Origin of the sequence: Streptomyces sp. H39-C1, from assembly GCF_027158125.1 — a bacterium.
GTDB classification, from domain to species: Bacteria; Actinomycetota; Actinomycetes; order Streptomycetales; family Streptomycetaceae; genus Actinacidiphila; species Actinacidiphila fildesensis.
Genome location: NZ_JAPVLS010000079.1, coordinates 1 through 46,433, shown reverse-complemented (window position 1 = coordinate 46,433; position 46,433 = coordinate 1). Strand labels below are relative to the sequence as shown.

42 protein-coding genes and 6 pseudogenes are annotated in these 46,433 nt (G+C 69.0%); 27 read left to right on the top strand and 21 right to left on the bottom strand.

Going from position 1 to position 46,433, the window contains the following annotated elements; genetic code table 11:
- A partial coding sequence (locus O3W51_RS36865) for a DUF4246 family protein (protein ID WP_269288464.1) occupies window positions 1-365 on the top strand: 365 nt, incomplete at its 5' end.
- 327 nt (window positions 366-692) lie between these two features.
- Window positions 693-908: pseudogene (locus O3W51_RS36860) on the top strand (hypothetical protein); the annotation flags it as partial.
- A 213-nt stretch (window positions 909-1,121) separates the two neighbouring features.
- Here O3W51_RS36860 and O3W51_RS48565 read toward each other — a convergent pair.
- Window positions 1,122-1,492: pseudogene (locus O3W51_RS48565) on the bottom strand (MmyB family transcriptional regulator); the annotation flags it as partial.
- Window positions 1,493-1,566: 74 nt separating this feature from the next.
- Here O3W51_RS48565 and O3W51_RS36850 point away from each other — a divergent pair.
- From O3W51_RS36850 to O3W51_RS36815, 7 genes and pseudogenes are all read left to right on the top strand, one after another.
- Window positions 1,567-1,872: a CU044_2847 family protein gene (locus O3W51_RS36850; RefSeq protein WP_138357044.1), complete on the top strand. Its 306-nt coding sequence runs from the start codon at window positions 1,567-1,569 to the stop codon at window positions 1,870-1,872.
- Between the two features lie 17 nt (window positions 1,873-1,889).
- Complete coding sequence (locus O3W51_RS36845) at window positions 1,890-5,483, top strand: tetratricopeptide repeat protein (protein ID WP_198359371.1); 3,594 nt, start codon at window positions 1,890-1,892, stop codon at window positions 5,481-5,483.
- A 37-nt stretch (window positions 5,484-5,520) separates the two neighbouring features.
- Window positions 5,521-5,670: a hypothetical protein gene (locus tag O3W51_RS36835; RefSeq protein WP_164292077.1), complete on the top strand. Its 150-nt coding sequence runs from the start codon at window positions 5,521-5,523 to the stop codon at window positions 5,668-5,670.
- Window positions 5,671-5,744: 74 nt separating this feature from the next.
- A complete protein-coding gene (locus O3W51_RS36830; protein WP_269288463.1) occupies window positions 5,745-6,380 on the top strand; it encodes a VOC family protein in 636 nt (211 codons plus the stop codon).
- An 87-nt stretch (window positions 6,381-6,467) separates the two neighbouring features.
- A pseudogene (locus tag O3W51_RS36825) lies at window positions 6,468-6,635 on the top strand (transposase); the annotation flags it as partial.
- 44 nt (window positions 6,636-6,679) lie between these two features.
- Complete coding sequence (locus tag O3W51_RS36820) at window positions 6,680-6,856, top strand: hypothetical protein (protein ID WP_187145372.1); 177 nt, start codon at window positions 6,680-6,682, stop codon at window positions 6,854-6,856.
- Between the two features lie 264 nt (window positions 6,857-7,120).
- The gene (locus tag O3W51_RS36815) at window positions 7,121-7,510 is read left to right on the top strand and encodes a hypothetical protein (RefSeq protein WP_198359372.1); all 390 of its coding nucleotides are present in this window, start codon (window positions 7,121-7,123) and stop codon (window positions 7,508-7,510) included.
- Window positions 7,511-8,563: 1,053 nt separating this feature from the next.
- Here O3W51_RS36815 and O3W51_RS36810 read toward each other — a convergent pair.
- From O3W51_RS36810 to O3W51_RS36790, 5 genes are all read right to left on the bottom strand, one after another.
- Window positions 8,564-8,782: a hypothetical protein gene (locus O3W51_RS36810; RefSeq protein ID WP_187144671.1), complete on the bottom strand. Its 219-nt coding sequence runs from the start codon at window positions 8,780-8,782 to the stop codon at window positions 8,564-8,566.
- Between the two features lie 631 nt (window positions 8,783-9,413).
- A complete protein-coding gene (locus tag O3W51_RS36805) occupies window positions 9,414-10,400 on the bottom strand; it encodes a zinc-dependent alcohol dehydrogenase family protein (protein WP_164292108.1) in 987 nt (328 codons plus the stop codon).
- Between the two features lie 38 nt (window positions 10,401-10,438).
- On the bottom strand, window positions 10,439-11,407 hold the full coding sequence (locus tag O3W51_RS36800) for an alpha/beta fold hydrolase (RefSeq protein WP_244808928.1): 969 nt from the start codon (window positions 11,405-11,407) through the stop codon (window positions 10,439-10,441).
- A complete protein-coding gene (locus O3W51_RS36795; RefSeq protein ID WP_138357055.1) occupies window positions 11,404-11,694 on the bottom strand; it encodes a YciI family protein in 291 nt (96 codons plus the stop codon). The genes O3W51_RS36800 and O3W51_RS36795 overlap by 4 nt, the downstream gene beginning before the upstream one ends.
- Before the next feature lie 46 nt (window positions 11,695-11,740).
- Window positions 11,741-12,148: a nuclear transport factor 2 family protein gene (locus O3W51_RS36790; protein WP_138357039.1), complete on the bottom strand. Its 408-nt coding sequence runs from the start codon at window positions 12,146-12,148 to the stop codon at window positions 11,741-11,743.
- Window positions 12,149-12,491: 343 nt separating this feature from the next.
- Between O3W51_RS36790 and O3W51_RS36785 the strand changes: the two genes are divergently transcribed.
- The 8 genes from O3W51_RS36785 (at window position 12,492) to O3W51_RS36750 (ending at window position 18,797) form a co-directional block, all read left to right on the top strand.
- Window positions 12,492-12,794 carry a tautomerase family protein gene (locus O3W51_RS36785; RefSeq protein WP_138357038.1) on the top strand — a complete coding sequence of 101 codons (303 nt, stop codon included), beginning with the start codon at window positions 12,492-12,494 and terminating at the stop codon, window positions 12,792-12,794.
- A 32-nt stretch (window positions 12,795-12,826) separates the two neighbouring features.
- Window positions 12,827-13,261 carry a GlcG/HbpS family heme-binding protein gene (locus O3W51_RS36780; RefSeq protein WP_164292110.1) on the top strand — a complete coding sequence of 145 codons (435 nt, stop codon included), beginning with the start codon at window positions 12,827-12,829 and terminating at the stop codon, window positions 13,259-13,261.
- Between the two features lie 64 nt (window positions 13,262-13,325).
- Complete coding sequence (locus O3W51_RS36775; RefSeq protein ID WP_198359376.1) at window positions 13,326-14,159, top strand: alpha/beta fold hydrolase; 834 nt, start codon at window positions 13,326-13,328, stop codon at window positions 14,157-14,159.
- 48 nt (window positions 14,160-14,207) lie between these two features.
- Window positions 14,208-14,591, top strand: a complete 384-nt coding sequence (locus tag O3W51_RS36770; RefSeq protein WP_331284117.1) for a WhiB family transcriptional regulator — start codon at window positions 14,208-14,210, stop codon at window positions 14,589-14,591.
- 86 nt (window positions 14,592-14,677) lie between these two features.
- The gene (locus O3W51_RS36765) at window positions 14,678-15,013 is read left to right on the top strand and encodes an STAS domain-containing protein (protein ID WP_269288460.1); all 336 of its coding nucleotides are present in this window, start codon (window positions 14,678-14,680) and stop codon (window positions 15,011-15,013) included.
- 52 nt (window positions 15,014-15,065) lie between these two features.
- Window positions 15,066-15,902 carry an alpha/beta fold hydrolase gene (locus tag O3W51_RS36760; RefSeq protein WP_198359381.1) on the top strand — a complete coding sequence of 279 codons (837 nt, stop codon included), beginning with the start codon at window positions 15,066-15,068 and terminating at the stop codon, window positions 15,900-15,902.
- 391 nt (window positions 15,903-16,293) lie between these two features.
- The gene (locus tag O3W51_RS36755) at window positions 16,294-18,612 is read left to right on the top strand and encodes an AAA family ATPase (RefSeq protein ID WP_269288458.1); all 2,319 of its coding nucleotides are present in this window, start codon (window positions 16,294-16,296) and stop codon (window positions 18,610-18,612) included.
- Complete coding sequence (locus O3W51_RS36750) at window positions 18,579-18,797, top strand: helix-turn-helix domain-containing protein (RefSeq protein WP_187144674.1); 219 nt, start codon at window positions 18,579-18,581, stop codon at window positions 18,795-18,797. Before O3W51_RS36755 ends, O3W51_RS36750 begins: the two co-directional genes overlap by 34 nt.
- 279 nt (window positions 18,798-19,076) lie before the next feature.
- Here the strand turns inward: O3W51_RS36750 and O3W51_RS36745 are convergent, their stop codons facing one another.
- The 5 genes from O3W51_RS36745 to O3W51_RS36725 form a co-directional block, all read right to left on the bottom strand.
- Window positions 19,077-19,250: a hypothetical protein gene (locus O3W51_RS36745; protein WP_269288457.1), complete on the bottom strand. Its 174-nt coding sequence runs from the start codon at window positions 19,248-19,250 to the stop codon at window positions 19,077-19,079.
- Window positions 19,251-19,351: 101 nt separating this feature from the next.
- On the bottom strand, window positions 19,352-20,056 hold the full coding sequence (locus tag O3W51_RS36740; RefSeq protein ID WP_244808929.1) for a restriction endonuclease: 705 nt from the start codon (window positions 20,054-20,056) through the stop codon (window positions 19,352-19,354).
- Complete coding sequence (locus O3W51_RS36735; RefSeq protein ID WP_138357029.1) at window positions 20,053-20,256, bottom strand: hypothetical protein; 204 nt, start codon at window positions 20,254-20,256, stop codon at window positions 20,053-20,055. The genes O3W51_RS36740 and O3W51_RS36735 overlap by 4 nt, the downstream gene beginning before the upstream one ends.
- 49 nt (window positions 20,257-20,305) lie before the next feature.
- Window positions 20,306-21,634: a hypothetical protein gene (locus O3W51_RS36730; protein ID WP_138357028.1), complete on the bottom strand. Its 1,329-nt coding sequence runs from the start codon at window positions 21,632-21,634 to the stop codon at window positions 20,306-20,308.
- A gap of 182 nt (window positions 21,635-21,816) precedes the next feature.
- A complete protein-coding gene (locus tag O3W51_RS36725) occupies window positions 21,817-22,356 on the bottom strand; it encodes an ATP-binding protein (protein WP_138357027.1) in 540 nt (179 codons plus the stop codon).
- Between the two features lie 213 nt (window positions 22,357-22,569).
- On the opposite strand from O3W51_RS36725, the gene O3W51_RS36720 reads away from it, so the two are divergent.
- The gene (locus O3W51_RS36720) at window positions 22,570-23,118 is read left to right on the top strand and encodes a GNAT family N-acetyltransferase (protein WP_232486208.1); all 549 of its coding nucleotides are present in this window, start codon (window positions 22,570-22,572) and stop codon (window positions 23,116-23,118) included.
- Window positions 23,119-23,200: 82 nt separating this feature from the next.
- Here O3W51_RS36720 and O3W51_RS36715 read toward each other — a convergent pair whose 3' ends face one another.
- From O3W51_RS36715 to O3W51_RS36700, 4 genes are all read right to left on the bottom strand, one after another.
- Window positions 23,201-23,404 (bottom strand): hypothetical protein, encoded by a 204-nt coding sequence (locus O3W51_RS36715; protein WP_232486209.1) that lies wholly within the window; start codon window positions 23,402-23,404, stop codon window positions 23,201-23,203.
- Between the two features lie 86 nt (window positions 23,405-23,490).
- The gene (locus O3W51_RS36710) at window positions 23,491-23,772 is read right to left on the bottom strand and encodes a helix-turn-helix domain-containing protein (RefSeq protein ID WP_232486213.1); all 282 of its coding nucleotides are present in this window, start codon (window positions 23,770-23,772) and stop codon (window positions 23,491-23,493) included.
- A 513-nt stretch (window positions 23,773-24,285) separates the two neighbouring features.
- Complete coding sequence (locus tag O3W51_RS36705) at window positions 24,286-26,652, bottom strand: non-reducing end alpha-L-arabinofuranosidase family hydrolase (RefSeq protein WP_138357026.1); 2,367 nt, start codon at window positions 26,650-26,652, stop codon at window positions 24,286-24,288.
- Window positions 26,653-27,249: 597 nt separating this feature from the next.
- Entirely contained in the window at window positions 27,250-28,800 is a 1,551-nt protein-coding gene (locus O3W51_RS36700; protein WP_138357025.1) for a sigma-70 family RNA polymerase sigma factor, read from the bottom strand.
- A gap of 926 nt (window positions 28,801-29,726) precedes the next feature.
- Here O3W51_RS36700 and O3W51_RS36695 point away from each other — a divergent pair.
- The 4 genes from O3W51_RS36695 (at window position 29,727) to O3W51_RS36680 (ending at window position 32,572) form a co-directional block, all read left to right on the top strand.
- Window positions 29,727-29,867 (top strand): hypothetical protein, encoded by a 141-nt coding sequence (locus O3W51_RS36695; RefSeq protein WP_187144675.1) that lies wholly within the window; start codon window positions 29,727-29,729, stop codon window positions 29,865-29,867.
- Window positions 29,868-30,565: 698 nt separating this feature from the next.
- Window positions 30,566-31,183 carry an expansin EXLX1 family cellulose-binding protein gene (locus O3W51_RS36690; protein ID WP_306665068.1) on the top strand — a complete coding sequence of 206 codons (618 nt, stop codon included), beginning with the start codon at window positions 30,566-30,568 and terminating at the stop codon, window positions 31,181-31,183.
- A 97-nt stretch (window positions 31,184-31,280) separates the two neighbouring features.
- Complete coding sequence (locus tag O3W51_RS36685; protein WP_138357023.1) at window positions 31,281-31,811, top strand: SigE family RNA polymerase sigma factor; 531 nt, start codon at window positions 31,281-31,283, stop codon at window positions 31,809-31,811.
- On the top strand, window positions 31,808-32,572 hold the full coding sequence (locus O3W51_RS36680) for a hypothetical protein (protein ID WP_269288455.1): 765 nt from the start codon (window positions 31,808-31,810) through the stop codon (window positions 32,570-32,572). The genes O3W51_RS36685 and O3W51_RS36680 overlap by 4 nt, the downstream gene beginning before the upstream one ends.
- 52 nt (window positions 32,573-32,624) lie before the next feature.
- On the opposite strand, the gene O3W51_RS36675 is transcribed toward O3W51_RS36680, so the two are convergent.
- The 3 genes and pseudogenes from O3W51_RS36675 to O3W51_RS36665 form a co-directional block, all read right to left on the bottom strand.
- Window positions 32,625-32,930 carry an RICIN domain-containing protein gene (locus tag O3W51_RS36675; protein ID WP_269288454.1) on the bottom strand — a complete coding sequence of 102 codons (306 nt, stop codon included), beginning with the start codon at window positions 32,928-32,930 and terminating at the stop codon, window positions 32,625-32,627.
- 312 nt (window positions 32,931-33,242) lie between these two features.
- A complete protein-coding gene (locus O3W51_RS36670) occupies window positions 33,243-34,994 on the bottom strand; it encodes a cellulase family glycosylhydrolase (protein WP_138357021.1) in 1,752 nt (583 codons plus the stop codon).
- Window positions 34,995-35,163: 169 nt separating this feature from the next.
- A pseudogene (locus tag O3W51_RS36665) lies at window positions 35,164-35,943 on the bottom strand (X2-like carbohydrate binding domain-containing protein); the annotation flags it as partial.
- A gap of 708 nt (window positions 35,944-36,651) precedes the next feature.
- Here O3W51_RS36665 and O3W51_RS36660 point away from each other — a divergent pair.
- The 5 genes from O3W51_RS36660 to O3W51_RS36640 all read left to right on the top strand — a co-directional run bounded on the left by O3W51_RS36660 (window position 36,652) and on the right by O3W51_RS36640 (window position 42,388).
- A complete protein-coding gene (locus tag O3W51_RS36660) occupies window positions 36,652-37,668 on the top strand; it encodes a GlxA family transcriptional regulator (RefSeq protein WP_417792610.1) in 1,017 nt (338 codons plus the stop codon).
- Window positions 37,665-39,383: a thiamine pyrophosphate-binding protein gene (locus O3W51_RS36655; protein WP_198359389.1), complete on the top strand. Its 1,719-nt coding sequence runs from the start codon at window positions 37,665-37,667 to the stop codon at window positions 39,381-39,383. Before O3W51_RS36660 ends, O3W51_RS36655 begins: the two co-directional genes overlap by 4 nt.
- On the top strand, window positions 39,355-40,008 hold the full coding sequence (locus tag O3W51_RS36650; protein ID WP_198359391.1) for an SRPBCC family protein: 654 nt from the start codon (window positions 39,355-39,357) through the stop codon (window positions 40,006-40,008). The genes O3W51_RS36655 and O3W51_RS36650 overlap by 29 nt, the downstream gene beginning before the upstream one ends.
- Complete coding sequence (locus O3W51_RS36645) at window positions 40,005-41,021, top strand: 3-oxoacyl-ACP synthase III family protein (protein WP_269288453.1); 1,017 nt, start codon at window positions 40,005-40,007, stop codon at window positions 41,019-41,021. The genes O3W51_RS36650 and O3W51_RS36645 overlap by 4 nt, the downstream gene beginning before the upstream one ends.
- Before the next feature lie 269 nt (window positions 41,022-41,290).
- Window positions 41,291-42,388, top strand: a complete 1,098-nt coding sequence (locus O3W51_RS36640; protein ID WP_198359395.1) for a GDSL-type esterase/lipase family protein — start codon at window positions 41,291-41,293, stop codon at window positions 42,386-42,388.
- A 363-nt stretch (window positions 42,389-42,751) separates the two neighbouring features.
- Here the strand turns inward: O3W51_RS36640 and O3W51_RS36635 are convergent.
- The 3 genes and pseudogenes from O3W51_RS36635 to O3W51_RS36625 all read right to left on the bottom strand — a co-directional run.
- Window positions 42,752-45,127, bottom strand: a pseudogene (locus O3W51_RS36635) (beta-glucosidase family protein).
- Window positions 45,124-45,945: a carbohydrate ABC transporter permease gene (locus O3W51_RS36630; protein ID WP_269288452.1), complete on the bottom strand. Its 822-nt coding sequence runs from the start codon at window positions 45,943-45,945 to the stop codon at window positions 45,124-45,126. The pseudogene O3W51_RS36635 and the gene O3W51_RS36630 overlap by 4 nt, the downstream one beginning before the upstream one ends.
- A pseudogene (locus O3W51_RS36625) lies at window positions 45,942-46,310 on the bottom strand (carbohydrate ABC transporter permease); the annotation flags it as partial. The pseudogene O3W51_RS36625 and the gene O3W51_RS36630, both read right to left, overlap by 4 nt.
- Between the last annotated feature and the right edge of the window lie 123 nt (window positions 46,311-46,433).

The window sequence follows — 46,433 nt, the reverse complement described above, 5'->3', positions numbered from 1 at the left end:
CAAGGATCATGGGACGTAGACACTCACATGATCGCTGGCAACCGCGCCTGCCGCATGTTGCCACCTACCCCACCAGCAAGGCCAGTTGGGGCGAACCCGCTCAAGTCGACTTCACGCCGAGGCCCTGCACCGACCCCACCCGCGCGGGACACCGCAAGATACTCGCGTTCTTCCTGGTCGACCCGTCGGAAAGAATCGTCTCGACCTCCGATTTGCCACCACAGCAACCATGGTCCGACACATCGACGATGACGCTCAATCAGGCCAAGGAATACCGCGAACAACTCATGCAGGAACGCAAGTTCTTCGTCAATGAACACAATGAGCAGCTCTACGAACGAGAATTCTCCCTCTGCGAGCACTGAATCCCTCTGCCGTCGCGGCGCATTGGACGCTAGCGCCCAGGTGAGATAGTCGAGGCGCTGGACGGTCACCTGCCCCAGCACGTCACGGAGTCGGCGCGAAAGGCCGTCGGGGCCCGGGAGTGTCATTCCGCCCCCGAGGCCCCGCGCAGGTCCAACACTCCGCCCGAAGGCTGCCGTTTTCCGGCTCGTCCCCGTTGGGCTGCTCGGGAGGGTATGCGGCCGGAGCAGCCCCTGACGGGGTGCTCCGGCCGCTCGGCGTTCCAGCGGTGGTGGTACGCCAGTGTCACTTGGCCGTGAGGCAGCTGCCGCCGTTCATGGTGGTCGACATCGGCAGAGCGCGGCGTCGAGGCGATCTGCTTCGCCGACACCCGCGGCTCCCAAGTCGAGATCGTCCAGAACATCGGCCGGGCGCTCCGCCTCAACAAGGACGGCTCCATCAAGGTCGCCAGGATCATCGTGCCGGTGTTCCTGGAGTCCAACGAGGACCCTGACGACATGGTCGCCAGCGCCTCGTTCCGCCCCCTTATAGCCGTATTGCAGGGGTCTGCCGCACGATCGGGTGACATCTGAACTGGCTTGCCCTGCAGGGCAGGTGGGAAGGATGTCGCTGTGCCCAAGCCCTATCCGGAAGAGTTCCGCCAAGACGTCGTGCGGGTCGCGAGGAACCGCGGCCCGGGCGTGACGGTCGAGCAGGTGGCCGCCGACGGTGAGCGCCTGCCTTCGCAGGGCGAGGCTGCCGAGGACTGGGTGCGCGAAGCGCTTGAGTTCGTCACGGGCGGGTCGCGTCTCATTCCGCGCCCACAGACGGCGGAACTCCTCGTCCGTCTCCAACTCGGCGATCAAGCGGACGGTCCTGGGGTCGTTGGGTCGGCTTCGGCGCGCAGGGCCGCTGCGGTCTGCGCGGCAACTTCGGCCCAGTCGGGCAAGAGCCGGCGGGACGCCGGGTCGAGGAACACCCGGCCCGGACCAGGTTGCGCCCGGGCTCGTACAGGGGGGCGAGCGCGCGGGCCTGCTCGTCGGCGAGGTTGCGGCTCACGGCCGGGGCGGGCGGACACGAGAGCGTAGAGAAGGGCCAGCGCCGGCCGAGAAATGTGTCGAGGCCCGGTCCGAAGGCGGTCCCCGGTCATGATCCCTTGCTCAACCGGCGGGCAGCAGGCGAGACTTCACTTCGGATGGGCAAGGGCACATATGAGGGGGATCCATGGGACAGCCGGCACTCGTGCGCACCGGGACGACGGAATTCTTCGTCGAACTCGCGGAAGGCAGCGGTCCGCAGACCGTGGGCATTGCGGACGCACTGTCCTTCGACGGGGTCCGCGGTACGGTGGAGGCCATCGGCGACCAACTCGCCGCCGCCTGGGACAGGGTGCGACCCGATGAGGCGACTGTGGAGTTCGGGCTGAACCTCACCGCGAAGTCCGGGAAACTGACCGGCATGCTGATCGAGGGCAGCGGGGAGGCGGCGCTGCGGATCACCCTCACCTGGAAGGCCGGAAGCCGGCCCTGACCGGTCGGGGCCGCGCGATGTACACACGCGTCGAATCGCGGGAGTTGCGCCGCTGTGTCGTCAGGATCGACACCGTGGACCAACTGCTGTGCGGCACCGGGTTCTTCGTGGCACCCGGATGGGTACTGACCTGCGCACACGTCGTCAAGGACCAGGCGGCGGTCAGTGTGGTCACGGACGCGGGCATCAGCGCGCACCCGGTACAGGGCACCGTCGTGGCACGGTCCGCGCCGAAGGGGGCCGGCGCGCTGTGGCCCTTCCCCGATCTGGCCCTGATCCGCCTCGACGCCGCACTCGACCACCCTTGCGTCCTGCTCGAAGCCGATGATCCGCTCGGGGAGCAGGAGTGCCAGACCTGGGGCTACCCGCCTCGGGAATACGGCCTCGACCCGCCCGGCTCTCCCGCCACCTTCCGTTTCGAGGGAGTGGAAGGCGACGGCTACCTCCGGCTCAAGGCGGGACAGGCCAGACCGGGGCTGTCCGGGGCGCCGCTGTTGTGCCCCGAGCGCCGAGCGGTGGTCGGCGTCGTATCGGCCTCCCGGAACATCGACACGGATCTGGGCGGTTGGGCGTCGCCCGTCTCCGCGCTCTTCGACGGCGGCCCCGGCGTGCCGGCGGACCTGCTCGCCGCCGGCCGGCGGATACGCGGCCTCAACCGCGCCGCCGTCCTCGCCGACCGGACCGCCTGGCACCGTGTCCTGCCGGTCGCGGACTGCGCCACGGCGCTGGAGCGGCCCTGGGCGCCCTTCACCCGAGGTCCGCGCTCCAGTCCCGCAGATCTGCTGCGCAGCGACTTCGCGGTGGTCCCGTATCTGTTCCGCGACGCGGAACTCGACGCTCTGACCGCGTGGTGCCGGGCACCGCACGCGATGTCGGTGGTCCAGGTGGCCGGGCGCGGAGGCGCAGGCAAGACCCGCTTCGGCCTGGAACTGGCCGCCCGGATGGAGCGGCACGGCTGGGTGAGCGGGCTGTGGAGACGCGACAGCGCTCCAGCCGATCTGGCGCGGCTGCCACTCCCCCGGTTCGTGGTGATCGACTACGTCGAAGCCGTCGGCACGCCAGAGTTCCTGGCCCTGCTGGAAGCCCTGCGCCACGGCGCGACGGACATCGCGCCGGTCCGTGTTCTGCTGCTGACGCGCACCGGTACAGGTCCGTCGGCCGACACCCTGGCGAGGCTGGAGGAGGACGCGCCCGCACCGTTGCGGACGATCCTGTCCGAGGCCGGCGACAGCGCCACGGCCGCTGGGCACCTCACCGGCGAGCAGCGCCGGACGCTGTACCAACAGGCCGCTCACGCGTTCTCCCGTGCCTGGCACGCACCCGGCGGCCCGGTCGTCACGCCACCGGATCTGGACGACGCGCGCTACGGGCTGCCGTTGGAAGTTCTGTTCGAGGCGCTGGACCGCGTCCTTCGCCCGGATACCGAACCGGGGGCGGGGTCCGTCGGGGGGCCGGGCAACGAGGGACTTCCCGTGGACCGGATCCTTCGCCATGAGGAGCGCTACTGGGCGGCCACCGCGACCGCCGCCGGCGTGCCCTGGCTGGACGGTGCCTTGCGCCGCCGCCTGGTGGCGGCGGCGACACTCGCGGGCGCCGCCGACAGCCGGCAGGCCCACGCGCTGACCGCCCTGGCCGCGGCGCGGGAAGGCGGCTCGGGCCCGGAGAACCGGGCGCTCGTCGGATGGCTGGCAGGGCTCTACGAGGGACCCGCGCTCCTGGTCCCGTTGCGCCCCGACAAGCTGGGCGAAGCACTGGTGGCCGCGGTCCTGCGCGAGGACCTGCGGACGGGCCCGCCAGCGGACCTGGACAAGGCGCTGTTGACAGGTGTGCTGGGCCTGGACGCCGACGGCCAGGTCGTCCATGCGCTCGATGTGCTCGCCCGGCTGGGGACGGCGGACGGCGAGGTCACCACCTCGGTGGCTCAGGCGCTGGCTGCCCGGCTGCCCGCGCTCGCCCGGCGCGCCGAGCGAGCCGTGCAAGCCCCACCGACCGGGTCCGGCGACGTGTCGCTGCTGCACGGCCTGCTGCGGCTGGTCGGCGCCGAGCTGCTGGAGCGGATCTCAGCGGCCACCCGGTCCGCCGACGACAATGCGCTGCCCGACCTCGCCGCCGCCCTCCTGCGCCTCGGAGATCTCGCCAGGTCCTACGGACGCGGCGAGGAGGCCGGCCGGCTGTACCGCCAGGGCACGGCTCTCGGCCGGGACCTGATCCGCGATCACCCGGAAAACACCGGCCACCAGCGGGACCTGGGGGTGCTCTGCAACCGGCTGGGCGACACGGCCCGAGCCGCCGGGGACCGCAGTGAAGCCGCCAAGTGGTACCAGGAGGCTCTGGGCATCGCCGAGGGTCTGGTGCGGGCGACACCGTCGAGCCCGGTCCACCAGCGGGACCTGGCCGTGTGCTGCGACCGGCTCGGCGAGCTCGCCCGGTTGGACGGCCAGTGGTCCACGGCCGAGCGGCTGCACCGTAAGGCGCTGGCCACAGCACGCAGGCTCGCCACTGCGGAGCCGGGCGACGCCTCGGTGCAACGGGATCTGCTGGTCGCCTACAACCGGCTCGGGGATCTGCTGTCCGGCACGGAACAGCCGCACCAGGCCGCCGAGATGTACCGGCAGGCGGTCATGATCGGACAGGAGCTGGCGCGGCGCGCACCCGACAGCACCGTGCACCTGCGCGACCTGGCGGTCTCGTACAACCGGCTGGGCGATCTGGCCCGTGCCGAAGGCGGCCTGGACCGGGCCGCCGCTCAGTACCGCCAGTCCCTGCGGATCCGCGAGGAACTCGCGCGCACGGAACCCGAGAGCGCCGCCTCCCGCCGCGATCTGGGCCTGTGCTACGCCAGGTTGGGAGATCTCGCCCATGCCTCGCATCAGGGCGAGGAAGCGGCGCGCCTGTACCGGAATTCCTGGGAGGCGGCCTACACGCTCGTGCGGGACGAACCGCAGAACACGACCTATCAGGAGGATCTGACCGCCGTCCGCAAGCGTCTGGCGGCGCAACTGCGGGACCTGGACCAGCGCGCGCCGGGCGACGAGACCGGCGACGACGCGATGAGCTGGGCTGACCTGGCTCGTATGCTCCGGGAAAGCGCGGGAGAGGCCGACGGCGTGGACCTGGATGACGACGTCCAGGACATGTTCTTCGCGGAGCTGGGTTACGACTCGCTCGCTCTGCTGCAGGTGGCCGGCGCGACCGGCATCGAGTACGGACTCTGCCTGGACGACGATGCGATCGCCGAAGCGGACACCCCGCGCAGCCTGCTCGCCCTGATCAACGCCACCGCCGCCGACCTCCGCCGTACGTCGCGGCGCCCCTCGAACCGGAGAGCCGCGAACTGGAGAGCCGGACGTCCCGTCTCCGTCTCCGCCCTCCGCTCCTGGGTGGTCGGCTGGCTGACCGGCAACCTGGGGCTGAGTTCCGCGCAGATCGACCTCGGCGACACCTTCTCCGCGTGTGCGGGCTTCGACTCGATCCGGGCGCTCGATCTGTTCGACGACATCGAGATCGTTTATGGCGTCTACGTAGCTTTCGACTCCGGCTGGGGAGAACTCACCATCCGTAAATTCATCGGCGACCTCCACGCGGACGTGGCACGGCATCAGCAGCGCTAGAGCCTGTCTCTTGGAAGTGCGGTGCGCAGGGTGCTGCATGCCGGATCGAAATCTTGTGGCAGCAGCGTTCGCCCCGCAGCGGCTGATCGAGCGGGTCGTGGGCCTCGACGAGGCGGCAGCGCTGCCGCCTGGCTTCGACCGGGCCTCCCCCGCCGGGATGACGACGATCGATCCGCTCCACGGCTGAATCCACGGCGGACGCGGCCGGGGTGGCGGGCGTGGCGTCGGGATTTGTACGGGTTGTCGGGTGATGATGGCGCCGTGCGACTTGATCACGTGTCCTACGCGGTGGCCCGCGACAGCTTCGTCTCGACCGTCCAGCGGATCGGATCGGCCCTCGGCGCCGGGTTCGTCGACGGCGGCGTGCACCCGCGATTCGGCACCCGCAATTCTATTCTCCCGCTGAGCGGCGGCACCTACGTCGAGGTCGTCACCACACTCGACCACCCCGCCGCCGACCGCGCACCCTTCGGCCAGGCGGTCGCGCGCCGCGCCGCCGAGGGCGGCGGTTGGCTCGGTTGGGTGGTCTCCGTCGACGACATCGCCCCGGTCGAGACCCGCCTCGGCCGCACCTCGGCCGAGGGCCACCGCGTCCGCCCCGACGGGTTCGACCTGAGGTGGAAGCAGATCGGCCTGCTGGAACTGCTGGAGGACCCGCAACTGCCCTACTTCCTTCAGTGGTCGGTCCCCATCGAGGAGCGCCCGAGCGCCGACCCGCGCACCTCCACCACCATCCACGGGGTCTCCATCGCCGGCGACGCCGCCTCCATCGCCGAATTCCTCGGCGAACCGGCCGACCACCCCCTCGACCAGATCGACGTCACTTGGGTTGAGGATGAGGAACCGGGCCTGGTCTCGGTCGAGTTCGCCACCGCCCACGGCCCGGTCACGATCTGACCAGGGCCCGACTGCTCCGCGGGAGCAGCCGGCCGGGATCTCCCGGCTGGCGCGTGTCGATTTAGTGGATTGGTCAGTTGATCGGATGTGTCTGCCCGATCAGTGATCACTGATGCGATGTGGAGCCGGATCGAGCCGCTGATGCCGGCTGACCCGGTCCGTGGACGGCGGAGGGCCGATCACCGCCGAACGCTCGAGGCCATCGCGTGGCACCGCTACGAGACCATGGGCACCCCGGTCTATCCCGAGCCGCACACAGGGCTGCTGCCTTGCTGCACTCATTGGTCCGTGTCCCCGCGATGGAGCACAGCAACCTGCTGTACGCAGCCTCGGTCGCGGTGGCCTACCTCACCGCCAGCGGCCAGCCCGTCAAGGTCACCGCAGCCGAGGCCGGCGACCTCGTCGATCATGTCGACCACGGACAACTCGACGTCCGCCAGGCAGCCGCCGTCCTGCGCGGTTGGACCCATGCCTGACCTGCAAGCACCTCATGGGTGCCCACGGTGGACCTGCGGTGGTACCTAGCGAGCCCAATTTGGGGCATCCTGCCATCACGGCGAACAGCACCCCCAGGCGCGCGGCGGTCCGTCAACTTCGAGGCCGCCTGGTGCCGACCACCAACTAGTCGGGCCTTCATGGCGCATCGGCAGGACCAGGATGGAGAAGTGGGGGCCTGAACTCCAGTCCCGGCGACCCGGGGAACCCCGCTCCGGAGCCGAACCCTGAGCCTGAGCCCGGCGATGAGTGACGCGCCGGCGATCGGGGAGGTGGCGCACATCGCGGACCGGCTCCGGGTCCAGTGTGCGCAGGAGCTCGACGCACGCGAGAGCGGGTACTTCCATCAACGCGCCTGGCTGCGCACCGCCTTCCTGACGGTGCCCAGGGAGAACGTCGTCCCGGAGCAGGTGTGGTGGCCCCACCCCCGGGACGATGGCCTGCACCACGTCATCAACCGCGGCCAACACCCCCGCGCCTGGATCAAATCTGACCTCGCTGGGAAACAGGCGAAAGGACTGGGGGGACGCGTGGAGGGGCCCTGGTGCCATGGCACCAGGGCCCCGAAGGACGGAAAACACCACCTGCCGACCCCAATACTGCGCCGGCCTACTGTGTCCGCACCCGACCGGTAATCAGTCGGGGGTACGGGGATCGCTGATGCGTGACCGGAGACCACCTCACTATCGATGTCCTGCGGTACCCGGGCCCACTACTTCGCCCGGGCGATCCTGATGGCGCTCAACCCCTCCGTTCCCTCTGGATCAATCACTTGCTCGTTCGGTACTGCGCACTACGGGTGATACGTACTGCTGGTGGCCTTCACCGCACCACCGTCCGGCAGCCAGCCCCGTCGCCCGTACTGCAACTGCCCTGGCTTAGAACCCCACTGCCGAACCCCTTGGCACGCGCGCCCGCAGCCCGACGCCTTCACCAAGAGAACTTCATGCCACTGCACTGCTGGTACTGCCGTACAGCTGTGTTGCGGGTACTGCTGGTGGCCTTCACCGCACCACCGTCCGGCAGCCAGCCCCGTCGCCCGTACTGCAACCGCTCTGGCTTAGAACCCCACTGCCGAACCTCTCGGCACGCGCGCCCGCAGCCCGACGCCTTCACCGAGAGACCACTTGTGTACTGCGCTGCTGGTACTGCAACCGCATCTGGTACTGCTGTCCTGCGTGATGCGGTACTTCGGGTACTGCGTGTCAGACCTGCACGTGCCGTACTGCGTTACTGCGGTCCTGCGCGGCGGCCCCTCCCGGGGCGGCCCGGCCCGGCAATCAACCCTGCGACCCACCAGCACTGCACTGGCCGCCGGATTCCATCACCGTGCCACACACTCCGCGCGGCAGTTCGTGTCTGCCGCGCCCTGCTTCCTTCTTGACTACGACCAGAACACTACCCACACCCGGAAGCGAATGTCTACTTCACACGCGATAGGTTTTCGCGGCACTGCCCGATAGGCATTCTGTCGCCCACTCAGCGACACCCCCGGTCGCGACACGGCACGGAAAGGGCAGGAGAACCGCATGAGACACGACCCCTCACCGCCCATCCCGCACACGGACATCTGCGACGTGTGCGCCCGGCGGCTCACCGACGGGTGCCGCCTGGCCGTCGTCCGGGACTCCTCCGCTGTTCACGCCCGCGACCCGGCACGTGACGGCCTGCGCCTGATCGCCACCTGCTCACCCGAACACCTCACCACCCTGCAGGATGAGTACGACCAACGGCCCTTCATCCCCGAGGAGCTGTGGGCCGGAAAGATCCTGCGCGCCCTGGCGCAGCAGCCCGTCGGGATCACCGGCGAAGCCCTGTCCGCGGCGACCGGGCTGGACGATCTGCAGATCCAACGCACCAGGGCATGGCAGCAGCACCACGCCCGGCGCATGCAGCGCTCCGAGCACCCCCCCACGATCCTCCGAGGGGTGACGGTTCTCGATTGCCGGCTGGGGGTTGTAGCAGGTGGGTATGGGGGCCGCCCTTCGAAGCCTTGGCAGGCAGGGGCCGCGGCTCGCCCCGCGACCATCTCGCGGGCCTGGGGTCCGAGTAGGAACGGCCCAGGAAACCGGTGTTGCTGTCAGAAGTTTTGACAGGTCGTGATCGGGGACGAGTGACGCGGACGTGGTACGAGGAGAATGCGCGGCGCGCTGGGCGCCGGCGAAGCTTCCTGATCGTCCTGGACGAGACGCGTGAACTCACCGAGGATGAGGTCAACGACCTGCTCGGCGACGACGGCCGCCGGCCGGGCCGAGGAGGATGACTACGAATGGGTGCGCTGATCAGCGCACCGTCAGGGCCCCGCGCGTGCGCGTCGCCGGTGCAGACGATGGCGTTCTCGCCGGGGACCGGGGTCTCAAAGCGGGTCGAAGAAGTCGTCCAGGGCTCCGGGGGTGGCGGTGAGCGCGTTGGCGCGCCGCCGCGGGGTCGGGCTTGTGGGCGGGGCCCTGTGGTTCCCGTCGGCGCCCGTGACGCCGAGCCCGGTAGCGCACTGGTCGCGCTACCGGGCTCTTGTGCGCTGGCCGACCGGGTGCCGGGTCAGATCTCGATGTCGACCACGATTTTGGCGTGTGCCGAGCCGTCCTCGACGGCGGCGTGGGCCTGGGCGACCGTGTCCAGGGTGTAGCGGCGGGGGTCCAGCAGCGGCTTGAGCAGGCCCGCGTCGGCCATGGCGGCGGCTTGGCGCAGGATCTCGCCGTGGTGCTCGCGGCCGCGGCCGGTGAGCATGGGCAGCAAGGTGAACACCCCTGAGTAGGTCGCGCCGCGAAAGGAGAGCGGAGCCAGGCTGTGGCTTCCCCACCCGAGGGCGCTCAGGACGTGGCCGGTGTAGGTGCGCACCGCGGCGAAGGAGTCGTCCAGGACGGCGCCGCCGACGGTGTCGAAGACGATGTCGAAGCCCTCGCCACCGGTGTGTGCGGTGACATACTCCTGCACCTCGGTCGTGGCGTAGTCGATCGCGGTGGCTCCGAACTGCCGCACGAGCGCGGCGTCGGTCGCGGAGGCGGTGGCGAAGACCTCGGCGCCGCGGGCGCGGGCGATCTGCACCGCGACGTGACCGATGCCGCCGGCGCCGCCGTGCACCAGGACCTTGTGGCCGGTGCCGACCTGGGCCCGGTCCACCAGCCCCTCCCAGGCCGTGACGACGGCCAAGGGCAGGACCGCGGCCTCCCGCAGGGTCAAGGTGGCGGGCTTGTGAGCGAGCAGTCGGACGTCGGCGGCAACGTACTGGGCCAACGATCCTTGGAGGTCACCGACGCCGCCGCTCAGGCCGTAGACCTCGTCGCCGGGAGAGAACCCGGTCGCGCCGGGGCCGACCTCTTCGACGGTGCCGGCCAGGTCCAGGCCCAGCACCGCGGGCAGCACCGTACGGGCGTGCGAGGCCAGGCCGGCGCGGATCTTGGTGTCCAGGGGGTTCACGCCGCTGGCAGCGATCTTGACCAGGACCTGGCCCGGGCCGGGTACGGGTTTGGTGATGTCGGTGAGGTGCAACGAGGTGGCGAACTCGGTCAGTACGGCTGCGCGCATGGTCCTGGTCCTTCGGTAGGTCACGATGGAGGCCACCGTTATGAGGAGCGGTTGGGCTGGGGGCGGGCCGTTGGATCGGGCAGGGCCAGGTCGAGGACCGCGGCCGCGAACGCGGCCGGGCACTCCTGGGGGAGGTTGTGCCCGGCATGCGGCACCCGCAGGTGCTCGCGCGGGCCGGTGAGGTGCGCGGCTGAAGCGGAGCCGTCGGTGGCGGGAAAGTTGCCGTCCGCCTCCCCGTCCAGCGTGATCGTCGGCACGGTGATGGCAGGCTGGCGGGCGAGCTGCCGCTCGAGCTCCTCGTAGGACGGGTCTCCCGGCGCCAGCCCGAGCCGGTGCCGATAGGAGTGGATGACCACGTCCACATAGTCCTCGTTGAAGAAGGCCCGGGCGGTGCGGTCCAGGAGCGTGTCGGCGAAGTCCCAGTCGGGCGGGTTGCGCCGCCAGATCACCTCAGCGATGTCGCGCCGGTTGGCGGTCAGGCCGCGCATGCCGCGTTCGGTGGCGAAGTAGTGGAAGTACCAGAACCCGGCTTCCAGGTCGGGTCGCAGGGGCCGGCCCGCGACGCTGATGTCCTGGATGAGGTAGCTGTTGACCGACACCAGCCCTGCACAGCGCTCGGGCCATAGCGCGGCAACGACGTTGGCGGCCCGCGCGCCCCAGTCGTAGCCGGCCAGCACCGCGCGCGGCAGGCCCAAAGCGTCCAGCAGTTCGATGACGTCGGCGCCCAGTGCCGCCTGCTGCCCCGACCGCGCGGTGGCAGGGTCCGCGAAGCGGGTGGGGCCGTGGCCGCGCAGGTAGGGGACGATGATCCTCAGGCCGGCTGCGGCCAGTTCCGGGGCGACGTCGACGTAGCTGTGGACGTCGTAGGGGAATCCGTGCAGCAGCAGGACGGCGGGGCCCCGGGCAGGGCCGGCCTCGTAGTAGGCGACCTCCAGGACACCGGCCCGCACCGTGCGCGAGGTGCCGAGCCCGGCAGGTCCTGCGGAGGTCGCCGCTGCGGGGATCACGGTTGCAGCAGCCACTGGGACTCGGCGCTTGCGCGCGAGGGGCGCCAGTCGATGACCGTGTGCGTGGCCACCTTGTTCCTGCCGAACGGGTCCCGGGCCAGGATGCGGCCCAGCTCCTCTCGGTCATTGGCCCTGGCCAAGATCAGGCCGCCCGTCCTGGGGTCCTGGCGGCCGGAGGCGATGAAGTGCCCGGCTGCGAAGTTCTCCTCCAGCCAGGTGTTGTGGGCCTCCAGGTGGCGGTCGATCTCGTCGAGCGGAGCGGTGTAGTTCAAGATCACGATGAACATGGTGTGCACGGCCAATCATCAGAACGGAGCGGTACGGGCCATGGGGTCAGGCGGGCTGGACCCGGGCCCAGAAGTCGTTGAACTCGACGCTGTCGAAGAACGCGACGGCGCTGACGATCCGGTGTTCGCGCATGGTCAGGAACCAGGCGTAGGTGTTGTCGTAGCGGGAGCCGTCACGCACGGTGGCGCTCGCGTCGAACAGGGCGACCACGGTGTCCCCGTCGGCGTACAGCGCCCGTACGGACGGCACCAGCGGGCTGCTCAACCGCGCATTGAACGGGGTGATGACCGTGTCGATGAATGCCGCACGGGTGGGGTAGGTGGCGGAGGCGACGCTGTTGCCGACGATGGTCCAGTTCGCGTCCTCGGCCAGGAGGTCGAACACCCCTCCCGTGCCGGCGGCCCAGGCATCGAACGCCTCCGCGACCAGGTGCTTGTTGGATTCCTCGGACATGGGATCTCTCGTTTCGTCGGTGAGGTGTTCGGCGGCTGCGCCGTCCCTGACCATGCTCGTCGCAGCTCCCGGGCGGTACATGAGTCATCCGACCCGGCTTTCTGCACCGAAACGCCGATGATCGCCTGCGGGTGCCGGTCCGATGCCGCCCATGGCGAGCGCACCGCCCGCGGCGCGGCGGACTGGCCTGCGGCGGCGATGACGTGGAGTGACCGCGGGGCCGCACAAAGAGCCCGCTGCAGTCAGGTCGGATGACTGGTGCGGTGTGCGGGCCTGCGGGATGAGGATTCAGTTGTTCCCGCCGCTCGGCGGGGCAGCCCCATCGCATCCTTAGGAGCACCTCATGCCGTTCGTCAACGTCAAGCTCGTCGACGGAGTGTTCACCACGCAGGAGAAGCACGACATGGCCGCCGCCCTGACCGAGGTCATGGTCAAGTTCGAGGGATCCGAGGCCTTCCGCGAGATCGTGTGGGTCCTCATCGAGGAACTCCACACCGACGGCTGGCACATCGGCGGCAAGCCCTTCGCCGGTCCCGCCACCCTCCTGGACACCCTCGGCCGCTCCGCAGCCACCTACCAGACCATCGACGGCCACCCCGTCACCCGCCCCGACCTCGCCAAGGCCGCCCCCTACACCGGCAAGTAGCACCACCCGGCACCACCTGAAGGGGAATGGCCATGCCGCTCACACAGATCTCACCGGTCATCCTGACCCTTCGCGACGCGGCCACGGCTTCCGCCGCAGGTGTCGACAAGGCCACTGAGCTCGGGGTTCCGTGCACCTTCACGGTCCTGGACGGCGGCGGCAACACCGTCTTGGTGACCCGGATGGACGGTGCGGCGCTCGCGTCCATCGACACCTCCGGGGCCAAGGCCCGCACCGCGGTGTACTTCGGCGCCGCGACTGCGGACCTGGCCCCGGCGGTGCAGTCCGGCGCCCCGCTGTCGTCGATCCAGACCGCCACCGCGCTCCCGCTGGCCTTCGTCGCCGGCGGCGTCCCGATCATCGACGCCGCCGGGGTCGTCGTCGGGGCGTTCGGCGCAGGTGGCGGATCACCCGCCCAGGACCACGAGGTCGCCGCGTTCGCGGTCCAAGCCCTGCGCCGCCCCTGACCCGGCAGCTATCTCCGCAGCGCCGCCCCGACACATCCCATCCCTCCGAAAGGGAAGCAGCGCCATGCCCTACATCACGGTTGCCAAGGAAAACACCACCGACGTCGACCTGTACTACGAGGACCACGGCCAGGGCTCGCCCGTTGTGCTGATCCACGGCTACCCGCTGGACGGCAAGTCCTGGGAGCTGCAGATCCCAGCGCTCCTCGCGGCCGGGCACCGCGTCATCACCTACGACCGCCGCGGCTTCGGTCAGTCCAGCCAGCCCACCACCGGCTACGACTTCGACACCTTCGCCGCCGACCTCGATGTGCTGCTCGACGTGCTGCGCCTCAAGGACGTCGCCCTGGTCGGCTTCTCCATGGGCACCGGCGAGATCGGCCGCTACATCGGCACCTACGGCACCGCCAACCTGCGCAAGGTCGCGTTCCTCGCACCCATCGAACCGTTCCTGCTGCAGACCCCCGACAACCCCACCGGCCTGCCCGCCGACGTGTTCGACGGCATCATCGCCACCGCGCAGAAGGACCGGTACGCCTGGTTCACCAACTTCTTCAACGACTTCTACAACCTCGGCGTGAACCTGGGCACCCGCATCAGCGAAGAGGCGGTACGCAGCAGCTGGAACACCGCCACGACCATGTCGCCGTTCGCGTCCTCGGCCGTGGTGCCCAGCTGGCACACCGACATGCGCGCCGACATCGCCAAGATCGACGTGCCGGCACTCATCCTGCAGGGAACCGCCGACCGGATCCTGCCGATCGACGCCACCGGGCGGGTGTTCACCCAGGCCGTGCCGGCCGCGCAGTACGTCGAGATCGACGACGCCCCCCACGGGCTGCTGTGGACCCACGCGGAGCAGGTCAACACCGCACTGGTGGACTTCCTCGCCGCCTGACTCCGCGTGGACGGGCAGGTGACGGCCGCTGCCGCCACCTGCCCGTCCATGGCCCGCCCGCCTCCTGTCCCCAACTGGGCAGCCACGTCGAGGGGCAAAGGGACAGGCGCACAACACCCGATGAAGCCCCTGGCTGAGGAGAAGAAATCAACCATGCGCGCCAGTCCCCTCGTTCCCCTGCTCAACGTCTGGCAATGGCAGGCCGACGCCGCCTGCCAGGGCATGGCATCGGCCGTGTTCTTCTCACCCCCCGGCGAACGCGGCCACCGCCGACGCAGGCGCGAACAACGCGCCATCGCCGTTTGCCAGGACTGCCCGGTCCTTAACAGGTGCGCCGCGTTCGCCCTGAACACCCGCCAGCTATCCGGGATATGGGGCGGCCTGACCGAACGCCGGTGCAGGATCCCGCAGCCCGCGTCGAGGGCCGCATGAGCACAGCCGATCCGCTTCCTGCAGGGAACTGCCCTCGTCAACCCGCCCCGGGGCTTTGGATCACCGGGCAGCGAACCTCGAACAGCGTGACCTTGCGCGTGGGCGGTGAGATCGATCTGGATACCGCACCGGTCCTGGAAGCCGAGATCTACGCCTGGCTGCGCTGCCCACTGGTAGCCGTCACCGTGGACCTCAGCTCCGTGACCTTCATCGACTGCTCCGGACTCAACTCATTGCTGCGCTCCCACGCACGCGCGGCACGCGAGCACAGCACCGTCCGCATCGGACCCGTGAGCGCCACAGTGGACCGCTTCCTCACCCTGGTATGCGCCATGCACCCACTGCCCGACGACCTGTTCCAGAACCACGGGCAGCCCGTGCCAGCCACGGCCCCTGCGCTTCTGGTCCTCAGCACCACCTGAGCTGACCTCCCTTTGACCCGCTGGACCCCACCACCTTCCGAGGAGATCCGCCATGTCCGTCCGCCGTCCCCGCCTGCACACCCTGCTCGTCACCGCCGCCGTCACGGCTGCGGCCAGCCTGTCCCTGACCCCGCTGGCCTCCGCCCACACCACCCCCGCCGCTTCGAGCACCGCCGCCAAGCCCACGGTGGTGCTGGTGCACGGCGCGTTCGCCGACTCCTCGAGCTGGAACGGCGTGGTCAAGCGTTTGCAGCACGACGGCTACCCGGTCATCGCTCCGGGCAACCCGCTGCGCGGCCTGGCCCAGGACTCCACCTACATCGCCAGCGTCCTGGCCAGCGTCAAGGGCCCGGTCGTCCTGGTCGGCCACTCCTACGGCGGCGCCGTCATCTCCCAGGCCGCCGCGAACGACCCCCAGGTCAAGGCCCTGGTCTACATCGCCGCACTCGTCCCCGACACCGGCGAGAACCTCGGCGCGCTGGCCAACAAATTCCCCGGGACCAACGCACTGAACCCCTCCCTGCGCCCCATTCCCTTCAGCAACGCCGACGGCACCGGCGGCTCGGACCTGTACGTCGACCCCACCTTGTTCCGCTCCGTGTTCGCGGCCGACCTGCCCGCTTCACAGACTGTTGTGATGGCCGCCGAACAGCGCCCCATCGCCGCCGCCGCATTCGCCGCCTCGCCCACGGCCGCCGCCTGGCACACCATCCCGTCCTGGGCCCTGGTCGCCAAGCAGGACCAGGCACTGGGCGCACCGGTGGAGCGTTTCGAGGCCCAGCGCGCCCATTCACACACCATCGAGATCAGCAGTTCCCACGTCGCCATGATCTCCCACCCCGGCACCGTCACCCACCTCATCGAGGACGCCGCCACCACCACCCGCTAGGCCACGGCCTGAAACGACCCCCCGGCGGGAACGGGCGGCCGTCCCCAGGACGGCCGCCCCACGCCGTGGCCGCATTGCAGCATCAGCTGCGACACCGCGAGCCGAGACAGACTGCGGACCGCCGCCTATAAGACCCCCTGCGAGTTCGTGGATCAGTACGAGGCGGAACGGCGTCCAATAGAATCGGGACAGCAAGGGATGCATCGAACAGAGAAGATGATCATGAATAGGTCCCGCCGACCCGCGTCTCCGCGGACCCGGCCAGGTCCGCTGCTCGCGTTCGACGCGTTCGGCCAGCCCGCTGCGCACTCGGCCCGCCGAGGGATCCCGGTACCGCATTGCCGCATTCCCTGAGGTGACAGCACCCGCATTCGGAAAGAGGCACCTTCGCATGAGCGCAGAGCATCCGGGAACCGGGGATCGCAGCGCCGCGCCCAGTCTGACCGGCCGGTCCAGCGCATTGGACCTCATCAAAACGGTGATCGACGACACCGCCCGGCTGGGCGGCTCGTTGACGCTGTTCGGTGACCCCGGTGTGGGAAAGTCCGCTCTGCTCGATGCTGCCGCCGATCTCGCCCAGGCCGGCGGCATGAGGACGTTGCGGGCCGCCGGCGCCCAGTTTGAGGCCAATATCGCGTTCGCCGGCCTCAACCAGCTCCTCGTGCCGCTTTTCCCCCTGTTCTCCGACCTCGACCCGGACCACGACAGCGCCCTCCGCGTGGCTCTGGGCTTCGGCGAAGGCGCGACGCCCTCGCGCATCCTCATCTCGACCGCGGCCCTGTCCGTCCTGCTGCTCGCCGCACGCGAACAACCGCTGGTCGCCATCATCGACGACGCCCAGTGGCTCGATGACGCCAGCGCCGACGTCCTTTCCTTCGTCGCGCGGCGGGTCGCCGGAACCTCTGTGCGCATGCTTTCGGCAGTCCGCACCACCGGGCAGCCCCTGCACACGCGCGGGGACGTCAACAGCCTCACCATCCATCCTCTGGACGACGCGCAGTCCGAAGCCCTGCTGTTCGCCCGCCACCCGGACCTGGCCGAGCACATGCGCCGGCGCATCGTCTCCGAAGCCCAGGGCAACCCGCTCGCCCTCGTCGAGCTCCCAACAACGCTGACGCCGGACCGGTACCCCACGGCGGACACCCTTCCCACCGTGCTGCCACTCACCGAGCGACTCACCCGCATCTTCACTGCCCGCATCGCCGCGCTGACGCCGCAGACCCGGGACCTGCTCCTGCTGCTCGCCCTGGACGGCTCGGGCCAGGTCCTGTCCGACGAGCGCGTAGTGGGACCCGATGCCGCCACCCAGCTCGACCTCGCCGAACGTGAGCGCGTCATCACCGTCGACAGCCGACACTCGGTTGTCTTCCGTCACCCGCTGGTGCGCTCCGCTGTCGTCGAACTGGCCCGACCGGAGCAACGACGCCAAGCCCACCGGGCCCTTGCCAACTGCCGGCACTCCGATCCGGGGCACCGCGCCTGGCACCTCGCCGAAGCGTCCTTCGGCCCCGACGAGGAGGTGGCCACTCTCCTGCAGCACGAGTCGATCCAGGCCCTTAAACGCGGCGACCCCTCTGCGGCCGTGGCGGCGATGACCCGGTCGGCCGATCTGAGCCCGGATCCCGAGCACCGATCCCAGCGCCTGGCCGGCGCCGCCTACTTCGCCGCCGAGGTGATGGGAGACCTGCAATCGGTCTCGCAACTGCTCAGCGACGCCCGGCAGCTGGACGCAGGAGTCAGCTCGCTGGCGACCGCGTCAGCCGCGGCCTCCCTCATGCTGTACTCCGACGCCGACGTCATCTCCGCCTTCCGGGTCCTGACCACCGCCCTGCAAGCCCCTGGCCTGGAGCCGACCGCGGAGGAGATCAACGCCGCGATCTGGGTCCTGTCGGTGATCGCCTCCCTCAACGGCCGCAAGGAGATGTGGGACCCCTACCTCGAGCTGGTGGAGAAGTACCGCGGCAAACTGCCGGAAGGCGTGCTCATCCGCTCCGAGGTCGTATCCAATCCCGCCCTGGTCTCCCCCCAGGCGCTGCACACCTTGGACCAAGAGATCGCAGCCCTGACCACCGAGCTCGACCCCGGGCAGATCATCCGCGTGGGGTATGTGGCCAATGACGTCGACCGCCTTGCCGACCTGCGCGAACCACTGCTGCGCGTGTGGCAGGACGCCGCCCGTACCGGAGCCGTCGCCGCCGTCACCAACGCGCTCATGCTGCTGTGCGCGGAAAGCTACCTCGCCGGACGGTGGGACGACACCCAACGCTTCGCCGAGGAGGGACTGGAGCGCGCCGAATCCTACGGGTACGTCAACTTCGTCTGGTTCCTGCACTACAGCAAAGCACTGGCCGCAGCCGCCCTCGGACAACAGGAAGAAGCCGAGGAGCCCCTGGAGGAAATGCTCGCCTGGTCGATCCCCCGTCAGGCCTTCATCGTGCCGCAGCACGTCTACCGCGTACGAACCCTCGCAGCGATCGGACGCGGCGACTACGAGACCGCGTACACCCAGGCGACCAAGATCGGCCCCCACGGACTGGAACCCGGAACCGCCCGGCAACTACAACTCTTCGTCGCCTACGACCTCGTCGAAGCCGCCGTACGCGAAACGAACTCGGGGCAACCGGCATGTCCCGCAGGCAGGCCGACACGACGGACATACTGCTCACTCCGCAGGAGTTGCAGATCGCCACACTCGCGGCCTCGGGGCTGACCAACAAAGCGATCGGCGAACGGCTGCACCTCTCCGCCCGAACGGTCAGCGGACACCTCTACAACGTCTTTCCGAAACTCGGCGTCACCGCCCGCGCCGGCTTGCGCGACGCACTCACCACCCTTGCAGCGCAGGAGCACCCGTTGCCAGGTGCCATGGTGCGCCAGGATCCCGACGGCCGATAGGCCGTTGAGGCGCTGCCTCGCCCAGGACGCCGAGGGCCGGGCCCGCGACGCCCGCGCAGCAGCCGAGGCACTGGCCGCCGAATGCGGTGATTCCCCGCCAGCGCCCCGCGCCGTGTGAGGCATAACCAAAACGGGGTTCGTTCGCCCGATCGAGTACGCCCCGCACACCCGTACCGCGATATCCTTTTCTCAGAAACGTTCCTTTCCCGGAGCAAGCTGCGGACCGGTGTGACCTTGCCGACCAACTCTTGTTCCCCGGGGTCCGGACGGGCCGCCTACCTACCGGCGCCTTCCGCTCCAGCCCGCCCAGGGGAGCATCAGTGCACCGCCTGCCATACCGGCGGTCACCGTGGCAGCCAGTTCCGCCGCGTCCCGCCACCAGCGTCCGAGCAACAGGTGCATTGCCGCCATGCCGACCGATGCTGTTCCGACCATCAGCAACCCGATCAGCACGACCCTGCGCAATCCTCGCCCCCTCCCAGCCCGCTACCCGTCGGCGCCCTCTCAACGCCGGTACCGGGCGAGGCAGTGTCCAGGCGGGCAGACGCGTCTGCCTACCCGGTGACCTGCGGTTGACGGCGCATCCGTGTGCGGGTGCGGGCGGGGATGCGGAGCACCTTGTGCAGGGAGGTGCCGTGCTCGGCCCACTGGCGGAGTTTGTCGCGGTCGAGCCAGTGGACGTGGTTGATCTCGCCCCAGGTCTTGGCGTCGCGGGTGAAGCCGCCGTTGGTGACGACGAACGCGATGTCGGCGCCGTGCACGGGTCCGGCGGTGCCCTTGACCTCGTACATGGTGCGCGAGACGACCCGGCCGGCGACGGTGGTGTGCTTGCACTGCGCGACGAACACCCGCCCTACCGGGTCCGTGCCGACCGCGTCGGCGGCTTGGTCGCCGCGCTGCCCGACATGCCGGGCAGCGATCCCGTCACGGATCATCAGGTCCCGCACCGCCAACTCGAACCCCGTCGGGTCCAAGGCGTCCAGCTCGGCCAGCGTCAGGCACAGGTCCTTCAGGCGCAGCGCCCGGGCGCGGTGGGCAGCTTGTCGCCGGGCCCACAGCACCAGAGCCACCGCGGCGGCTGCGGCGGCCAGGGCCGGCAGCAAGTACCAGGCCCGCACCAGCGCCCCGAGCGCGGCGCGGACCAACTGCAGCACGATCAGGAAGCCGAAGAAGCCGGCGATGACGGCGGCGATGCGCTCGTTGCGGTGGCGTGGCGGCGGCGGCAGCAGCGCCCGCCAGCGTGTCCAGCGGCGGTTCACCGGGCGGCGGCCGGCTGGGCGACGGTCGGCGTCGGTGTCGGGGTGCTGTTGGTGTCTGTGCTGGTGCTGAAGCCGCCGTGCAGCGCCCCCCATCCCAGGACGGCTGCGACCGCGAAGCCGATCCACTTGCTGCTGCTCTTCGCCCCACGGGTCGAGTTGTTGACCCAGTGGCCGCGCCGGTAGTGCTTGCCTTCGGGCATGAGGAGTCCCCCTCCACGAGCGGGCCGCCCGGTGCGGCCCGTCTCCCTTTCAGATGTAGCAGCGGCAACCGACAACAACCGGTGGATCATTACTCAAAAGGCCGCATTCGAGCCAGAGCGTGCAAACCGTTCCGGGCCATCGACCTGCGGGCATAGGGCGCCGGACACGAGGCACGGGTAGGGATTGCGCCAGATTTCGGGGCAGGCCGCGACGGCGGCGGCCGGCGGCGATGATCCGCGCGCCGTCCGGGGCGTCCTGGCCGACCGGCACCGTGCCGGTCACGATCCGCGGGCGCTGTGCGAACCCGCCGATCCCATAGAGCAGGATCGAGCGGACCCCGCGGGAGGCGAGGCGGGCGGCTTCGCGGCCGCGCTCATCGCCGTGCAGTTCTGCTTTGCCCCGCAGCAGCGACCAGGCGTCCTTCAGCTTCTTCGACCACGCCTTGAGCGGGTCGCCGGATTGCCACACCAGGCCGTCGAGGATCTCGATCCGCCACGGGGCGATCGGGTTGCGCAGCGCCAGGTTGACCTCCGCTCCCCCGGCCCACGTCACGCACGAGCCGCCGCCCTGCGACGGGTACTCCCACGCCCGGTCCCCGGCCGACGGTGCCGGCAGAATCCCGACGTGCTCCCACCTGTCGGGGACCGTCACCCGCACCTGCCAGTGCGACGGCGCGAACAACGCGTTGACCTTCTCCTTGTCCGACATCGCCGCGAACGTAGCGGCGGTGACCCGACGAGGGGTGCCGACGCCGGAGGCCCAGGCGTGCTTGGCGTAGGCGAAGGTCCGGTCCAGCTCGATCAGGCGCGGCAGCTGCTCGGGCACGTACGGCGGCAGGATCAGCTCCGTGCGGCCCTGCCCGGCCGTGACATGCATGAGGCTGCGGATCTCCTCGGACATCACCGGGTAACCGTCGGCCCACTTCGCACCCGTCTTCGCCGGGATGGTGCGGGTCCACAGGTCACGGCCCGTCTGGGACGGGGAGCCCATCACCGTCACGTCCGACCAGAGGATTTTCAGGGCCTTCCACAGCTCCACGAACGCGTCCCGCACGGTGGCCGGGTCAGCGTCGCCGACCTCGAACCACTCCCCCACCGAGCGGATCTCGGTGTACTGCTCGCCGCGCTGCCACCGGCCGACGGGGTTGCGCGGGCGGACCAGGTGCCCGGCCATCCGGTCCCTGCCCCGCGACGCCTCCACCCTCCAGCCCTCCCCGGGTGGCGCGTTCAGCCACGCAGCGACCGCGTCGCGCAGGAACGGGTAGCGGGCGGCGTCGGCGCGCCACGGGTCACCGGCGGTGATGTAGATCCGCTCCACCGTGGCGGGCAGCACCGCGTACACCGCGGCCGGTGCCTGTGTCTGATGCTGACATGCCAAGAGGAGGGTTTTCGGCGAGACGGACGTTGAGCACGTTGTGGCGCCAGTAGCGAGGGCGGGGAGAGAGTTGGGTAGTGGCCCGGCGGCTCATTTTGAGAGCCGCTGATGGTGAATGTGCCAGCTCGCAAGGCTCCTCCCCCGTGATCTCAAGACTGTCACTCGAACGATCGGGGCCCGCGGCCTCACGGCCAGCCAACTGTTGCGATAACGGCGGCAGCGACCTCGGAAATGGGGAGTGTGGTGGCATCGACGGTGAAGTCATCGACTCCTGCCCCGTCGAGGATCCCGGCCAGTTCACTGGATCTCTTCAGGTGCCAATGCAGCGCTTCAGGCTCGTTCTCGTGGCGGCGGGAGAGTCGCTGGTGGACCACCGGCAGTTCGACCTGGAGCCGACACACCGAAAGACCGATACCGACCGCGTCGCCGCACTGCTTCCGGTCGTCCAAGTCCTCGACCACACCGGCCAGGACCATCCGGACCGCACCAGCGGCGAGGTAGTTGCTGGCGATACTGTGCAGGTTCTGCAGCATCATGCCGAAGTTGAAGCGGTCTCCCGGTGCCGCCGGCCAAGACCGCCTCAGCCAGTCGAGGTCGATAACGGCATTCGGCACCCCGGACTCGGTGAGAAGACCGCCCACTGCCTCTGCCACCGACGTCTTGCCGACGCCGACGGTGCCGTTGATCAGGAGGGCACGGGGTTCCAGAGGACTGTCGGCATACATGCCCGGAACCCTACGGCCTGGCGTGACTGGCGAGCTGTGCAGGCCAAGGGCTTGTCGTTTGGCGCCTATTTTCACAGCTGCCGTGCGTATCGCCCGCCTCAGGATCCGAGCAGGTGGTGAGCTCGGGCACTGCAGCCGAGGCCACGGGGGGGGAGAGCTGCCAGCCGGCAACCTGGCGGTTGTGCTGCTGGGCGGGCTGCGTAGGGTTCCTCGATGTCTTCCACCATGTCTTCCACGACCTATCTTGCGCAAGGGCCACGGGTAGCTATCCGCCACGTCTGTCGCCAAGACTACGAGGAGCTCGAAGGGCTGGCCCGCGAGAGCTCTGAGATGCTGCGGCGCTGGCTGTCGGCTCGAGACTCGTCCTTCGAAGCCTTCGAGACTTACCTCGGTCGGTTCGAGCAATCCACTCACGAAGGCTTCGTAATTTGCTTGCAAGGCACTGGCGCGATCGTTGGCGGTGTCAACATCAACAACATCGTCCGGGGCACGATCCAGAGCGGGACTCTGGGGTATACCGCCTACGCATCCACGACCGGCCACGGTTATATGACCGAAGGGCTCGGACTCGTCATGCAGTTCGCCTTCGGCACGTTGGAGTTGCATCGGCTCGAAGCGAACATCCAACCTGAGAACACGCCGTCGTTGAACCTGGTCAAGCGCCTTCGCTTCGTGCGGGAGGGTTACTCGGCCGACTTTCAATTCATCAACGGGGCGTGGAGAGACCATGAACGTTGGGCCATCACAGCGGAGATGGCCTGATCGGAGCAGGGCTTCGAAGGAGGAGATTCGACGTGCCTTGCCGGCGTTGTGGTGGGCTCACGTCGCTGGTCGAGCTGACGGCTCATGACGGCGGTGAAAGGATCGATGCGGTTCCGCAGATCAGGGGCCCCTCCATGGCGGTGGTGAGGACCAACGCCGGGTTGATCAGTCCCGTGCCGTGCTCGACGCGGATGCGGCGTGAGGAGTGGGCCTTGCGCTGGCATTCGTGGATCTCTTCGTACCAGTGCGGTGCGTTCTTCTTGAACTTGCGGTGTGGCGGTGTCACGACGCGTCCGCCTGCCGCGGGACGCAAGGACCGGGAGAAGTTCATCTCCGGCAAGAACAAGCAGAACGCCGTCAAGTCCATGGTCCTCACCGACGCCGACGGCACACCATTGAGATGGCGCAGCCGCGCGTCGCGAGCAGGGGCCGCACCTCGCCGATGGCGCGGGTGATCGTAGAGCCGTCGACACCGAACCAGCAGGCCAGAACATTGTGAGTAGCACCGTGGCGAAGGTGATGGAGGGTGACCAGCAGTGGTCGATGAAGACCAGCCTGTACTTCGCCCCAGCGCCTACAGCCCAGCCTTGCGACGAAGGCGCGACACCAACGCCAACTGGTGCCGCTCGTGCCACACCGGGCCGATCTCAGCAACGAGTTCAGCAATCACGTCAGGCGACAGCCCTGTGACCCGATGACTCCGGAGGATCGCTGCACGCGCTCGGTTGCCCACCACACGAAACATGATCAACGATCAAGATCCCGACGCGCCAGTCCCAACTATGCACGAGCTCGTCATCTGACTGCGGCGGCCTCCGCCAGCTCGCCCCGGCTCAGCCGCTTCTCACCCATCGCCCCGAGTGCGGTGGGCTATAGGGTCTCGGTCCCCGCCGAGGGGAACCCTGGCCTGCGGCGCCCGCGGGTCAGCCCTTGCTGCTGTGAGACGCCAGGCGGCTGGTGCGCTGCGGCCCAGCGGCCACCGCACAATCTTCGGGAGTCCACACAACCCCCGTCGATCACGCGGTGGCCGTTCCGTTCCTGCCCGGTCCGACGCGAGATCGCGAAGTCGATCCGGAGTGTCAGCAGGTGGAGTTGCCCACGCCGTAAGCCGCTTGTCCGATGCACCGGTAGAGCGCATCACATCGCGATCACCGTGGATCAGGCGGGTTAGCGCTGCAGGGTAAGGACACCCGGCCGGTACGGCAGTTGGTCGTAGGGACCGCCGGCGGTGGGAGACTTGCCCTGGTAGAGGAACTGCAGGTTGCAGGGGTCGATGGTCATGGTCTGGTCGGGGTTGTTGCGGACCAGGTCACCATGGCTGATGTCGTTGGTCCAGGTGGCACCGCTGTTGGCCTTGCCAGCGAAGGGGTTGCTCTCGCTGGTGGCCTGCGGGATCCACGAACCGCTCAGGCTGGAGGCCGTGAACGAGCGGAAGTAGCGCTGCTCACCGGCACCCCGAGCCTCAACGATCATGAGGTACTGGTTCTGGCCCTGGACCTTGTAGACCTGCGGCGCCTCGAACAAGTTCTTCACCGTGTCGCTCATGACCGTCGTGTACGACGAGCCGAAGTTGCCGGGGAAGTTCCCGATCGGCATGCTCGCCCGGTAGATGCTGCCGTTGTCACCGGCGAAGAACAGGTACATGTTCTGGCCGTCGGCGATCAGCGTCTGATCGATCGGGGCGGCGCCCGGGATACCGCCGGTGAACAGCGGCTGCGGCGCGGACCAGCCATTGGGGTTGGTGGGATCGCTCGACGTGCGGTAGATGAAGGGCCACGCACCCCACTGGTACGCCAGCACCCAGATGTTCTTGGGCGCGAAGTAGAACAGCGTGGGCGCCACCGTGGACTGGCTCATCCCGTTCTGGCCGGCCGACGCCATGTCCGACCAGTTCGTGAAGGGACTGAACATCATCGAGCCGTACGACGAACCCGACACGTTCGACGCGTAGACCAGGTGCTTGCCGTTGTACACCACGTTGGTGAAGTCCTTCAGCGCGGCCCACCCGTTCGCCGGCTGCGCCAACGCACCCGTCGACGACCAGCGGTACGTCGACGGAAGAGAACACGGGCTGCCCGTCGGCGGAGGGGTCGACGTCCCGGACGGGCCGGTCCACTTCTGGTTGCTGCCGGACCCGCAGGAGTACAGCTGGATCTTGGTGCCGTTGGCGGTGGCCGCGCCGACGGCGTCGAGGCACAGCCCGGACTGGCCACCGGCGATCGTGCCGTTGGTGTTGATGTTCCACTGCTGGTTGGCGCCGCCGTTGCAGTCCCAGATGACCACCGCGGTGCCGTTGCTGGTGCCCTTGGCCATGGCGTCCAGGCACTTGTTGCCGTAGATCATCAGCTGCTTGCCGGAGGTGTAGGTCCAGCGCTGGTTGGTCTGTCCATTGCAGTCCCACAGCTGTGCCTGGGTGCCGTTGACGGTGGAGGAGCCGTTGATGTCGATACAACGACCGGCGGCGACGCCCTTGATCTCCCCGGTACCGGTCCCGCCGGTCGTCCCGCCCGTGGCGGGACCGGGCGCGGCCTTGAGGGCGTTCATGACTGCGGTGTACGCGGCCTTGGGGTTGCCGTTGTTGTCGAACAGCAGGGGGCTGTCGCCGCTGCGCCAGGAGTCGCTGTCACGGATGCCCCATACCGTGATGCCGGTGCACCGGGCCACGGACAGGCAGGCGTTGACGGTGTTGGCGTAGTTGGCTGGCGATGCCTGGGCGATGTCCAGCTCGGTGATCTGGACGTCAACGCCCAGGGCGGCGAAGTTGGACAAGGTGCTCCGGAAGCTGGACGGCGGGCCGCCGGTCCCGAAGTGGCTCTGGAACCCGACGCAGTCGATCGGCACGCCGCGGGACTTGAAGTCCTTGACCATGCTGTAGACGCCTTGGGTCTTGGCGTCCGACCAGTTCTCGATGTTGTAGTCGTTGTAGCAGAGCTTGGCCGAGGAGTCGGCCGCCCGGGCGGTGCGGAACGCTTCCTCGATGAAGCCGTTGCCCAGCACGTTCTGGAACACCGAGCTGCGGTGCTGGGTGGAGCCGTCGGCGAACGCCTCGTTGACCACGTCCCAGGCGTAGATCTTGCCCTTGTAGTGGGTCATCTCGGTGGTGATGTGGTTGTTCATCACGCTGCGCAGCGTGTTCGCGTCCCGGATGGAGCTGACCCAGGTCGGGAGCTGTGAGTGCCAGACCGTGGTGTGGCCGCGCATGCGCTGGCCGTGTGCCGTGGCGTGGTTGACGATCTGGTCGGCGGGGCCGAAGGTGAAATTGCCGCGGGACGGTTCGATGGCGTCCCACTTCATCTCGTTCTCCGGGGTGATCATGTTGAACTCCCGGTCCGCGATCGCGGCGTACGTCGAGTCGCCGAGCCTGCCAGCGGCCACAGCGGTGCCGAAATACCTGCCCGAGGGCGCCGCCTGCGTACCCAGGGTTGCGGCTCCGGCGGAGGGGAGGAGCGTCACGACACCGGCCACCACCGCCGCGGCCGACAGTCCTATCGTCCATGTCCGGCGACGCCTGCCGAGCCTGTGCAGGCCCTTCATGATTCTCCTCGGGGGTCGCGGGTCACTCTGGGTGCCGTGATCGTGCGCGCATCGGCCGGTACGGCCTGATCCGCCGCGGGGTGGGTGCGGTGCAGGACGTGAGGTCGTTCCTGTGGACCGGTCGCCCGGGGTTCATGGATGTGTCGCGTCATTGGAGCGGCTTTCTTCAGGGGATACGTCAACGGGGGAAGTCGGGGAACCTGCCACGCCGGCACGTCGCGGTGAGCGGCGGGAAAGACACCCCACGAAGTGGAGGCCTCCGAACTCGCGGTCTCGTAACAGAAAAGACGCGCCGTCCGAACGATTGCTCAGTGATGCATCTCGCAGACAAAAAGCGTTATGCCAAGCCCCACGGTCTGGTCGTCCCTGTGGAAAGGGCGCGCCGTCCTGATCATCAGTGAAGGTCTTTGGAGTGGTTACGGTGGCGGTGGCGGTGATCAGACTTCAGACCCGTCACGGCGAGGCAGCCGTCGATGAATGCGGATCGAAGCTGGCGTTCGGGGCAGCACTCGGCTCACCGCCGATGTAAGAACGGCGTGGTGCAGGATCACCAGCCGTCACAGCACTACTCGGTCCAACATGCTCAGGGAGCGGCTCTCAAGCCCAGGCCCTGCGGACGATGAAAGAAGCCTGGCCGGCGAAGGCCTGAGTGCCGTCGGAGCCATCGAGCCAGATGCCACCGTCGCGGTGGCGGAGGACCGATCCGGGATAGTTGTGCGCGTGCAGGGTTACCGCCCCGGCGACCGCTCCGGGGCGCGGACAGAAGGTGGCGTCTTCACGGAGCAGTTCGCTGCCGTCGTTGGTGCTCAGCCGTAGCCGCAGGTCACGATGGCGCAGATAGCGGCCGTCGGCGGCGCGGAAGGTGACGCACCGTGTGTCGGCCAGCCCCCGGATGACTGAGAAGGTGACTCGCTGCCGTGTCTGCGCGCTGCTGGCCGCGGAGACTCGGCCGAGCGTCGCGAAGTCTCCGGCATACGTGAGGTACAGGGCGGGCTCGTCCACGGACTCCAGCGACTGTGCGCCCGGCGGGACAGTGCCCGCGACGGCGGACGGACTCACCGGGGACGGTCCGGCCGACGCGGTGGTGCGCGACGGGATCGGCGTGGGATTGCCGACCGTGGGCGCGGCGTTGACGCCAGGCACCCGATGCGCCGGTTCGGGCCAGGTCGCGTAGGTGGCGGTCCCGGCGATGAGCACCGCGCCGGTGGCAAGGCCCACCAGCTGATGAGCGGTCACCGCGTGGAGTTTGCCGATCAGCGAGCTGTGCAGACTGCCTCCCCCCGTCGCCGTGCCGACGGCGACCTGTGCCGTGACCTGCCCGGCGGCGCTCACGGCCGTTCCCGACAACAGGCCCTTGGCGGCCAGCGCGGCGATGAGCCCGGCCGGGACCGCCAGCTGCGCGAGACTGAAGAGCAGTAGTTCGGCCGGAACCCGATCTGTCGTCGACGCCGCGCAGACCAGGCATCCGCGGGTGTGCCGCGCGATCCGCTTGCGCCACACCGAAGTACGGAGACCGTCCCAGCCCACGACGGTCTCGTCCAACTGCGGACAGCGCGGGTCTGCCTCCAGGGCGGCGACGATCGTCCGGCACAGTTCCAGCTGCTCGCGCATGCGTTGCAGACGCACTCCGACGTGGGCGACCGTGAGCCCCGTCGCGGCGGCGATGTCGTCACGGCTCAGCGAGCCGGAGCCTTCCTGCCACCACAGCGACAGCAGCACCCGATGGTCCGGGTCGAGCCACCGGCCGGCGTGGACAACCTGACGGCGCTCGTCCGACGCATGCAGACGCAGGATCGTCACGTCCCCCGGTTCGGCGCCGGCATCCGGTATCTGGCGTGCCTCGTCAATGACCGCGGTCCGGCGGAAGAAGGCCCGTTGCCGGTTCCGATGAGTACTGATCTGACGGAGCGTGATCGACACCAGCCAGGACCGGAAGCTCTCCGGGGCACGCAGGGCAGGCAGGTCGCGCACCACGCGCAGCAGCGTTTCCTGGACGACGTCGTCGACGTCGGCATGTCCGCTCAGCGCTCGCCCGACAATGTTGTAGAGCAACGGCAGATACGTGGCGATCAGCTCCTCGCGCGCCCGGTCGTCACCGGCTTGCGCCGCGACAACCAGCCCCGCGTGGTCCGCATCCGTGAGTTTCATTGCCACTCCCTCTGGGGAGCGATCCGCTCCGTACGGCGCCACACCTTGGCGTCGGCAAAGGTATCCTCTGCGCCAAAGGCAGGTAAACGGGAGGGCCGCTGGAGCATCAGTTCTCTCGATGCTCCAGCCAGCCAAGGCGCCAACGCTGTCACCGTGGATGAGACGCTGTTCAATCGCCGCTGACTCCGGACTGGCGCGGCAGATGTCTTCCTTGCCCCGCTTGGGTAGGCAGGCGACTGCGGCGAGGGCCTGAGGCGTGCGCGGCTTCAGACGCCCTGGGTGCGTCCGTCCGTTCCGTGCCCTGGGCTGTCCCGGTCCACGACGGCGGCAGATTCTCCTGCAATGGCAGGATGCCCACCGACCGCGGCGCCGACGTGAAAGGCATCGGCCCGCCGGGCTGAGCCGGCGGGCCGATGCCCGATCATGTGTCGTTCCCGGTGGTGGGGCCGGTCGGTCCTCGCCGGTGAGCCGCCGGATCTGGTTCTTCTTGGTGGTCAGGGTGCTGCCGGTGTCACACGTCCACTGGTGGACGCCTGCGCCGCGTGCGGTGGAGATATTGCTGACGTCGACACACTTGCCGCTGTTTCCGGCGACCAGTTGGAAGTCGTGGCTGTTGCCGGGTGCGGTCACCGCGCGGACGCACTCGGCTCGGCCCAGTCCGCCGTCAAGTAACGAGGATCCCGGCCAGCCGATGAAGCACACGACACAGTTGCCGGAGCGAAGATCATCGCGGCTGACGGCGCCCCTCTCGGAGCCATCAAGGGAAACCGTGTCACCTTCGGCGCAGTCGCCTTCACCGCCGGCCACGCCGCAGGCGGCCGTACGGTGCTGACCGCCACCACCACCTCTCGCCCGGCCCGTCCCCGGCCGCGGTCGGCAAACCCACCTCCGCCCCGTCGGCTCCCGCCGCCAAGGCCGGTGACGACATGGCCAGGAACGGCAGCGGCGGCTCAGCGACCGTGTGGACGGCCGCGGGCCTGGCCGCTGCCTTCGCCGTCGCGGCGACGTTGTTCACCGCCACCCGCAGCCGTACGCGTCCCCGTCGCACGGCGCGCCACGGCCGCTGACAGTTGCGCACCGAACGGCCGCAGCACCGCCCTGACAGGGACTGTCCTCAACATTGCGTATGCCCCGGTGTGGCCTGGATGGCGTGAGACGTGGCCTCTGCCGGGAAGGATCACTCACGGGGATCAAGGACGAGCTCCCCGCTACAGCTCGAACATCGTACGAACGGGGCGGAGTGCCTCCGCGTCCGCGACACGCATATCGTGCTTCAGCAACTACGAGCTATGCGTGACCCTTCCGGGCGTTGCGGCCCCCCGTTTCGGAGTCACCGGTGTCGCCGCCCGCCCCGGTCGCAGCGATGCCGGCATCGGATCGGCAACCTTTTCGCCGCCGGCGGCCACTGAGAGGTACATCGTCGACTCGATCAACCGAACGGATGGGCATGAGAACAACGAACCACCGCGCTCCGAAGCCGCGGCGCGGGCGCGGGCCGGCCATCAGCATTGCGTCGGCGCTGATAGCCGTCGGGGTTCTGGCCTGTCTGGCCATCGCGCTTCTCCCTGGGAGCAGGGCCGATGCCGGGCGTCGCGCCGGCGCCTCCGTTGCAGCTGCCCCAGCGAGCGTCCCGTCCGGTTCCGGGTCTTCGGCCGCGGCGGCCGGCGCCACGACCGCATCGGCGCGGCCGCCGGTCACAAGCTCGCCGCCGTCAGCCGGCGGTACCCGGACACCCGCGGCCTCCAGTACCGCGCGAGCGACATCCTTGGCGGGACGGATCAAGCCCGCGGTCAGCTACAAGGGAGTCGCGACCTCCTATGCCGCAGGTGACGGCAATGGTGCCTGCCTGTACGGCCCGTCCAGTGATCTCATGATCGCGGCGATGAACCACACCGACTACGAGTCGGCCAAGGCGTGCGGGGCGTACGTGCTGGTCCGCGCCGCCAACGGGGCCTCCATCACGGTGCGTATCGTCAACGAGTGCCCCCTGCCCTGCGCGCCCGGGCAGCTCGACCTCAGCCAGCAGGCCTTCGTCAAACTCGCCAATCCCTCGCTCGGCCGGATCCCGATCACCTGGACGCTGCTGAGCCCCACCGCGCCCAACACGATCTCCATCCGGTACAAGACCGGGTCCAGCCGCTGGTGGTGCGGCGTCCAGGTGATCGGCCACCGGAACCCGTTGGCGGTGCTTGAGCTCCGCACCGCCAACGGCTGGCGGCAGCTGCCTCGCGCCGACTTCAACTACTTCCTCTCCACCGACGGCAGCGGATGCGGCGGGGCGATCAGGGTCACCGACATCTACGGAGAGCGACTCACCGTTGACGGGATCGCCTTGAAACCGGACGTCGCGCAAGCGACCCGCGTTCAATTCGCCCGGCATTGACCGTATGTCAACCCACCGTCGGGCTGCGGTGACGGGCACTGTTACGCTCCAGCCGGTTGTTAACGCGCACATAGCAGGGAGAGGGCGACCGAGGGAGATGCTCCTCGATGACGCGTCCGCGGAGTTCCACGACTTCTTCGAACGCCACTACGCCGAACTGGCCCGTCTCGCCCACCTCCTGACCGGCCAGACAGACGCGGCCGACGACCTCGCCGCGGATGCCCTGGTCGCCCTGTGGCAAAACTGGGACCGGTTCCGTACGGCACGCCACCCGCTCGCCTACGCTCGCGGCGTGGTGGCCAACCTGGCGCGGGAACGGATCCGAAGTGCAATCCGCGAGCGACGCCGGATCGTGCTGTTCTGGTCCCGCACTCCCGAAGGGGTGGAGCCGCAGGACGTGGCGGCCGTGCTGGACGTCCGTGCGGCACTCGACCGACTGCCGTTCCGCAAGCGAGCGTGCGTGGTGCTGCGCCACGCCTTCGACCTGTCGGAGAAGGACACCGCGATGGCACTGGGCATATCGATCGGCACGGTGAAAAGCCAGACCTCGAAGGGGATGGCCGAACTGGAACGGATCCTTGGCGCACGAGCGGCCGGGGAACTGGCGGCGGGAAGGAGGGCTCGGTGAACGACGAGATCAGCCGACGGCTGCGCGAGGCCGCCGAGGCCCACCAGCCCGACCGCGCGAGGATGCTGGCGCGCACGGAGCGCGGCGCGGCCGGCGCCACCGTCCGGCACCGCTCGCCGTCGATCACGTGGTCATGGCCCAAGGCGGCACTCGCCGGCCTCGCTACCGTCGGCATCCTGGCGTCGGGTGGTTTCGCCGTCGCCGGCATCGTCGGAAAAGCGTCGCCGGCGCAGACCGCCACCGCTCCCGCCGTCCCGACCCCGGCCGGCACTTCCCGTCCGGCGCCGTCGACCCACACCACCACCGGTCCGAGCCCGACCACCACCCCCGGCAGCTCGCGCCCCACTCCGTCGACCGGCAACCGGATCCAGAACGGCCCGCTGTGGTCGAAGGGCTCGGTGGACCCGCACAGCACCGTGTACTGGGCCCAGAGCAACCTCGCTCTCAAGACCACCCGGCCGCTCACCTCACTCACGGTGGAACTGCGCATCGCGCAGACCGGCGGCGTGCGGAACACCGGCAATTGGCGCACGCTGCCGAGCGACGACTTCACCGTCACCGTCCGGGAAGCCGGCGGTGCGCTGGTCTACCGCTGGGTTCTCAAGCCCGGCCGCACCGTGCCGGCCGGGCAGCACGAGTTCGCCGCCCAGTACGACCACACCACCGGCGTGCGCAGCGCCACGGACGACAGCTACCGCGTCGATGGGCGGACCGCGGGCGGCTCCACCGCGGTCTGGGGAGGATTCGCCCCGGCACATTAGGGTTCGGGGCCGGGGCCCCGCCGCTGCCCCAGCCCCAGCCCCGAATTCCGTGTCAGTTCTGCGCGCTCCACCGCTGGTTCGCTCCGCCGGAGGAATTCCACAGCTGGATCTTGGTTCCGTTGGCGGCACCTGCACCACTGGCGTCAAGGCACAGTCCCGACTGCACCCCTGTGATCGTGCCATCGGAGTTGATGTTCAACTGTTGGCTCGCCTGTCCGTTGCAGTCCCGGATCACCACCGCGGTGCCGTTACCGGTTCCCTGGCCCGAGGCGTCCAGGCACGTGTTGCCGTAGACCATGAGCTGCTTGCCCACGGTGTAGGCCGTGCGCTTGATCTTCACTCCAGCCTGGCGCCGCACCGAATGGCAGCCTGCCCCCAGTCCGACGCGCCGTCGAACTGCCGGTACGGGTCCCAGACCGTGTACACACCAGCACCCGCGGAGGCGTCGTCCGAGCCTACTGAGGACGACCCTCCGCAGGCGGCGGCCGTGAACATGACCAACCCGATAGCCAGCGACGCGACGGCGATCCGCCACCGTATGGATGTCTTCCTGGCGTCTGTCCTTGTCGCCCCAGGGCTTCTCCCTTCGAAGAGGCACCGGGCACGGTCGTGGCCACGGCTCCGCCGAAGCCGGAGTGAACCACGCGCAGGCGCCGGCCCCAGCCTGCCTTCAGGAGGTCTTGCCGGTCACGGTGGATCCCGACTTCGTCACGTAGTACGTCACCTTGGCGCCGCTCCAGAAGTGGAAGGTGACCGTCACGCGCGCATCGGCCTTCACCGCGTCGAGGAAGGCAGGAGTGAGACGGATGACCTGCTTCGCGTAGTCGGGCACGAAAGCGGCGTTGAACTGCTGGTACGGCGTCCAGTCGGTCGGGCCGGCGTTTCTGCCGTCGGCGTACGTGGCGCTCATCGTCGCCAGCACGTCCCCGCGGAACTGGGTGGGGATCCGGAACGCATCGGCCGCTCCGGTCGTGGCCGACTGCACCGGGGTGCCGTAGGTGATCACCTGGATCCGCCAGGGCACGCCTTGGGAGAACTCGGCCTGGAGCGTCGCATTGACGCCATCGGCGCGCTGGCCGACCAGCCGGGTGAGTGTGGCCGCCTTCAGGGTGAGCCGGCTACCGGAGAGGGTGTAATCCTTGCCGTTGACCAGCTTGGTGGTGCCCTGCTTGAGAGCCTTGAAGGTGGTGCCGTTCAGGTCCAGGGTGAGCGTGTGGGCCTTGACCGGACCGGACTTCGGCACAAAGACGTTGTCCGAAGCTGCCGTTGCCGAGCGCGTCGCCCAACTCGACTTGATCTGACGGAACAGCCCGGCATCCTTCCACTGGAGACGGCTGCGGTCGAAGAGCGACCCGTTGTCCCACAGGACGGTGGTGACCTTGCTGGTGCGGGACGCGTGGCCGAGCGCCTCGAAGTACTTCAGCATCTCGCCGCGTTCCACACCGCCGGGGCCGTGGTCGTCGCCGAGCAGACCGTACTCGCCGAGGATGACGGGGATGCCTTGGGCGACGAAGGTGTTATGCATCCGCTGGAACGCCTTGTCCAGGTCGCCTTGGGCCATGGCATCGAAGCGGGTGGAGCCTGCGAGGTTCACACTGAACGGCCAGTAGCCGTAATAGTGCACGGTGGCGATCAGTCTCGCGTCGTGCAGAGACTTGATCTCGGTGGCCAGGTTGTTCATCAGCGCCTGGTCGGGCGTGCAGCCTTCGGTGGGCAGCATGAGCAGACGGCTCTTGTTGTTCCCACCCGATGCGCGCACGATCTGGTCGAAGGAGGTGTTCAACTCGTTGAGCAGACCAGCCTTCCGGGTGGCGTCGGCGTTGTCGAATTGGGGCTCGTTGATGCTCTCGAAGACGAGCTTCGCGGGCTCGTTCTTGAAGGCGGCGGAGATCTGGGTCCAGGTGGAGTTGAAGCGGGACAACACCTTGTCGTGATCGGTGGACATGGCCTTCGTCCATTGCCATGAGTCATGATGGACGTCGAGGACCACATAGAGGCCGTCGTCGATCGACCAGTCGATCACCTCCTTGACCCTGCTGATGTACGCCGGGTCGATGGTGTAGTTCGGTGCCGCTCCCTGGTGGTCGCTCCACGTCACGGGGACGCGAATGCTGTTGAAGCCCTGGGCGCGGACCTTGTCCACCAGGGACTTTGAGGTACGGGGCTGGCCCCACGCCGTCTCATTGGGGACGGCGTCGAGACTGTTGCCCAGGTTCCAGCCCGGCTGCATCGCGGCTACGGCCGCCATCGCGTTGGCGGGAACCGGCGCTGCCGCCGCGGACGCCTTGGGCGTGGCGTCGTCTCCGAACGTTCCGAAGACCGTGCCGTACGTGAGCGCGCTCGCGACGACCGCCGCCAGCGGCACCCCCACGGTCAGCCGCAGTCTGCGGCGGCGGTGCTGTGGGGCCTGCTTGTTCTTCATTGCTCATCCGTTCTGGAAGATCGGGCGGTGTCTCCCTGTGAAGTTGCCGCCGACCAACGGGAGGTTGCTGTGTTTCACCATCCAGTTTTCCGTTTCGCTAAAACGTTTCGGGCGCGGAAAGGGCTGGTTGCCCGGCGGAGCCGGGCAACCAGGGCGAGGGGCCGTTCGGTCAGGATGTCGTGCCGGTGACCGAACCACCGGACTTGGTCACGTGGTACGTGACGGTGGCGCCGCTGTAGTAATGGAAGGTCAGCTTCACTGGTGCGTTGTCGTGCAGCGCGGCCAGGAAGGCGGGGGTGAGGATGGTGGTGCCGCCCGGATAGTCGGGCGAGAACGCCTGGTTGAACTCCTGGTACGGGTTCCGGGAGATCGGGCCGGCGTTGCTGCCGTCGGCGTACGTGGCTTCCATACCCGCCAGCGCGTCACCGCGGTACTGCGTGGGAATGGTGAAAACGTCGGCCGTACCAGTGGAGTTGGAGAGCACCGGAGCGTCGTTGGTGACGATGTCGATGCTCCAGGGCAGACCGCGGGAGAACCGCGCCTGGAGCGTCGAGTTGACCCCGTAGGCCCGGTTGCCGGTCAGCCGCGTCAGTGCCGTGGTCGTGGGGGTGAGGCGGCTGCCGGAGACCGTGTAGTCACGTCCCGCCAGGAGCTGGGTGCTGCCTTGCCACAGGCCCCGGAAGGCGGTGCCGTTCAGGTTCAGCGTAAGCGTCTGGGCCGCGATGGGGCTCGACTTCGGTACGTAGACCTTGTCGAAGGATGCGGTTCCCGAACGGGTGGTCCAGCTCGACTTGATCCAGGCGAACAGGGCCGGGTCGCGCCACTGCATGGTGGCACGGTTCAGGTAGGAGAAGGGGTCCCACAGGGCGGTGGTGACACCCGCGGCGCGCGCCGCGTTGTTGACCTCCTCGAAGTACTTCAGCGCCTCACCCCGCTCGACGCGCGGGGGCTGGCGGATGTGCATCAAACCTGGCGGATATTGTCCGGGTTCGAGTCCTGGCTGGAGCTGGACCGGGTGCCGCTGGCGCCGGCCCGAGCCGGGACGGCTCGCGAGCATGAAGGACCGGTGGCCGGGGTCGTGGGTTGAGGCTGGCGGGCAGAGCGTCTTCCCACACGCGGGTGATGGGAGCGGGCGGACGCGGCACGGGCCCGGGGCAGTGGCGGGCCCAGCGACGGAGCCCGGAGGATACGCACCGACGGCGGGGCCGGTCCTGCTGCGGATTCGTGCAGTGCGACGGTGGCGCCCGGCAGCGCGTACGGCAGGCCGCGGATGAACGCGTCACCGTCCCAGCGGGTTGTGGCGGTCGTCGCTACGGCGCGGGTGGGTCTCGGCTCCCCCCGGCGGACATCTCCCGCACGCCCTGCCGGCGTTCGCGGTCGAGCGCGTGGCGCAGCCGCTACGGACGGCTCGCTCGGCTTCCCGCGATGCACTGCAATGAGCCACCGCGGCCGGAAGCTGCGTGTTTGATTCCTCGCAAGTCCTTGGGGACTCCGCGGCAGAGTCCTCCACGGGCGTGACCTGTCTCACCCGTTGCCGACTGAAGCTTCGTCAGTTTCCTGTTCAGCGGCGTCGCGCCGGGTTATCTCGGTGAGCCTGGCAGGATCCGTCAACAGACTGTCATTGCGGCCGTCCCCGCGGCGGATACAGGCTGTGACCGTGCTGATGCGACGTGTTGTGGTGGTTGTCTATTCCGGGGTCCAAGCGCTGGACATCGCCGGTCCGATCGAGGTGTTCGACACCCTCAACCGGCTGTTGGCCGAGCCGGGGACGGGCTACCGGATCGAGTGCGTCTCCGCCCACGCTCCTATGGTGTGCACCTCCTCGGGAATGGTGATCCAGGCCGAGCCACTGGACGCTGGCGAAGGCCCGATCGACACCCTTCTGGTCCCCGGTGGCTCGGGGTTGAAGGAGGCGTTGGCGGACCGGGCGCTGATCTCATGGATCGGGCAGGCCGCCGCCCGGTCCCGGCGGGTCGCGTCGGTGTGCGGAGGAGCATTCCTGCTGGCCGAGGCGGGGCTGTTGGACGGGCGGCGCGCCACCACCCACTGGGCGTACTGCGAGGAGATGGCCCGTCGATATCCGCAGGTGACGGTGGATCCGGGACCGATATTCGTCTGGGACGGCCGGTACGTGACCTCCGCCGGGGTGTCCACCGGTATCGACATGGCCCTGGCACTGGTGGAGGCCGATCACGGGGCGGTGATCGCACTGGAGATAGCCCGGTACCTGGTCCTGTTCTTCAAACGGCACGGCGGGCAGCCGCAGTTCAGCGCGATTCTGGACGCTCAGCTGGCCGACCGGGCGCCGGTGCGGGCCGCGCAGGAGTGGGTTCTGTCCGGCCTCGAACGTCGGCTGCCGGTCTCCGAGCTCGCGCAGCGGGCCAACATGAGTCCCCGGAACTTCGCCCGCGTCTTCCTGCGTGAGGTGGGCACGACGCCTGGCCAGTACGTGACGCGGATGCGTATCGCGCGGGCCCGCGAACTGCTCGAGACCACCGATCTGCCGGTAGGCCACGTCGCCCGCCGCTGCGGCTTCCCGAACGCCGAGACCTTCTGCCGCTCGTTCGGCCGTGCGGTGGGGCCCACCCCGGGCGAGTACCGACAGCGATTCCAGGCCATTTCGCCGTCAGGTCTCATGGTCGAGCCGGACCGGGCCGAGAGGAGCGCGGTATGACAGCCCGAGTGCGCCTCGTCGACTACCTTGCCGCGGAGTTGGGCCGGATGGGTGTCACGTACATGTTCGGCGTAGGTGGTGCGAACATCGAGGACCTGTACGAGGCCGTCCATGGCGCGACGGAATCCGTCCGCGGCATCGTGGCGAAGCACGAGTTCTCCGCTGCCACCATGGCCGACGGGTACGCCCGTGCCACAACACGTCTGGGCGTCGTCGCGGCCACCTCGGGCGGCGGTGCGATGAACCTGGTGCCCGGGCTGGCGGAGGCGTACGCCTCTCGGGTTCCGGTGCTGGCGTTGGTGGGGGAACCGCCGACCGTTCTCGCCGGTCGGGGAGCGTTCCAGGACTCCAGCGGTCAGGCGGGCTCCCTCGATGCGCTCGAGCTGTTCGGGTCCGTCACTCGCTTCTGCGCCCGGGTCGTCGAACCGGACTCCATCATCTCATTGTTGGCGCGGGCGGTCGCGGTGGCGCGGACGGATCCCAAGGGGCCGGCGGTGTTGCTTCTGCCCAAGGACGTACAGCAGGCGTTTGTCACGGTTCCCGGGCCGCGCGTGGCGGCGCACACCCCGCCGGCGGCGCTGCCGGAGGCCGCGGCCCTGGACCGTGCGGCGGCCGTGCTGCGGGGCGCGGACCGCGTGTTGCTGATCGCGGGTGAAGGGGTGGCCGCGGCCGGCGCGCGGGCCGAGCTTTGCGAGGTGGCGAGGCGGCTCGGCGCCTGGGTAGCGGTCACCCCGGACGCCAAGGACGTGTACGACAACCACGATCCCCGGTTCGTCGGAGTGGCCGGGGTGATGGGACATCCGAGCGTCGAGGACTGTCTGCGGCGGGCCGAGGCGTGTGTCCTGGTGGGTACCCGGCTGCCGGCAATGGCGCGTGGCGGATTGGACCGGGCGCTGGCAGACACCCCACTGATCTGCGTCGACCCAGAATCGCCGTTCGTGCCGGGCATCGCGCTGCACGGCAGTGTGCGCGACACACTGCGCGCACTGACCCGGCGGCTGGAACCGGCTGCGCGCGCCTGCCCCGCGCACATGGGCCCCACCCGGCTGCCACTGCCGCTGCCACTGCCGCCGGCCAACAGTGGCAGCACGTCCCACGCCGATGCGTTCGCCGCAATAGCTGCGGCGTTGCCGCAGGACGCGCATGTCTTCGTGGATGCCGGCAACACGGGAGCCGGCGCGATCCACCTTCTGCCCGCCCCACGGCATGGCCGCTTCGTGGTCGCGGTCGGCATGGGCGGTATGGGCTACACCTTCGGCGCCGGCATCGGCGCCGCGCTGGCCACCGGGCGGCGCACCTACGTGCTCGCCGGGGACGGGGCGTTCTTCATGCATGGGATGGAAGTGCACACCGCGGTGGAATACGCCGTGCCCGTCACCTTCGTGATCCTCAACAACAACGCGCACGGAATGTGCGTCACGCGCGAGCACCTGTTCCAAGGCGGCGCCCGCGAGGACAACGTGTTCCTCTCGTCCGACATCGCCGCCGGCGTCGGCGCGATGTTCCCGACTCTCGACGTGACCCGGGCCCGCAACGCGGCGCAGCTGCGCCAGGAGCTGCTGCGGAGCAACACCGGCGACGGTCCGGCATTCGTCGCCGTCGATGTCGACCGCCGCGAAATCCCACCGTTCCTTCCCTTCCTGACCGCCCCTGGTGGCAAGCCGAACGACACTGAGGAGACTGCAGATGAACGCGGACCGGTCCATGTTGGCTGATGTCCCCGGACTGATACGGGTGGAGAACACCAGCACCGAGCAGATGGCCGCCCGATGCCTGGAGATGACCCCTGCGGTCCACCAGCACCAACAGGTCTACGGGCAGTACTGCACCATCCAGGCTTACGCCGACTGCCCGCCGGAGCAGACCTACGAGTACCTGAGCCAGGGACACCACCTGGAGGAGTGGACCTTCAGCCTGCGCGGCTTCGCGCCGACCGAGACCCCGGGGCTGTGGGCCGGCTGGGACCTGCTGGCGCAGGACACCCGAATCTACTGCACGGTGGTGGCCAACCCCGAGGCCATGACCGTCGACTACCACTGTGCCTGGGACCAGGGCGACAAGCTCTGGATGATCTACCTGATGCGTGTCCTGCCCGCACAGTTGGTGCTCGACAAGCCGGGTTCGGTGATCACCTGGACCAACTGCCGGCACCCGTCCTACGACGACAACCCGCGCCCCGACCTCGCGCCCAGCGCGGACCGGCCATGGGTGGGCGACTACTGGGACCTGTTCTACGCCGGCCACACCGTGGAGATGGCGAACCTCACAGCGATCCTGGAGCACCGGCACCGAGGCGGCCTGCGGGTCAGTGTGCCGCCGGGCAGGACGGTGACCCGGTGACGACGGTGAGCCTCATCGACGTCGCCGGCTACCTGCCCGGTGAGCCGGTTCCCGCCGAGTTCTACACCGGCTACCAGGGCGCGCAGGACACCCTCCGCGACAACCCGATGTTCCGGATCCCGCCACTGCGCCACCACGTGGCCGCCGACGAGACCAACGTCGACATGGTCGAGCGTGCGGTACTTCCGCTGATCGAGCGGCACGGCCGGGACGAGATCCGGTCCGTGGACGTCCTCCTGGTGCACAGTCAACTGCCGGACATGCCGTTCGTGGGGGCCGGCACGGAGGTGGCACGCAGGTTGGGTCTGCATCCCGAGTGGCTGATCGACGTGGCCAACGCCGGCTGCGCGTCCTTCGTCTTCATGCTCGGACTGGCCCGGCAGATCCTCGCCACCACGGATGCCAGGTCCGCTCTGGTCTGCAACGCGCAGAGCGCTGCCGGCCGGCTCTTCACCCGGTCCGAGGTGCGCGGGCTCGCCCAGGCAGCGGTCCCCGGCGACGGGTGCGGCGTGGGATATCTGACAACATCACACGCTGCCCCGCTACTCGGCGTGGAAACCCTGCACGTCGGCGAGTACGCGGGAGACATGACAATGGTGCGTGACGACGGCCGCAGGTACTGGGAACCCGGGCCGTCGGCGTTGCGGATCGGGTTCACCGAGGCCGGCCTCTCGCAGGTGCTGGCCCGCGGCAACCGGCTCGTTCCACAGGTCGTCACCACCCTGTGCGGACGGCTCGGGAAAGCCACGACCGAGATCGACGTGCTGGTGACCAATCAACCCAACCGGACCTTTCTGCGGAACTGGCGGGACGCGCTGGAACTGGCCCCCGACCGGCACCCGGACACCTTCGACCGATGCGGCAACCTGTTCGGAGCCGCCATCCCGGTCACCCTGGACCACGCCATCCGCTCCGGGCACGTCAAGGACGGCAGTCTCGTGGTGCTGGGCGGGTTCGCCCACGCCGGGGACTTCGCCGGAGCCGCTGCGGTCCGGTGGCACGGGCAGGGGTAGCTGATGGTTCCACCCCGGCCCGCGGTCGGCCGCGGCCGGTGTCGGAGCCCTGACGGCTGCCGGCTGGCTCGCAGTTGCTGAGAGCCATCGCCCAGCCAGCCGGGACGGACCGGTTTCCAGCCACTGCGACGGACGCACTTCCGAGACTCATCGGTGTGTCCGCATTCCGCCCTGTCGGCCCCCGAACACGGGCAGGTAGCGTCCCGGACTCCCACGCTGGGAGTTACCGTCGCTCACTTCACCGACCACCGGAAGAGGAATGAGCCCAAGTGCCCACCACTTCACGCGATCACGCTGGTCGTCCTCGGCGCCTGTTCGCCGTGCTCACCGCGGGAGCTCTCGCCGCCGCCGCGCTGTGCGCGCCCGCACCCGCCGCGGCCGACGGCCCATCGGAACGTCCGGCCGCCATCGTCGCCATGGGCGACAGCCTGACCGCCGGTGAGGGAGGCGGCGCCTACGAGCCGGGCCTGCCGCCGTTCGGCAGTTACTGCCATCGGTCACCCAACGCCCAGGTGCCGCAGGCCAGGCCGGCGGGACTGGGCGTCGCGGTGAACCTGGCCTGCTCCGGCGCCACCACGGATGACGTCCGTATCGGCGGCACCGGCCGCTACGGCGAACCACCGCAGGCAGAACAGCTCAGGACCGCGGCTCGCACCTACGACATACGCACCGTCGTGCTGAACGTCGGTGCCAACGACATCCCCGCAGCCGGATTGACGATCACCTGTGCCAGCGCCTACCTCGTACCGGGGCCGCCGTGCTCCCGCGCGTGGAACACCCTGCTTCCCGGGCGGCTGTCGGCCATGGAACCGCGGATCGAGAAGGACCTGCGCGACATCCGCACCGTGATGCGACAAACGGGCTACGACGACGAAGCCTACGACCTCGTCCTGCAGTCCTACCCTTCGCCCTCCAGCGGGCTCTCCCGCTACTCCAGCGCACAGCGCGGCCTGCAGGGCTGCCCGTTCCAGGACGCTGACTTCGCCTGGGTGCACGACGTGGCGTTCCCGATGCTCTCGCAGTACCTGGAAAGGGCGGCGGCCAACGTGAGCGGCGTACGGTTCCTGGGACTGTCGGCGGCCTTGCAAGGCGGTCAGGTCTGCTCACCCGGCATCACCCACGGCGGTGAGCTCTCGTGGGGCCTGTTCCTGGACGTGTCCGCCCTCAGCCACGGCATCGGCCCCGATCTGGTCTCACAGTCCCTGCACCCCAACGCCGGCGGCTACCGGCAACTCGCCCGGTGTCTGCAGGCATTCGAGCAGTCGCCGGTACGCAGCGCGGAGTGCGAGCGCGGCACGGACGGACAACCGCGTCTCACGGCAACGCGGCGAGCCATCGGTCGATCGCCACTGAGCCGGAACCGCTGATGGAACGGTTTGCTGAGGCCGCCTGGGATCCGCAGGTATCCGCCCGGCCGCATCAACGCAGCTTCCACGTTCCGCTGAGAGCCCTCCGGCGTGCTGGCCCCGCAGTGCTCACGACGGCGCGGGCAGCAGAACTACCACCTAACCGCTTGATCTCGGCGGTCACTTCAGAGGATCCGCACCCGACCGCCAGGTGCGCCTGAGCCGAGCGCAGGGTCAAGGGCAGGGGCACGATGACAGCGTTGGCGCCGTGCCGAGCGAGTATGCGGAGGCCGCCTCATGGCTCTGCCGGCCACCTTCCGCTCGTCCACCGCCGCCGACCGGCCTGTCGTGGTGGCGGGATGCGCCGGTCGGGGCGTTCCATGGTCAGGCCATCGTGAACGTCGCGTGCAGGCGGCGCGTGTGGTCGAGGGGACGGACCGGGCCGGTCAGCGTGAGAGGGACGCTCAGTCGGGTGTCGGTGCTGGATGCGGCGATATGCAGTACCAGCGCGCCGGGTTCGACCAGGCGATGGCCCGCGCGTCCGGTGAAGGATGCCAGGTCGGCGGGAACAGCGACGCGAATGCGCACCAGTTGGCCCGGGGCGAGGGGGACTCGCCGGTATGCGACCAGGCGTTTCACCGGTTGTGCGACCGAAGCCACCGGGTCGTGCAGGTAGATCTGGACGACTTCGGTTCCCTCGCGGTCGCCCGCGTTGGTCAGGCTGAAGTCGAACCGGAACGCGCCGTCGGTACTGGCGCTGCCTTCCACGATGTCGAGTCCGGAGTAGGTGAAGTGGGTGTAGGTAGGTCAAACCATGGCCGAATCCATAGGCCGCAGTCGGATCGGTGCTGGACACCTCACCGGCCTGGGCCAGTCGGGCCGCGAGATAGGTGGAGGGTTGTACTGCGGGGCGACGGGGCACACTGACGGGCAGTTTCCCCGAGGGATTGACCCGTCCGCTGAGCACACCGGCGAGGGCGCGGGAGCCGGCTTCACCGGGGAAGAAGCACTGCACGATGCCGGCCGCCTCTGTCACCGCGCGGCCGAGCGCATAGGGGCGCCCGGCCAGGAGGGTGAGCACGACCGGTGTCCCGGTGTCGAGCACGGCATCGAGCAACTGCTGTTGGACACCACGGAGTTGAAGCAGTTCGACATCACATCCCTCGCCGCTGGTGCCGCGGCCGAAGAGCCCGGCCCGGTCCCCGACGGCTAGTACCACGACGTCCGCGCCACGCGCCAGTTCGAGAGCCTCGGCGAAGCCGGCGGTGTCGGTGCCGTCGACGGACGTTCCCGGTGCGGTGAGCAGGTCGCTGTCGGGGAATTCGGCCGCCAGTTCCTGGGCCAGCGTGGGCAGTTCGATGCCGGTTGGGACATCGGGGTGTTGGTCGCCGACGTGGACGGGGAACGCGTAGCAGCCGAGCAGGGCGCGTGCGGTGTCCGCGTTGGGGCCGATCAGAGCGATGCGCTGCGGTCGGGTGAGGGGCAGGGTGCCGTCGTTGTGCAGGAGAACGATCGCCTGCTCGGCGAGGTGTGCGGCCAGTTGCCGGTTGGCGGGGGGATCGAGGTCAAGGCTGTCCCGCAGCGTTTCGGGGCTCGACAGGTCGGCCCCCGCCAGCCCGGCGGGCACAGGATCCCAGTCCGGGTCGAGCAGTCCGAGTTGGGCCTTTTGGAGCAGGACGCGGCGCAGTGCGCGGTCGATCAGCCGGATGGGGACGGTGCCCGCGGTCACCGCGTCCTGGAGCGGCTGTCCGTAGGTCTTCACGGTGGGCAGTTCCACATCCACGCCGCTGGTCAGGGCCAGTGCGGCGGCCTCCGACCAGTCGCCGGCGACGCCGTGCAGGGTTTTCAGGAAGGCAATGCCGAAGTAGTCGGCAACGACGGTGCCGGTGAAGCCCCAGGTGGCCCGCAGTAGTCCGGTGAGCAGATCCTCGTCCGCGGCGGAGGGGATGCCGTCGGTGTCGGTGTAGGCGTGCATGACGGAGCGCGGACGGCCCTCCCGTATTGCCATCTCGAACGGCGGCAGGATCACGTCGGCGCGTTCGCGTGCGCCCATGCTGACGGGTGCGAGATTGCGTCCGGCCCGGGAAGCGGAGTATCCGGCGAAGTGTTTGAGTGTGGCGACGATCCCGGCGGCCTCCAGGCCCTGGACGTAGGCGGTGGCCACGGTGCCGACCAGGTAGGGGTCTTCGCCGATGGTCTCCTCGACCCGGCCCCACCGGGTGTCGCGGACCACGTCCAGGACAGGGGCGAGGCCTTGGTGGACGCCGACGGAACGCATGTCCCGTCCGATCGCCGCCGCCATCGAGCGGACCAGGTCGGGGTTGAAGGTGGCACCCCAGGACAGCGGTACGGGATAGGCGGTCGCGCCCCAGGCGGCGAATCCGGCCAGGCATTCCTCGTGGCCAGGGCGGGGATGCCGAAGCGGTTGGCGGCTGCGATCCGGCGCTGGGTGCGCAGCAGGGACAGGGCGCCGAGTGCGGGGTCGACCGGGACAGTGCCGAAGGGCCGGGTCAACTGCCCCAGGCCGTGGGGCAGGAGCGTGTCCAAGTCGGTCGCGTCGTCCAGGTCGTGCTGGTGCGGGGCTACGTCGCCGCCCTCGTTGGAGGCACCCACCCAGACACCTACCAGTTGGGCGATCTTCTCCGGCAGCGTCATGGCGCGGATGAGGGCGTCGGCGCGGGTGCCGGCGTCGAGGGAGGTGTTGTGCCACAGGGGGGTGGCGGGGTCGGTGTCCACGGCCACGTTCAGGTTGTCCGTCACTTGCCGCCCACCCCCATCAGGCCCTGTATCAGGGTGCGGCGGGCGCACAGGTAGACGATCAGGATCGGCAGCACGGACAACACGACGGCGCTGAGCAGTCCGGGAACGTCGACGCCGTGCTCGGTCTGGAAGTTGTACAAGCCCAGGGTGATCACCTTGGTCGAGTCGGACTGGGTCAGGACCAGGGGGAAGAGGAATCCGTTCCACGCCTGGAGGGCGGAGAACACCACGATGGTCGACAGTCCGCCGCGGGACAGGGGCAGGACCAGTTGCAGAAAGACCCGCCAGGGGGCGGCCCCGTCCACGGCCATGGCCTCGTAGAGCTCCGAGGTGATGTCGCGCATCGCGCCCGTCAGGATGAGCGTGCAGATTGGAAGGCAGAAGGCGGCGGTGGGGAGGATGACGCCGATGAGGTGGTCGTAGAGCCCTGCCCTGCTGATGACGTAGAACATCGGCACGATCACGGCCTGCGCGGGGATGGCGAGGCCGAGCAGGAAGGTCCGGAAGACCAGGGCCATCGTCCGGTGGCGGCTTCGGACGATGGCGTAGGCCAGCGGGGGGACCAGCAGCAGCACGATGCCGACCACGGATGCGGTGACGATCAGGGTGTTGGCGAGGTCTTGGCCGAAGCCGTTCGTGAAGTCGTCGAGGTAGTTCTGGACGGTGAGGTGAGAGGGGAAGGTCAGCGGCCCAGCGGTCGCGTAGTCGGACTGGGTGCGCACCGTCGACAGCAGCAGGACGTACAGCGGCAGGCCGACCAGAAAGAGCCAGATGATGGAGCCGAGGCTGGCGGGGTAGTTGGGGCGTTGGCGCCTCACAGGCCCTCCGCGGTGCTGCGCATCTTGTCGTAGCCCGACAGCCGGACCACGACGAGGGAGATCACGGTGGAGGCGACCACGAGGACCAGGGCGATGGCGGATGCACCGCCGAAATCGAATCCCTTGAATCCCTGTTGATACATGTAGTAGGCGCTGATGGTGGTGTCCGTTCCGGGGCCGCCCTGGGTGAGGATCAGTACGGTGTCGAAGGTGGTGAGGCCGCCGACCGCCATCAGGATCGTCGAGGTGATGATGGTGTTGCGCAGTTGGGGCAGGGTGATGTGGAAGAACTGGCGCACGGTGCCGGCGCCGTCGATGGCGGCGGCCTGGTAGAGAACCTGCGGCACGGCGCGGGCGCCGCCCCGGCCACCAAGCCCTGGCGGGCGAGGTAGATGCTGACGTGGTCGATGCCGTAGGCGTCGTCGTAGTCGAGCAGGAGGTACCCCGCGAGCTGGTACAGCGCGCCGGAATCCAGGCGGTGCGGGTGG

Coding starts and splice junctions, on each gene's coding strand:
- O3W51_RS36705 (WP_138357026.1), bottom strand. CDS start 26,652: ATGAAGGGCCTGCACAGGCTCGGCAGGCGTCGCCGGACATGGACGATA.
- O3W51_RS36725 (WP_138357027.1), bottom strand. CDS start 22,356: ATGTATGCCGACAGTCCTCTGGAACCCCGTGCCCTCCTGATCAACGGC.
- O3W51_RS36780 (WP_164292110.1), top strand. CDS start 12,827: ATGCCGCTCACACAGATCTCACCGGTCATCCTGACCCTTCGCGACGCG.
- O3W51_RS36815 (WP_198359372.1), top strand. CDS start 7,121: ATGAGTGACGCGCCGGCGATCGGGGAGGTGGCGCACATCGCGGACCGG.
- O3W51_RS36805 (WP_164292108.1), bottom strand. CDS start 10,400: ATGCGCGCAGCCGTACTGACCGAGTTCGCCACCTCGTTGCACCTCACC.
- O3W51_RS36700 (WP_138357025.1), bottom strand. CDS start 28,800: ATGAAACTCACGGATGCGGACCACGCGGGGCTGGTTGTCGCGGCGCAA.
- O3W51_RS36650 (WP_198359391.1), top strand. CDS start 39,355: ATGAACGCGGACCGGTCCATGTTGGCTGATGTCCCCGGACTGATACGG.
- O3W51_RS36735 (WP_138357029.1), bottom strand. CDS start 20,256: ATGCCCGAAGGCAAGCACTACCGGCGCGGCCACTGGGTCAACAACTCG.
- O3W51_RS36785 (WP_138357038.1), top strand. CDS start 12,492: ATGCCGTTCGTCAACGTCAAGCTCGTCGACGGAGTGTTCACCACGCAG.
- O3W51_RS36695 (WP_187144675.1), top strand. CDS start 29,727: ATGGCCAGGAACGGCAGCGGCGGCTCAGCGACCGTGTGGACGGCCGCG.
- O3W51_RS36850 (WP_138357044.1), top strand. CDS start 1,567: ATGGGACAGCCGGCACTCGTGCGCACCGGGACGACGGAATTCTTCGTC.
- O3W51_RS36845 (WP_198359371.1), top strand. CDS start 1,890: ATGTACACACGCGTCGAATCGCGGGAGTTGCGCCGCTGTGTCGTCAGG.
- O3W51_RS36685 (WP_138357023.1), top strand. CDS start 31,281: ATGCTCCTCGATGACGCGTCCGCGGAGTTCCACGACTTCTTCGAACGC.
- O3W51_RS36775 (WP_198359376.1), top strand. CDS start 13,326: ATGCCCTACATCACGGTTGCCAAGGAAAACACCACCGACGTCGACCTG.
- O3W51_RS36770 (WP_331284117.1), top strand. CDS start 14,208: ATGGCCCGCCCGCCTCCTGTCCCCAACTGGGCAGCCACGTCGAGGGGC.
- O3W51_RS36820 (WP_187145372.1), top strand. CDS start 6,680: ATGGAGCACAGCAACCTGCTGTACGCAGCCTCGGTCGCGGTGGCCTAC.
- O3W51_RS36655 (WP_198359389.1), top strand. CDS start 37,665: ATGACAGCCCGAGTGCGCCTCGTCGACTACCTTGCCGCGGAGTTGGGC.
- O3W51_RS36670 (WP_138357021.1), bottom strand. CDS start 34,994: ATGAAGAACAAGCAGGCCCCACAGCACCGCCGCCGCAGACTGCGGCTG.
- O3W51_RS36795 (WP_138357055.1), bottom strand. CDS start 11,694: ATGTTCATCGTGATCTTGAACTACACCGCTCCGCTCGACGAGATCGAC.
- O3W51_RS36755 (WP_269288458.1), top strand. CDS start 16,294: ATGAGCGCAGAGCATCCGGGAACCGGGGATCGCAGCGCCGCGCCCAGT.
- O3W51_RS36720 (WP_232486208.1), top strand. CDS start 22,570: ATGTCTTCCACCATGTCTTCCACGACCTATCTTGCGCAAGGGCCACGG.
- O3W51_RS36760 (WP_198359381.1), top strand. CDS start 15,066: ATGTCCGTCCGCCGTCCCCGCCTGCACACCCTGCTCGTCACCGCCGCC.
- O3W51_RS36790 (WP_138357039.1), bottom strand. CDS start 12,148: ATGTCCGAGGAATCCAACAAGCACCTGGTCGCGGAGGCGTTCGATGCC.
- O3W51_RS36835 (WP_164292077.1), top strand. CDS start 5,521: ATGCCGGATCGAAATCTTGTGGCAGCAGCGTTCGCCCCGCAGCGGCTG.